Below are 53,321 nucleotides of genomic sequence, written 5' to 3' on the forward strand. Positions count from 1 at the left end.
TGCCCACTGAACATGGACGAATTGGAGGTGGAGCTTGCAAAGTTCCATGCCGCTACCGATCGCTCGGAAGTGGCGCCGTCCGTTCTCGACTCGTTTCTGAAGCTCTGCGCGCGGAGTGCAGATCAGATCGAGGACTACTTGCGCGCCTGTGAGCGCAAGCTTGGGGAGGTTGGCCAGGCAGACGCGCAGGCAGCCCGCCTCGAAGAACGGGTGACGCAGCTGAAAGAAATTGACGAATTGCTGAAGCTGCAGTTCGACAGAAAAAAACTGGCGATAAGCGAGTTCAAGGTCGCCAACGACCAGATGGCAGACCTGATAAAGCAAAAAGCGGCATTGCTCAACGATGCAGTCGACAATAGCCACTTCAACCAGCTGCTCAAGGATCTGGAAGCTGAGTACCGAACACTGTACCGCGACCTGCTGGATTACAAGCTTGAGCTGGAGAAAGCGCGAATCACCGGGATCGAAGCCAAGGCTGCTGAGTACTACCGCGCGATCAACAACCACGACGATGACCATGAGCAGATCGCGTCGTTGACCTTCGACCGCCAGGCGGATAGCTATCGGATCAAGATCACCAGCGTGGACGGATCATTCCTTGATGCGTTTGCGGTGCTCAGCGAAGGGCATCTGCGAGCGCTGGGTTTGTCCATCCTCTTGGCGATGGCTGAGAAGAACAACTTCCCGCTCATCGTATTCGATGACGTCGTCAATGCGATCGACACCGATCACCGATCGAACATCATCGACCTGTTCTTCAGCGATGCTTACCTGCGCCGGATCCAAATGGTCGTCACCACCCATGACCGTCTTTTCTGGGAGCGTTTCTGTATTATTGCCCAGCGTCATGCTCAGCAGGTTCAGTACACCAGTAATGTTCTCAGCTATACGAACAAAGGCATTCTAGTCATTGATCACGTGGGCAGCTTCCAGGAGAAAATTCTTGCCGCGCTTTCGGTATTCGATGTGCGTCAAGCGCTGCTCTATTGTCGTATCTGGTTCGAATCCATGGTGCTTGAGTTCTGCATAGAAAATGAAGTCAAAGTAACCGCGCACTTTAATAAATCACAGCTCAAGAAGAGCATGTACCTGCAGGTCAGCCTGGAACACACCTTTTCGCTGGTGGAACCGTTCATTGACTATGACCTGTCATATTTCAATTTCATCAAGAATGACCTGGTCAACTGGGGTGGGCAGAACCAGGAGCACCATGCCTTCAACGAGGGCAGCCTGAACTTCGTGCACTCAAAAACTAGCAGTGAGGTCTTTAAAATCTACGACGCCATCCGCTATTTGGAGTGCCAGCTATTTACAGCTAAGAAGAGAGAATCAGGCGTCAAATGTCTTGCCGACCTGAACGGTGATATCGCGTGGAGGCAGCGCAAGCTTGCCAGACTCGCCAAGGCGCCAGAAGAGGTGCAGCAGGAGCACCAGGCGGCGTTGAAAGCTCTGGAAAAGCGCGCGGTCGAGCTCGACCAGGAGCTTCAGTTCATCGAACAGTGTCTCGCCAGCGTCGCTCAGCGCGAGCAAGCTAAAGAACTGCCATGACCTCTGTTCCGCTTGGAGCAGATCTGGCTGCTTTAGGCTCATATTCTGCGAGGACTCAACGGCCGCTTTGGGTCGGATAGCGACGGTCTGGCCTAGACCGTCGCAGTGGATGGTCAGACTTCTGTCTGCTCTGCCATTTCCAGAGCATCGTCGACCTCGATGCCCAGGTACCTGACAGTGCTTTCGAGCTTCGTATGACCAAGCAAGAGTTGGACTGCTCTCAAGTTCTTTGTCCTGCGATAGATCAACGATGCCTTGGTTCGCCGTAGCGTGTGAGTACCGTACATGGTCGGGTCAAGGCCAATGGCTGTTACCCATGCTTTGACTATTCGAGCGTATTGCCTGGTGGAGAGATGATCTGAGCCATGCAACCTGGTCGGGAACAGGAAGTCCTCACTGCAAAGATGGGCCTGATGCATCCAAGCCTCCAGAACCGTTCGTGTTTGCTCAGTAATTTCAAACTGCACTGGATGCTGAGTTTTCTGCTGCATCACGATGGCCCGTGATGACACATGCTCCCCATGCGCTATGTCTCGTACTCGCAGCTTGGTTAAGTCACAGGCACGCAGCTTGCTGTCGATGGCCAAGTTGAAGAGAGCCAGATCCCGTGTCTTCTCCGCGAGCTGGAGTCTGACCCGGATGGCCCAGATATCTCTGACTCGGAGCGGGGCTTTCTGCCCTACAAGCTTTCCCTTGTTCCAAGGCTGATGGCGATATTTAGCAATAGTGTTCATGGCATGTCCTCCAGGTTGAGGGAGGACAAGGGTGGATCAGTCACAGTGCGTGGTGGTCGCTAACCGACCCAAAGCGGACGGCGGTCACAGGTAAAAATCGGCCCGAAGCGGACTCCTCCGAGTGTCTATTTAATCTGCGGCGATCTACCCCTCCTATTCGCCTGAACTGTCAGCTAAGGGATGGCTGGAATTATCCATTTGAGCCCTGATCTTGCTTGGCGTACTTCCTGTCCACGATTGAAATGCGCGAGCGAAAGAGTTGGAGTCTTCGAACCCCAAAAGAAACGATATCTCCGCGCTCGACATAGCGGTATTGCGCAGGTAGTGGCGTGCCAAGGAGTCGCGCAAAGTATCCAGCGTCTGCTGGTACGTAGTCCCTTCGTCCTGCAGCCTGCGCTGAAGGGTGCGGGTGCTGACCCCTAGTTTTCGACTGATTTCCTGCATCGATACCGCGCCCGCCGGTAAAGACTCAAGCAGCGTACTGCGTACCCGTTCGACCATTCCGGATGTCCTGTCCAGGTCGGACAAACGCTGTCGCAGACTGGGCTCAAAGAACAACCACATCTTATGGTTTTCTGTCAGAAAAGGGCGCTCGACGTCCGCTGCTGCAAATACCACGCTGGCCTGTGGCGCATCAGTCACTGGAACGCCGAAGTAGGCTTGGTACGCATTCAAGTCAGAGCCAAGGGTTGACGGCGATGGCCAGTTCACCTGCAACGGCTGCACAGCGCTACGTGTCGCCAACCTTGCCAGTTGAACAAAGAAGACGAGCTTGAATGCTAAAAACACAGTAGGTGGCTCGAAGGCGTCTAAAAAATCCATAGTGACGGTGGTATGCGAATGAGTACGCACGACCCGAATCACCATGGGCGCAATCAGCCTCACATACTTAGCGATCCGCTCGAGGGCACTGCCCATATTGGCACTGCACAGCGCGGCAAAAAGCTCCGGGTCAAACCAGTCTGACGACATGACCTGAGCAATTTGCAAGGGGGCGGGCAAATCGGCGTTTACAGATTTGGCCTCAGCTTCAATAGCTTCCCAAAGCTTGAAGAAGTTTGCCGAGTCCAGGCGAACGTTCTGTCGCGTAAACAAATCGCCTGGTAATTGCGCGCGACGCAAAACGGGAGCAGTTGCAAGTCCCGCATCTTGCATCAATACCCGCCATCCTGGCCAAACTGAATAGTCCAAAGCTGAGCTGCGCTTACCGATCATGGGAAATGTACTGCACTCATGGGGAGATTTATCTTGAATTTCTGGACTCAGTTTAGGTTGCCAATCACGCCACGACAACGGCGGATTGCGCCAGAAATGCCAGGAAAAATTGGCGCCTTTCGAGGTGAAGTTGGCGCGTTTGGCGAGTGCCAACCGTTCATTAGGCGAGCAATGTATGCCTATCTGAGATGTTGAACTGACCGATCTCGATGATCGCATCGTTATCGAGAAAATACAGAACAAAGCATCTTCTAGATCAAGACGTGTTTTGGGCTTTTCCTCACTATTGGTAGTCATATGAAAAAGACAGTTTTAATCACCGGTGCCTCATCGGGATTCGGCTTGATGCTTGCCACCAGTCTTCACCAGCAAGGCTTTAACGTCGTTGGCACGAGTCGCAATCCGGAAAAATATGCCAGCACAGTCCCATTCAAATTACTGCGACTGGATATTGATGATGATAGTTCTATCCGGTCTTTTACTGACGAGCTGTTTAAAAACATCAAAACCTTGGATGTTTTGGTCAACAATGCTGGCTATATGGTGACTGGAATTGCGGAGGAAACACCTGTAGAAGTAGGTCGTCAGCAGTTTGAAACAAACTTCTGGGGCACCGTCAAGGTTACAAATGCAGTGTTGCCGCAATTTCGAAAACAGAAAAGTGGCCAGATCATCACAGTCAGTTCAATTGTAGGGTTGATAGGGCCGCCTAATCTTTCTTACTACTCGGCATCAAAACACGCAGTGGAAGGATACTTTAAATCTTTACGCTTCGAGTTGAATCAATTCAATATCAATGTCAGCGTGGTCGAACCCGGTTGGTTTAAAACAAGTCTCGGGCTGAATGCCCACTCTGTTACGGAAAGCAAGATCGTCGACTACGACCTTTACCGTACAAAAGTGAACCTGGTAACACAAAAGGGTATAGATGAAGCAGAGTCGCCGCACGCCGTTGTGAGCACTATCATCAAGCTTATCGGCACGAAAGAACCGAAATTCAGCAATCCAGTCGCAAAGATGGCTGGCATGATTTTGTTCCTTCAAAGCTATCTGCCCAAAATGTTTGAGAATGCAGTATTTAAAAGCATTGCGTCAGGCAAAAAGCTATAGAAGATCTATAAGGCTCTTTTTTGTCAATTCGTACGTATTCAGGTAACGAGAACTAACTTATGAAGTATTATCTTTGCAAGTTTATCCCGCCACGCGCGGACTTCCTGGCAACGATGACTGCCGACGAGCGTCTGTGGATGACTCAACATGGTAGTTATCTGAATGAGCTTCTTGAGCAGGGAGTGGTCGTGGCCCACGGCCCGGTGATTGATCCTGATGGCAGTTATGGTGTTTCATTGTATCAAATTGAGGAAGATCAGAATATCGCGGCGATCACATCGCTAGACCCTATCGTAAAGAATGGAAGTGGGCACTACGAACACTACGCAATGCTTCATTTGAAGGCGCGTGGATGATTCGTGGGCTGTCGATATCGCTGAGCTGTTTTTATTAAGTAAATGACTTTAATGCTCAGCAGGCGGTCGCCCACTCAGTTATAAATGCCAACAATAGGAAGTTTAGATATGACAACTGCACTTATCACTGGCGCATCGAGCGGCATAGGCTCTGTTTATGCTCGCCGGTTTGCCGCTCGCGGCAATGACCTTGTTCTCGTCGCTCGCGCGACCGACAAGCTCAACATTCTCGCCACTGAGTTACGTGACAAACATGGTGTTTCCATCGACGTCATAACTGCTGATTTGACTGACAGCGCTCAGATCGAGCCGGTGCTTCAACGGCTGCGCGCAGAGCCACCGATTGATATTCTCGTCAATAATGCCGGGGCCGCATTGATGGGGGATTTCGCCACAGCCGAATCTGCCGACATGTACAAGTTACTGCGACTCAATGTCCTTGCCCCAACGTTATTAACATCAGCCGTCATTGGTGGGATGGTGAAACGTGGAAGAGGATCGATCATCAACATCGCGTCAGTTCTGGCCCTTTTACCTGAATACTCCCATGGCATCTACGCGGCCACAAAGTCCTATGTCTTGACGCTCTCGCAGAGCCTCGCGGCAGAAGTCACGTCGAAGGGCGTGTACGTTCAAGCCGTACTGCCTGCAGCTACGCGTACAGAAATTTACGAACGTGCGGGCGGCGACATCAGCAAGGTGCCCGACGTCATGGAAGTTGATGATCTTGTGGATGCGGCGCTGGTAGGTTTTGATCGTAAGGAATTGGTCACCATTCCACCTGTGCCTGACGTTACTGCTTGGGAGGCTTTCGAGCGGGAACGCGGGCTATTGGCGCAAGGTTTCAGCAACGCCCAACCCGCAGCACGCTACCGCTCTTAAAAAATGTGGTGACGCCGGGCGCAGGCGTTGCCATTACCCCCGGCCTCGAAGGTCACTCCATAACCTTCGAGGCGGCTGAAAGTAAAGTTATAGCTCTGCCGATCAGCGTCGAGAGCTGATCGGCTGTCGTCGAAAGTGCGCCCTTAGATGCGCAGACATCGTAGCCCGCCAGGGCACGGTCGGCCCCTAGCCAATAGATACCTCACACCAGTGCTAGTGGATCGCCAAGAGCTGTTCCGTTGATTGGACGAATGTCCGCTTTTGGCCGTTACTTGCCTGTCACGACCGCAGCCGACTGCTGCTTGATGCGAAGAGCCACCCGAGCTTGTATTAATCGGAGATTGTTCATTAGCGATGTGCCCGCGCGAGGTCGACTGACTCACCGGCATCGCCCCACAAGCCCTCAAATCTGAAATGGCATTTAATTTTCTGTGCCTGCCTCTCATCTCTAAAATCATCGATTCTTTGAAATCACACCACCCATGTATTCATTTAAATCGCGCAGATCTTTAATCCTCCAAGCGTACGGCGATAGCTTTACACCATTCTCTCGCAACGTTCTTGGAATCAAGTCTCCATTTGGACGAAGTATTATCGATGATACAATTACGCCCGGATAATCATTTAATCGCTTTTTGAAAGCGGATGTTGTTAGATCAGGCGTAGGAGGATTGCTTTTATTAGCCAATGGTCCTGTTGCTTTAAGATCTACTCCGTGGCACATGCTGCATCGCTGTAAATAGAGATTTTTTCCATTAACATTATCCGCGAAGGATAGTGATGCTTGAATTAGCGATGCAATTCCTAGCGAAGCGATGAATAACACTTTCATTGTTTCTATCTTCCTTGATGGGATCAGCGCCGACTGGAGGCGATTTGGTGCGCAGGAAAGATATCAGCCATCGTGTCCGCACGCACCGTCATTTCTGATGCCCATTGAATCAACTCGTTTTCCAGGCGCATCCCGCTGACCGCTTCTGGCCGTTCTCTGCCGTACATGGTTGCAAAGCATGCTGCTCGAATCCGATGCAATCGGTGGTCAGAACGAATGCAAATGACTGGTCAGGTTGATGCAAACGGGTGTTCCAGTGGAGTGCAATTTCGCATTCTCCACTGGGCGCCTTTATACAAGGCATCCAAGCCTATAAAGTAGCCCCCTCCAAACAAGGAGGATGGAACAGTGCTCACCAAAATTGAGCTGCTGGACGAACTGCTTCAGCGCTATGCCGGAAACCTCGGCAATGACTTCACCGGATACCGAAATCATGTGTACCGAGTCATCAACTTTTGTTGCTCGCTCAGTACGCTGGACGCTGTGAATCTAGAAAAGATAGTTTTGGCCGGGGTATTTCATGATCTTGGTATATGGACGGCCAAGACGTTTGATTATTTGCCCCCCTCAGAGCAATTGGCAGAAGACTTCCTTCAGGAAATCGACAAGCTGGATTGGGCGCAAGAAATTATCTTGATCATTCGCAACCACCATAAAATAACTCGGTCCCATCGCGATCCACAGAACCTTGCAGAGGTATTTCGCAAAGCCGATTGGGTCGACGTCTCCCGTGGTGCGGTTACTTTTGGACGCTCACGACAGAAGCGACGTGAGATATTCTCGGCCTTTCCTGATGCAGGATTTCACATTCGCTTAGTTCAGCTTTCGCTCAAACGACTGCTAACGAACCCATTGAGCCCACTGCCAATGATGCGGCTCTGAATTTAGTGAGCCCACCCAGGCTGTGGTGATCACAATGCTACCGGACTTGTGGTCGTTGCACGGCGCGCATTGCTTCCAGACATTGAGCGCTTTGGGGGGGACCGCCCATACGGGAACACCCATACCACATGATTATAGGAATACCGATTTGCAAGAGTATGGGAGCGCCCGTAATACTTCGCGGATGGAATTTAAAGAAAGACTCAAAATCGCCCGTCGCCATGCCGGTCTAAACCAGACCGAGCTTGCCGAGCGCGCCGGCCTCACGCAGACATCAATTTCCGACCTTGAGCGCGGCAAATCGAAGGCGACAGCCTTTGCTGCTCAGATTGCTTCGGTCTGTGGTGTCTCCCCTATGTGGCTCGCTGAAGGCAGTGGCGACATGCTCAAAGGTGTTGCAGTAACTGCTGAGCGCACTCAACCAAACGTGGCAATGTCAGACATTGAGACATGGGATGACGAAACCCCGCTCGATGACGACGAGGTTTACGTGCCATTTCTCCAGGAAGTGGAGTTAGCAGCGGGCTCCGGCCGATTCGCGATTGCCGAAAGCGCCAGCGCCAGGCTGCGCTTCTTCAAGAAAGACCTTCGCCACAACAACGTTCAGTTCAGCAACGCGAAGTGCGTCGCGGTGAGCGGCAACAGCATGCTGCCGGTGCTGCGCGACGGCGCCACGGTTGGCGTGAACGTTGGCAAGAACACATTGAGCGATATCGTCGACGGCGAGATGTACGCGATCAACCACCACGGCCAGCTAAGGGTCAAACAGGTGTACCGCACGCCCACCGGAATTCGCCTGCGGAGCTTCAACCGAGACGAACATCCGGACGAGGACTACACGTTCCAGCAAATCCAGGAGCAGCAGATTTCGATTCTGGGACATGTGTTCTGGTGGGCGATGTATTCGCGTTGAAGGGCTGAGTTGGCTCCAACGGTTGCAGCCTTGGCAGAACACACGCTCTGCTGGACGCCACTCCTCAATGCCTGGACGAGCTTGAGGCGTTCGTCGTACTGCGCGTGGCTGCACTCCCAAGAAGAATTTCAGCGCATCCAATCTCACCAAATACAGACCCCCTCTCCATAGGAATGTGGGAGCGGCTGGATTATGGGAATGCCCATTGACATAAATTACGGGAATACCTATATTTCAATTCAAGCCAACGCATCACTGGCCCAGCAGCACCAAACGTAAGGCTCAACTGAGCAAAGGGTGACATCAAATGAAATAGGGAAATGACCATGACCGTAGACATCAGCAACTACACAATCGCTACACCGCTTCCAATCTCCGACACCAACCCGATCGCGCTTGAGTTGATCGGCTGGCGGGCACTGCTTGAATGCCCGGAAGTTGTTTCGATGCTTCCAGATGGCTCGCTGCAAATGACGGCGCCGACGCTCGGTGCTTCGAGCAAGAGCACCCTGCGGACGCGCTGCGAGTGGAAAGAGCCGGGCTATTGGTTGTTCGCCAGCGCTGCTGACCACTGGAACCGACAAGAAATGCGAGTCACGAAGGTCAACTCGCTGCAGAAGGTTGTGATCAGCCAGATTCATGTTCAGGGTTCGGAAAGGCCACCTGTAAAAGTGTTTTGGAACAAAGGCCGAATCACGATGGGATTTCGGTCGAGCTATCTCCAGGAAGACCCGGTGAACACGACGATTCTGGAAGACGTGCCACTCGGTGCACTTTTCAAAATCAACATTCACGCCAATTCGAGCGGCGCTGTATCCGTCTCGGCGAGCTGTAATGGCGTCAAATCCACCTCTGCAATCATGCGCCTCGACAACACCTGGGACACGAAAACTCTCGCCTTCCACGGCGGTGTGTACAACCAGATCGATTACACCGACACCACTGACCCGCAAGACGGTTCGGTCTGCATCATCAGCGACCTTTCCATCACCCACCTCTGAAATCGCGCATTTCGTGCGAGCAAGACAACCAGCGTCACGTCAGCCTGACGGTAACTGCCCGCCCCTCTCATTGAGAGCGCATCGGAGTGTGATCTGTAGCAAAGCAGGCACCTGACCGGTAATCAGGCCAGCCACTGAGTACGCCGGGCAGAGACCGGCGCAGGCAGAGCCAGAGGTGACGACCTCGCGCAGATCACCCCCGCTGCGCACGGCACGGATGAGCGCAGCCGAGTGGCTTTTGATCAGTTCACGACCTGAATGCACCACTGGAAAAGCGATTCTCGGTTGAGGCAGATATCCGAGCGCAATGCTCAACACGTCTCGAACTAAACAGACCACAAAAGACTTCCCGGATGGGTCAATCATCCCGACCTTGAAACCGCAAACGGTATTGCCCCGGGCTCTCCCCCGTCCATTTTTTGAAGGCGCGGTGAAACGCACTCGGCTCCTGAAACCCCAACTGTTCGGCAATATCGCTGATGTTCGCCTTACTCTGGCGCAACCGTTCAAACGCCACCCCGCGCCGCACTTCATCCTTGATTTCCTGATACGAACAGCCCTCACGTCCCAGTTTCCGGCGAAAGGTACTGGGGCTCAGGTGCTGTTCCAGGGCGAAGTCCTGCAAGGTCGGCCATTCGCTGTAATGGCTATGGCGCAGGCGCTGATGAACCTGCGATGCCAGCCCATGCTGGTTGCGGAAGCGGATCACCAGCCATTGCGGTGCGGTGCGCAAAAACACTTTCAGCGAGGCAAGGTCCTGAACCACCGGCAGCCGCAAGTAGTGACTGGCGAACTCGATTTCGGTGTGTTCGGTACCAAAGGTCAGGTTGGGCCCCCAGAGCAAGGCGTCATCACGCAGCGACAAACGCTGATGACGAAAGTCCGCACGATCGATGGGAATTCGCCGCCCGCCCAGCCAACACAGCAGACTGATCATCAACACCAGAAACGTTTCTTCGCCCAGCCGGCTGACCTCGCTGTTCTGCGAGCGGGTCTGCAAGCTGATGACCGCACGCTTGCCACGCACACTCAACGTGCCGCGAAAATCACGCAGGAACAACGCGAAATTGGCCAGGCACTGACGCATGGCTTTTTCCAGCGTCGGCTCCTGAATCAATGCCCGACAGATCAAGGCAAAACTGCCCGGCGGCATACCATGGGAGTCCAACTGGAAAAATTCATCGTTCAACTCACGAATCTGCGCCAGCCACAACGCGGCGAAAGCCGTGGCCGGCACCCGTGCTGTCGGCTGATCCATCAGTGCCGGATCAATTCCCACCTGTTCAAGGAGTGACCGCAGACTCTGCGGCTTCTCACGCAACGCATGGATCATGGGATACATGAAGTAAACCGCCACCGAATCCGTTTCCCGCATTTGAATGCCTCTCTCGTTACATCTGAACATGGCAAAAAACGCCATCACCCTTGAACAGTTTTGGCATAGGCCAGCGGCGCTGCTGATTCTAGACTCGTGCTCAACAAAAAAGACCTGTTCAAGAGAGCCAACATGAACCATTCCGATATTTTTGTAGTGAGCGCCGTCCGTTCTGCCATCGGCAGCTTTGGCGGTTCACTCAAGGATGTACCGCCTATTCAGTTGGCAACCGATGTTTGCCGCGCCGCTATCGAACGATCTGGCCTGGCGCCCGAGCATATCGGCCACGCGGTGATGGGACATGTGATCCCGACCGAGGCACGCGATGCCTACATCTCCCGGGTCGTAGCGATGAATGCCGGCCTGACGAAAGAGACTCCCGCCTTCAACGTCAACCGTCTTTGCGGTTCGGGTTTGCAGGCGATTGTCAGTGCCGCGCAAAGTTTGATGCTGGGGGATGCGGGCGCTGCGCTGGCAGGTGGCGTCGAGTCCATGAGCCGCGGCGCGTACCTGTTGCCGCAGGCGCGCTGGGGCGCACGAATGGGCGACATGCAGGCCGTCGACTACATGCTTGGCGCACTGCAAGACCCGTTTGCCGGTTTCCATATGGGGATCACCGCTGAAAATATCGCCGAGCACTATGGCATCACGCGTCAGGCCCAGGATGAGTTGGCGCTTCTCAGCCAACAGCGTGCTGCCCGGGCGATTGCCGAGGGGCGTTTTTCCGGGCAGATCGTGCCGATCGAAGTCGCGACCCGCAAAGGGACGGTTTCGTTTGCGACGGATGAGCATGTACGGGCTGAGGTCAACGTCGAGCAATTGAGCCGCATGAAACCGGCGTTCAAAAAGGACGGCACCGTCACCGCCGGCAACGCGTCTGGTCTCAATGATGGTGCCGGCGCACTGATCATGGCCACCGGTCAAACTGTTCAGGAACAGGGTCTCAAGCCCATGGCTCGACTGGTGGGTTATGCCCACGCAGGCGTTGAGCCCTCAATGATGGGGCTGGGACCGATTCCCGCCACCCGTTTGGTGCTCAAGCGCGCCGGCCTGACCGTTGCCGACCTTGACGTGATCGAGTCCAACGAAGCCTTCGCCGCCCAGGCCTGTGCCGTAGCGCAAGAGCTGGGCTTCGATCCGCAGAAGGTCAACCCCAACGGTTCGGGCATCTCGCTGGGCCATCCGGTGGGCGCCACTGGCGCGATCATCGCCACCAAAGCCATTCATGAACTGCACCGCTGTCAGGGCCGTTATGCCCTGGCGACCATGTGCATCGGTGGCGGCCAAGGCATCGCCGTGTTGTTCGAACGGGTTTGATCACAAGGACATACGCATGAACCTACAGAACATTGGCGTTATCGGCGCCGGCACCATGGGCAATGGCATCGCGCAAGTCTGCGCCCTGGCCGGCTTCAACGTGACCTTGATCGACATTTCCGAGAGTGCTCTGCAAAAGGCAATCGCGACCGTCGATAAAAATCTCGATCGCCAGATCGCCAAAGACACGCTCACGCTTGAGCAAAAGCTCGCTGCCCTCGACAAGATTCGCACCAGCACCGATTACAGCAGCCTGCTGAACGCGCAACTGGTGATCGAAGCCGCCACCGAAAACCTCGATCTGAAACTGCGCGTGTTGCAACAGATCGCCGCGCAGGTCAGCGCCGAGTGCGTGATCGCCTCCAACACGTCATCGCTGTCCATTACCCAACTGGCGGCCAGCGTGAGCCGGCCTGAACGCTTCATCGGGCTGCACTTTTTCAACCCGGTGCCGGTGATGGGCCTGATCGAAGTGATTCGTGGCCTGCAAACCAGCGATGCCACCCACGCCCTGGCGCTGGACATGGCAAAAACCCTCGGCAAGACCGCGATCACCGCGGGCAACCGTCCGGGCTTCGTGGTCAACCGGATTCTGGTGCCGATGATCAACGAAGCGATCCTGGTGTTTCAGGAAGGCCTGGCCAGCGCCGAAGACATCGACGCCGGCATGCGCCTGGGTTGCAACCAGCCGATCGGGCCACTGGCTCTGGCGGATCTGATCGGTCTGGACACGGTGCTGGCCATTCTCGAAGCGTTTTACGACGGCTTCAATGACAGCAAATATCGCCCTGCACCGCTGCTCAAGGAAATGGTCGCCGCCGGTTACCTGGGGCGTAAAACGGGACGTGGCTTCCATGCCTATGCCTGAGCGTTGCTCACGGTTTGCCGAGTACCGGGGCAAGGTGCTGGAGCTGTTTGCCAGCAAGGGTTTCGGTCAGGTCGGCATGCGTGAGCTGGCGACAAGCCTGGGGCTCACTCCAGGCTCGTTGTATCACCATTACCCCAGCAAACAGCACTTGCTGCTCGACTTGATCGAGGAGTTCTACGAAGAGCTGTTGGCAACCTTGGGGCGCCTTGAACAACAGGCGCCGGCAAAACGCGACAGGCTCAACAGCCTGATCCGCGCCCACCTGAATCTGCACCAGGAAATGCCCTGGCATTTTCGACTGGCGGAGCGCGACAGTGGCTGTCTCAACGAGGAGCAGCAAGAACAGGTTCGCCACTTGCGTGAGCAATACGAACGCAAATTGCTGCTGATGCTCGGAGCCAAACCCCGCGTGAGCGAACCGGCGCAACGGGCCGCGGGTCGAGCCATTGCAGCCTTGCTCAACAGCGCGCCCAGTTGGCTGATGCACTATTCGCTGGATGAACAAGAGCGCGATAATTTGATGGAAAACATGGTGAGTGGCGCCATCGAGCGATTATTGGCGCCAAAGACGCGTAATTGGGTGACGACTGCCAACGCGGGCGACAGTACGAAGCCGCCAACTACGAAATAACAAGCCTATGCGGCTCTTCCTCGAACTGAGTCGTCAGCAGATTCCGTACGACAAAGCCCCGATTGTTCGGGGCTTTGTCATTTCTGGGGATACCTGCTGGTTGAGCCGGCAGACGTCGGAACAGTCGAAGGCTGCGGTCTTTTGACCTTCCAGCGCCCTTTGTTTACTGGGTGACCACAATCTTCCCGATCATCTGCGGGTGCAGCGCACAAAAATACTCGAACTCTCCCGGTGTATTGAACACCCAGGAAAAACTGTCATTCGTATCCAGCGCCCCCGAGCGAAACACCTTGTGGGTTTCTGCCACCGTGTGCGGAATCTGGTCGTCATTCACCCACGTCACTTTGGTGCCCACGGCCACGGTCAAATCCTTGGGTGCAAACATGAACTCCTTGATATCGATCTTCACCTCCTGAGCCCACGCCGGCATCGACAGCATCAGGCACACCACCGCCAACAGTCGCGTTTTCATCTGACCGCCCTCCCCTAGACCAGTGTCGAATCAATCAGCGCCAGCGGATGATCGCCCTGTGTCGCTCGCACATCGGTGATCCCCAGGTAATTGCGCAATTGATCGGCGGCCACCGTCATCGGCCCCGGTGCCGGCGCCACACCCGGTGCAGGTTGTGGGTAAGCCGTGCCACGGGCGGTGTGGAAGGTGATGTTGCCTTCGACCTTCTGGATGACTTGATGGATGTGGCCGTTCAATACCGTCACTGAACCGTACTTGCGCAGCATCGCAATCGCTTGATCACCATCCTCGGTGCCCCAGCCCCACGGCTGATAAATCGTCCACAGCGGAATGTGGGTAAACACGACGATGGGTGTACTGGTCGTCACCGCCCGCAAATCATCGGCCAGCCAGGCCAGTTGATCGGCGCCAAGGGTGGCTTCGTGACCGGCCTGGAAGTTGAAGACGTTTACCAGTGCGATGAAATGCACACCGTGGTCATCGAAGCTGTACCAGCCATTGCCTTTGGTGCCCTTGCCGTATCGCTCCAGGTAAAGCTTGCCGCCGCCCTCATCGAGGGTGTCGTGTTCACCCGGCACGTAATGCACGGTGGACGGCAGCCCCTTGAGCAACTGTGCCGCAGTGTCGAACTCCTCAGGCTTGGACAGGTGCGTGATGTCGCCGGTATGCAGAATCAGCGACGGTGGTTTTGGCAGCGCGATGACCTTGTCGATCGCCACCTGCAATGTCTTTGCCGGCTCCGGGTTGGCTTCCTTGTTGAAGCCGATGTGCGAGTCGCTGATCTGCACGAAGTGAAACGTGCTGGCCAGTGCCTTGGGGTCGGCGACGTTGCCTGCCTCATCCAGCGCAAAGGCCCGGGGAATGCCGCCGCTCAGGGCCCAGATAACCCCTGCCCCGGCCCACGCCGAGCACTTGAGCAGCGTTCGGCGGTCAGGGTTCAGCAAGTCGTCGGTGCGCAATGGGTGTTTTGATTGAATGTCCATCGGTATGTCCTCGCTGGCGGACTACAGTGATGTAGCTGACACGAGGTAAACCTTGCGGGATGAGTGTTTATTCCGTGCTGGAAAACAAATTCTTTTCAGGGAATAAAAGACCACGCACCACGGTTATAGGGGTGTGACAGTGCGGAAGCCACTATGAAGCGATTTGAGGACCTGATTGCGCCCCATCTGGACGCCGCTTACAACCTCGCGCGCTGGCTCACTGGCAACGACGCCGCCGCACGCGATGTCGTGCAGGAAAGTGCCCTGCGCGCCTTCAGGTTTTTGCAGCGTTTCGCCGATGGCAACGCCAAGGCCTGGTTTCTGACCATCGTGCGCAATGAAAGCTACACCTGGCTCAAAGCCTCGGCCGGGCGCCATTGGGTTGCTTTCGATGACGACATTGGCGATGACGAAGGCGCATTGAGCCACAGCCAGACCCCGGAATTGCTGGCTATTCACACGGAAAACGCAGCGCTGATCCAGCAAGCGCTGTGCGCCCTGCCGCCAGTGTTTCGTGAGGTGATTGTGCTGAAAGAACTCGAAGACATGCCTTACAAGGACATCGCTTTGGTGGTCGATATCCCCATCGGCACCGTCATGTCGAGACTGGCCCGGGGGCGCGCGATGCTCAAGCTCGAACTACTGAAGTTGCACGATCATGAATGAACTCGACTGCACGGTTTGCCAGACACGGCTGCATGGTTATCTGGATCACGAACTCGATCCTGCGACGGCTGCGGATGTAGCTGCGCATCTGGCCGCATGCCCCGAGTGCGCGCGGCTGCATGATGAAGTGAAACTGCTGAAGGTCAGTGTGAAGCGCCAGGCGCCGTATTACCCGGCGCCGGCATCGTTAGCGGCCAGCGTGTTTGCCACAGGTACTCCCGCGACTCGCGCCGTCGAGCGCTGGCAGAAATGGTTCGCACCGACGTTTTCCGCGGCGGCGCTGGCCTTGGCGGCAGTGCTTTATGTGATGACGCCGGGCAGCGAGCAACCTCTGATGGACGAGGCTGTCTCCAGCCATGTCCGCTCGTTGATGGGCGAGCATCTGAACGATGTGGTGTCCTCCGACCGCCACACCGTGAAGCCCTGGTTCACCGGCAAACTCGACTTCTCACCGCCGGTGTTCGATTACTCGGCGCAGGGATTTCCATTACTGGGCGGGCGGCTGGATTATCTGCAACACCAGACCACGGCAGCCCTGAGTTACGGGAGGGCCAAACACATCATCAATGTGTTTATCCTGCCGGTGCCTGAGGCAGACAAGCCGCGGCAGACCCAGACGATTCGTGGCTTTAACGTGGTGTCCTGGCAAACCAATCACATGCGCTTCGTGCTGGTTTCCGATGTGGAAAAAAGTGAGCTGGAGGCGTTCAGCCAGTTGCTCAGGGACGGTGCCTGAAGGGAGCATGGTTTCGCGTGCGCCGTCATTCTCTCTGTCGAGAACAATCAAAAATGGGTGCTCGCCCAACCAAGGCCTAGCACTCCGTGCTTGGTAAAGAACCGAAGCTGGGTGAGCGGTGAGAACTCTATCCAGAGTTGCGCCCTGTGTCCCGAACACAATTCTGAATAAACCTGAACAGCCTGCGTCCGGCATAATCAGGTTTTACTCACTGCCAGTGCGCGACCACTCATCATCCATAGCGCCTGCTGTGCTGGCGACTATCCACGCCACTGCACAAGCCACTAACGAGAACACGGCAAAAGCCCCCATCACATGCAAGTAAGGCAGCACGTGATTCCACGCTCGAGCCACCCCCAGGAATGCGGCAAATAACCAGCCACTCATAGAGAGAGCGCCCAACAGTGCAAGGCGAGTCCGGGCGCAGCTGTGTAACAAAACAAAGGGAGCCTTCTGCAGCAGCAGAAAACCGATTCGATGCAACAAAGCGCCGTTGAGGCTAAGCAGCGCAACAACACTCACCTTGGCCCAGAGCTTTTGATTGAGCAGATACGTGGTCCCCTCATAGAGGTAACCCTGGAGCACCAGCAGCAAGCCACTTCCCCAAAGAGCCAATAGCGCGAGCGCGACGATTTTTTGAGTCTCGTCGAGATACTCACGTTGCACCTGGCTCAACACATCCTTGCGCCAGCTCCATAGCTTTTGATCTGCCTGCAGCACCCTCCCCAGAGCAATACAGGTGGCAATCAGATGACCGTACACAAGTAGCATTTTGAGCATTACCTGAACCTTATTTTTATGTGGGCAATGCACTCCCTCGCACCCTTGATTCGAAACTAAATGATACGGATTATTATTTGTATCGAGCAAGTTACAAACTCAACCATCCATCCGAAGCCGCCCGCCCTCCCGCACGTTTGCGGTGTTGCGCTGCTCCTTGAGCAACGCCCGAATACGAAAACGCCGCTCAATGAGCGGCGCTGGAGAATCCCGGTTCCCCACGATGACAAGCGGAGACAAAACATTCTGAACCCTGTACATCCCCTCCAAGTCGAAAATAGACAGTCAGTAATCACTGAAGCATCCCTTTAAAAGGAGTCTTTTTCATGAAGATCTCGGAAGTTATGACGAAAGATGTTTTAACAGCCAAACCAAGCCAGACGATCCAGGAGGCTGCAAGCATGATGGCCAGGATCGATAGCGGCGCCATTATGGTTGAAGAGCAAGAGCGCCTGATTGGCATGATCACGGACCGGGACATCGCCATCAGAGCCGTCGCCGAAGGACTCACCGGAACAACCCCTATCAGTAAAATAATGAGTGGCGGCATCCGCTATTGCTATGAGGATGAAGACATCGAGCATGTCGCTAGAAACATGGCGGACGTCCACCTCCGTCGCCTGCCCGTGCTTAACCGAGACAAGCGTCTGGTTGGCGTCGTATCGCTGGGAAACATTGCCAGCACACGATCTCAGTCCGCCGCCGCGACTGTTTTGTGCGGCGTGGCACAGGCTCATTAACCGATTGGATAATGAGCCGTTCAAGTGTTCATCAGGATTAAAGCCCCATGGATCCGACACGCTCGCCTGACCTGGAATCCGTTGGAAATTCGGCTTCAAGGCCAGGCGAGTCCTTCTGTAAATAGTCGCTGCCCCTTCCCCCACGCAACGCACCCTTCGCTGAACTGCATTCGCTTTGCGCGACACATTAGCCCGGCTCGATGAGTAGGTCTTTGTCTTCCGAGCCTAGCGCCGGCTCTTGATCCTCCAATTTGCCGGTTTCACGCTTCTTCTTCAGGCGGGTTCGAGCGCGCTCGGTGTCATAAGACTTTCCTTCAGCCAAGGCATGCAGGGTCGATGAAATTCGATAGAAACCACCACACGGTTCGCAATGAATGCGCAATCCGCCCCCGAACGAAAGATCTTCCAGCGCATTGGTATTGCCACACAGCGGACAGTTCATAGCCACCTCCTGAACATTCAGCTATAGCCGCTTTCAGCCCGCCATAAACGCTGGCAACCTGGACAGGTGTGATGACGAATAGCGCGGATATGTTTATATCGACACGGGCGATCCAAGGAGGTTGCTTGTTTTTACATGACAGTCGAACGTTAGGCGTCGCTCGGCAGCTGCTGCATCTCTTGATCGTTCAGAAGCCGCTGAAGATCAAAAGATCGCAGCCTTGGGCAGCGCCTACCGAGGGTGGCGTTACAGCCGGGGCGGAATCTAATCCGAAGTCAGCGGCTGCCTGGAGCGACTCGGCGCGATGGCCGACTTCTCCCCGGTGTCGCGATGCAACAAGGCAACGTTGTAGTCATAGCGGGATATCAACGGCACCGGCTCGTCATTGCGGGACATCTTGAGCCATTGTCTTGTGCGCTCGATGTCAAAGGATTCGTTCCTGCCCTTCATGCTTTTAATCAGGTTGGCCGAGACCCTGAAGCGTCCACATCCAGCCGAGCATGCAACTTCTGACCAGTCTTCAGCCACATGAACAGTGTTAGAGACAGCGTGACAAATTAAGCACTTCATGTTCGATCTCCGTATCCATGAATTACCAACTGTAGACGATCCACGAACAAAGAACTCAGCGCCCAAAAAAACCGGGGCAGTCCATCGCGCCACCCAGTGACAGCCTGGCCAGGTGACCTGTCAAAGGGGCGATAAGTGAAGAGCCCGGCCGCAATGGCCGGGCTCCGTTTTATCTTCTGTTTTCAAGCATCTTGTCGGCGAGCGCTTTGGCTCTTTGGATCAGCATGTTTTGCCTGTCTTCGTGGGTGGTTTCTCCTACCACCGGTGCCGTCAGATGGCTTTCGGCAATCAGCGCAGCACAGAAATATTGGTCCCAAACAGTGCTTTGCTCCGACGCCTGTCTAATCGTTTGGTCGGCGATCATATGCGGCTCCTTTTGATGAGGTAGCCTTTTCAGTTTACGCCCGAATCACCAACAACCTACGTTGTGCAGGACAGTCGGCACTGCCAATCGCTGGCGACAAATCGTTTCCTCGACTAGGATCTTTATCGCACAGGACTTCGCCCACTGTGTTGTCGGGCGACTCACAAGGGAGAGATAGATGACGCCTACTCGTATTACCGAGCAAACCTATCGTGGCTGGTCCAGCCCCATCTTGCTTGAACTCAAGGAGAGAGAACATCAACTGGATCCTTCGGCACGCCAGGCCCTGCGAAATGTCCTGGTCGAGAGAAGGCTTATAAACACTGGCAATCCTTCTGGCAGTGATCGGCGCAAGGCTGATCCGGCCGGGTAACAACAGGTTTTAGCAATAGCGCTTACCCACCTCATCACCGACGCTGCTGGCGCTTTGCCGGCAGCGTGCTTGTAAGTCATCCCCAAATGCCAGGCAAAAAAAAAGCCCAGGCAGCTGATGGACGCCTGGGCTTTAAAAATGCATAAACCGTGGTGGTGAACGCGGGGCAATATTACCCAATCAATTGATCTGTAACAAGATATTTTGACTCACCATCCAGTTACTAAATCTCGCAACCCATTAAATATCCACACTATTTTTGAGTCATCTACTGAAGAAACCGTTACAGACAATCCCGGACAGCCTTGCGCAGCGTTCCTGACTTGGCCCATGGCGGCCCTTGGTAAAGCGATACCCGGCTGCCATCCTTGGACTTCACGATATCCAGAATTTCGTCAGCTGTGATGACGCTCGGTGCAGTAATCCGATAGCCATTGGAAATCGCAGTTTGCGTCGTTCCAGCAATCTCCTGGCGCCACAATGGCAATACACACCCGGCATATTCCTTGGGCGCCTTATCGCTGTATTTGCTGACATTAGGCTCACCGGGCACCAGGGATGCGGGCAATGAACAGCCCGCCAACGCAGCCAACGCTACTCCCGCTATCAACATCCGCATGATGCTTCTCTATCCTGAAAAACGGGAAATGTAGCCTGTACTTGCGCAGACATCCAGCAAACGCTGGGGCTACGCCGCTATAAAGCAGCTTTTTATACAAAGGCTTCTTATACAGAGGCTTCGCCCTGCCCCGGATCGACCCCCGAGCCGGAATCGGTATACGAACTCGCATTCAGATACTTCATCCACCGCTCGTAGGCTTCATGCTGCCATTTCGTGACCCGTTCCCATTCCGGCCCACTGAGCTGATGAGCTGAAATCAACTTCATCATTTCCGTTGTGGCCGCATCCAGGTCCGCGATCAGTTCATGCGCATGGTGTCTGAAATCATCAGTCGCCGTCATTTGAGATACCTCGCCCCAGCGAATAGATCACTACCTCCATACGACAGCAGAGCTGTCCACTCCCGTTGACTTTCCCGACCAGCGGACCTCCCATCCCTACCCCTTCACGCACACCACCTGTCGCAACGTATGCAGCACTTCCACCAGATCACGCTGGGCGTGCATGACTTTGTCGATGTCCTTGTAGGCCATCGGGATCTCATCGATGACCGCCGCATCCTTGCGGCATTCCACATGGGCGGTCGCGCGGATCTGGTCGGCGACGGTGAAGGTGTTCTTGGCTTTGGTGCGGCTCATGGTGCGACCGGCGCCGTGGCTGCAGGAACAGAACGATTGCTCGTTGCCGAGGCCGCGAACGATGAAGCTTTTGGCCCCCATGGAACCGGGAATGATCCCCAGCTCGCCCTTCTTCGCCGACACCGCGCCTTTGCGGGTGACCAGGATGTCCTCGCCAAAATGCCGCTCTTTCTGCACGTAATTGTGATGGCAGTTCACGGCCTCCAGCGCAACCTCGAAAGGTTTGCGGATCACCTGCCGCGCCGCGTGAATCACCGATTGCATCATCAAGGCACGATTCTGCCGGGCGAAGTCCTGAGCCCAGCCCACCGCTTCGACGTAGTCATCGAAGTGCCGGCTGCCCTCCTTGAAGTAGGCCAGGTCACGGTCCGGCAGGTTGGCGATGTGCTGGCGCATGTCCGCCTGGGCCAATTGAATGAACAGAGTACCGATGGCATTGCCCACGCCGCGAGAGCCGCTGTGCAGCATGAACCACACGCGATTGGCCTCGTCCAGGCAGACCTCGATGAAGTGGTTACCGGTGCCGAGGGTCCCCAGGTGCTGGCGGTTGTTGGTGCTGGCGAGTTTCGGGTACTTGTCGGTGATCGCCTTGAACCGAGGGTTCAGCGCCGCCCAGGCCTGATCGGCCTGCTGTGGAACGTGTTCCCAGGCGCCTTCGTCACGGCGGCCATGGCTCAAGGTGCGGCCATGGGGCACGGCCTTTTCAATGGCAGTGCGCAGACCATGCAGGTTGTCCGGCAAGTCGGCAGCGGTCAGCGAGGTGCGCGCGGCGATCATGCCGCAGCCGATGTCCACGCCCACGGCCGCAGGAATGATCGCGCCCACGGTGGGGATCACGCTGCCGATGGTGGAACCTTTGCCCAGGTGCACGTCCGGCATCACCGCCAGGTGCTTGAAGATGAACGGCATCTTCGCGGTATTGATCAGTTGCTGCCGGGCTTCGCTTTCAACCGGCACGCCTTCGGTCCAGAGTTTGATCGGCTTGCCGTTGGCGACTTCCAGCAGTTGGTAGGCAGGTTGTTGCATGATTTCGACTCTCTTTGGATCAGACGAACATAACGCTCCATCGAGGTAAATGGGATTACTATTTCGTAGCGGGGAATTGCAGGAGGTCATCATGTGGCTTAACGAATATGAACAGCAACTACGGCGCGATCTGCAAGGTGTGGCGTCGGACCTGAGGTGGTCGGCGGTAGAGCTTTTGCGCATCGCAGAGCAGTTGCGCCTGGCCGGCAATGATGTGGACGCAGAGGCGACGCTCAGGCTGTGCTCCTTGTTCCAGGGCGATGAAGAGCGGCTGGCGGGCTATGCTGAAGAAGTGAAAGCAAAAACCATCACTCGAACGAAAGTTCACTAGAGAGCATTGCCATGAACAAGCCTCTATGCGCGCTGATCGCCGTGCTGGCGGCGACAGGTGGCTGTAACACGGAATCGCATATCTACCGGGACCAACCGCTGGTCGCCAAGGTCGAAGCCGGCATGACCAAGGATCAGGTCGAGCAGATTGGCGGCAAGCCGCTATCGATCACCGATCGCACGGTGGAGCCAGGCGCTTGCTTTGATTACAAGTTGACCCAGGCCGGCAATCAGCAGCCGTACAGCGTCAGTTTTGATGGCAGGGGCCAGGTCGACCATAAAGCCTTCATGACCTGCGCCGAGTGGAGTCGCGTCCAACAAAAAGCCAGAGCGTATTCCCCGTCCACGGGCGGGATGGGTGGTGGTTACTGAGCCCACGACTTTATAACGAGAAGCCCCGGCGTACCGGGGCTTCAGGCGCACTATTTGTCTGATTTGTGGCTACGCGATGATCTGCCCGACCGGGCTCTGTAGGCGGGAAGCGCAGCCGCATAGGCCAGTGCTTCTTCTCGGCTGCCAAAGGATCCAAGCCGGTCACCTTTGGTGCACACCCGCCACGGGCCGCTGTTCACGCTGAGTACGTCATAGCCGTTCATGTGCATTTTGGTCAGCATCGGAACGCTCATTAGTCACCTCCATTTCGGCAGTGATAGTCCAGGGTCCACTCAACTACCTTACACCCGACCTTCGCAGAAGTGCCGACCAGACGTCGCGTCAGGATTCCGGCATCCCATTGCACTTTCAACCGCCCTGTCGACTCTAACCCTTGAAGCAGACACGTCTGCGGATTGCGGTCTGAATATTGCATTTTTATGACTGTTTTATGACAACCGGCAGTCAGGTAATCCATGAAAGTACGCGCAACCGTCATTTGCGAGCAGGACCGGCACATTCTCCTGGTGCGCAAACCCAGGGGGCGCTGGACCCTGCCGGGTGGAAAAATCGAGCCTGGCGAAACCATCGCGGGCGCGGCCACAAGAGAGCTTTATGAAGAAACCGGGCTTGGGGTCGACAGCCTGCTGTACTTGATGGAGTTGGACACGACCAGCACCAGGCATCATGTCTACGAGGCATCGGTCATAAACGTGGCCGAGGCGCGGCCCCAGAATGAAATCTTCGACTGCATCTGGTACCCGCTGGACGCCGTCCAGAACCTGAACACAAGCGACGCCACACTCAGAATCGTCAGAGCATTTCAGCGTCGCTTGTAGCTCAACACAGCCGACGCCCTCCTGAAAGGTCAGCCCAGATCGCCGCCACCGACCGGCATGACCATGCCGGTGATATAGGAGGCTTCGTCGCTGGCCAGAAACAGGATAGCGCTGGCCTGTTCATCCAGTGTGCCGTAGCGCTTCATCAAACTGCTGTCGAGGGTCTGGTCGACGATCTGCTGATACCACAGCTTTTCCTGAGCGCTTTGTTCCGCGGTGTTGCGCGGGATCAGCCGCGGCGGCGCTTCGGTGCCACCGGGAGCGGTTGCGTTGACCCGCACCCCACGGCCGGCGGTTTCGAACGCCAGGCACGCGGTCAACGCATTGACCCCGCCCTTCGCTGCACCGTAAGGCACGCGATTGACGCTACGGGTGGCGATGGATGAAACGTTGACGATGGCGCCGTTGCCTTGCTCAAGCATGAACGGCAGCGCGGCATGGCAACACCACAGCGTCGGGAACAATGAACGTCGGACTTCGGCCTCGATCTGCGACTCTTCATAGTGCTCGAAAGGCTTGGCCCAGATCGTGCCGCCGACATTGTTGACCAACACATCGAGGCGCCCGAAGCGCTCGACGGCGGTGCGCATCACCCGGCTGCATTCGCTGTATTGCTCAAGGTCGGCGGTCAGGGCGAGCACCTGGCTGTCCCGCCCCAGTTCCTTCTGCAACTCGAACACCAGATCGGAGCGGTCGACCAGAATCAACCGCGCACCTTCAGCGGCCATGCGTTCCGCCACACGCCGGCCGATGCCTTGGGCGGCACCGGTAATCAGCGCGATTTTTTCGTGGAATCTGTTCATACATACCCTCGTTGCGAAATCGCTTTCGCGGGAAACACGATCTGTAGCAGCTGTCGAGCCCCAGCGAGGCTGCGTTCGGCTGCGAAGCAGTCGTGAATCCGGCAAACGCGGTTTACCTGACATACCGCAGTTTTTTATTTTGCGACTGCTTCGCAGCCGAACGCAGCCTCGCTGGGGCTCGACAGCTGCTACTAGAGCGTGTCGCGGCTCAGGCCGCGCTGGCGGCAAATTTCTCGTAGTAGAAGTTCGCAGGCGCGACGCCTTGCTCGCGAATGAACTGGCTGACCGCTTCGACCATCGGCGGCGGGCCGCACAGGTAGACATCGACGTCACCATCGTTCAAATGCCGTGGCTCGATGTGCTGGGTCACGTAGCCCTTGAGCGGGTGCCGACTGTCGGGGTTGGCCACGCAGGCGCTGAAGCTGAAGTTCGGGATTCGTGCGGCAAAGGCTTCCAGTCGATCGATTTCCACCAGGTCGAAATCGTTGGTCACGCCGTAGATCAAATGCAGCGGATGCTCGCTGCCCTGCTCGGCGATTTTTTCCAGCATCGCGGTAAACGGCGCCAGACCGGTGCCACCGGCCAGCAGCAACAACGGCCGGCGGATATCGCGCAGATAGAAACTGCCCAACGGTCCGGCCAGGCTCATGCTGTCGCCGGCCTTGGCCATGCCGGTCAGGAAACTGCTCATCAAGCCGCCGGGCACGTTGCGAATCAGGAAACTGACTTCGCCGTCACGCTGCAACGAGCTGAACGAATACGCGCGGGTCTGCTCGCTGCCCGGAACCCCGAGGTTCACATACTGCCCCGGCAAAAACGCCAGTTTGCTCAGGGCTTCGCCCTTGATCGACAGTGCGATGGTGCTGTCGGACAGCTGACGCACGGCGCTGATGGTCGCGTCGTAACTGGCCTGACGAGTACGGCAGACATCCGATGAAACCGGCACCCGCACCACGCAATCGCTCTGCGCACGCATCTGGCAAGTCAGGACAAAACCCTGCTGCGCTTCGTCAGCGCTGAGGGCGTCTTCGATGTAGTCCTCGCCCAGGTCGTAGCGCCCGGCTTCGGCGAAACACTTGCAGGTGCCGCAAGCGCCGTCGCGGCAGTCCAGCGGAATATTGATGCCCTGGCGGTACGCGGCATCGGCCACGGTTTCGCCGGCGTTGGCGTCGATGAACCGGGTGACGCCGTCTTCGAAATTGAACGCAATGGAATGAGTCATGACGGCCGCCTCAGAGGTGGTAAACATCGATGACCTGGCGAACGTAGTCGTTCTTCAGGATCACTTTCTTGGCCAAGATCAGCGGGTTCTCACCGCGCACATCCAGGGTGTAGAAACTGCTGCCGAAATAGCTGTCGACGGTCTTGTAGCGAAAGCTCAGGGTGTGCCAGTTGAAACGCACCTTGCACAGGCCGTCGGCCTGTTCGATCAGCTCGATGTTGCTGAGGTTGTGCGAGGTGCGGGTGTCCGGCACGCTGGCACTGGAACGCTCGGTCTTGATGCGGAAGATGCGATCTTCCAGACCCGTGCGGTTGCCGTACCAGATCAGCGAGATTTCCCGCTGCGGATCGATGGTCAGCTCGTCGTTGTCATCCCAGGACGGCATCCAGAAAGTGGCGTCCGGCGCGTACAACTCCAGCCAGTCGTCCCATTGCTTGTCGTCGAGGTAGCGCGCTTCGCGGTAGAGAAAATCGCGCACCGCGTCATAGGTCATGGTCATTGCACGGCCTCCACTGCAATCAGTTCGGACTGTTCGGCGGCCAGGGCCTTGAGCATGGTCTGCTGCCAATATTTGTGTTGCAGCACGAACAGGCCTTCGTCTTCGGTACGCACCCCGCTGAGCAATGGGTGCAGGTCAATTTCCCTGGCCGCGTCATCGGCGCCTTCAATCCAGTGTTCGGCACCACGGGACATGTCATTCCAGGTGGTGACGCTGCCCTGGTAACCGGTCTGGCAGGAGCGAAACTCTTCCAGATCGTCTGGAGTGGCCATGCCACTGACGTTGAAAAAGTCCTCGTACTGCCGAATGCGGCTCGATCGGGCGTGGTCGCTTTCGCCTTTGGGCGCGATGCAGTAAATGGTGATTTCGGTGCGGTTGACCGAGATCGGCCGGGCGATGCGAATCTGCGAGCTGAACTGGTCCATCAGGTACACGTTCGGGTACAGGCACAGGTTGCGCGAGTTCTCGATCATCCAGTCGGCGCGAGCCTGGCCGAAGTCCCGGGCCAACTCGTCGCGACGCTCGTACAGCGGACGGTCCTCGGGGTTGGACCAACGGGTCCAGAGCAGCATGTGGCCCTTGTCGAAGGAATAGAAACCACCGCCCTGCTTGGCCCAAGTGCCGGCGCTCATGGTCGGATTGCAATCGCCGGCTTCGCGCTGTTTGCGCTGATTCTGGGTGGCGGCGTAGTTCCAGTGCACGGAGCTGACGTGATAGCCGTCGGCGCCGTTTTCGGCGGTGAGTTTCCAGTTGCCTTCGTAGATGTAACTGGAGGAACCACGCAGCACTTCCAGGCCATCGGCGGACTGGTCGACGATCATGTCGATGATCTTCGCCGACTCGCCCAGGTGCTCCACCAACGGCACCACGTCGGCCTTGAGACTGCCGAACAGGAAGCCGCGATAGGACTCGAAACGCGCGACTTTGGTCAGGTCGTGGGAGCCTTCGCAATTGAAGCTCGCCGGGTAGCCGGCCGCCGCCGGGTCCTTGACCTTGAGCAGCTTGCCGGAGTTGTTGAACGTCCAGCCGTGGAATGGGCAGGTGTACGAACTCTTGTTGCCGGTCTTGTGCCGGCAGAGCATCGCCCCGCGGTGGCTGCATGCGTTGATAAAGGCATTCAACACGCCATCCTTGTTGCGCGCGATGAAGATCGACTGGCGCCCCATGGTGGTGGTGTAGAAATCGTTGTTGTTGGGGATCTGGCTTTCGTGCGCCAGGTACAGCCAGTTGCCTTCGAAGATGTGTTCCATCTCGAGGTCGAACAGCCGCGGATCAGTGAACATCTCCCGCTTGCAGCGATAGATACCCTGTTCAGGGTCTTCTTCAAGCAGGGAGTGAAGGTATTCGGGTCGCAGGGACATGGCCGCCGCCTCCATTGTTTTTATTCAGGCAGGGCCATGCTAGGACGTGGGGATGGGGCGGACTATCCGCCGGGTGCAGACCTGTATCCGTTTTGTGCAAAGGGCGGTGGGTGGTTGATGGTTGCCAATGTGGCGAGGGAGCTTGCTCCCGCTGGGCTGCGAAGCGGCCCCCGGCATTCTGCCAGGCACACCGCGTCGGCAGGATTTACGACTGCTGCGCAGCCGAACGGGGGCAAGCCCCCTCGCCACAGGTTATTCGTCAAACGTCTTGGCAATCAGTGACGGCGCTTGAGGGTGTCGGAAGGCAATTCGCCGAACTGTTTGCGGTAGCTGTCGGAGAACCGGCCCAGGTGCAGGAAGCCGTAATCCATGGCCACTTCCGTGACGTTGCGCACGTTGCAGGTCGGGTCGCTCAGGTTGGCGTGAATGCGCTCGAGCTTCTTCTGCCGGATGTAGTTTTTCGGCGTGTCCCCCGCATTGCGTTCGAACAGCCCATACAGCGAACGCAGGCTCATCCGCGCCTGGCGCGCCAGTTCTTCGCTGTCGATGTCTTGCTTGAGGTTGCAGGCGATGTAATCGACCAGCGCCTCGAACGTGGCCGAGACTGAGCCAGGGTCGGTGCGCATGACGTTGGTTTTCATCAGGCCCAGCATCTTGCTGACCACGATTTGCGCATAGTGCTCCTGCACGCGAGGAATCGGCTCGGATGCCTCGGCTTCCTGGCAAATCATCGCCAGCAGGCCGACGAAACCTTCCAGTTGATTGAGCTGATAACGGTTTTCCAGAAACCGCACGCCCTGCCCCGGATACCGCCAGCGCTGCTCCTCGCACACCGACTCCAGCAGCCGGGTGGGGACTTTCAGGATGAATTTTTCGCAATCACTGGAATAGGTCAGATCCACCGGATCGTCCGGGTTGATCAGCAGCAACTCCCCGGGCGCGAAGTAATGTTCCTGACCGTGGCCACGCCACAGGCAATTGCCGCGCAGCAACACCTGCAAGTGATAGATGCTGTCCAGCGCGCCTGAGGTAACCCGCACGCTGGCGCCATAACTGATGCGGCACAGATCAAGGCTGGCAAACTTGCGATGATCGAGGCTGGCCAGCGGCCGGCCGGCCCTGGGCATCTGCAGGCAATGGTTGCCGACATGCTGATTGACGTAGCCCGACACCGCATACGGGTCGGCATGGTCGAAGATTCTGCTGCGATGACTCAACAATTGCGCTTGCATCATCGGTTCACTCTCATTGTTGTTATCAGTGGCGCCGCCATTCTAGTGTCCTGCCCGAAACACAGAAGGCCACGAGATAAACGGTCGGTTATCTCGTGACCCGGTTCGGCTGGTCGAGGGTATCAGTCCTCGAGCGCACGCACCCGCTCGTGGCGTTGCTGCTCCTCAGGTTGGGCGGACGACTGCAGGGTGAAGTCGAAATCGATTTCGGCAAAACGACCGCTCACGCCATGGGCCGCTGCACGCTGCGGATCGTCGCTGAAGGTGATCTTGGCGATCAGTTCGTCACGGGTGGCGTAGGCGAAATCGTCATGCAGGTACTGATCGCCATCGAGGTTGATCTGGGTGGTCAGGTGACGATGATCCGGTGCCGAAATGAAGAAGTGAATGTGCGCCGGCCGCTGGCCATGACGGCCCAGTTGATTGAGCAGTTGCTGGGTCGGACCATCCGGCGGGCAGCCGTAGCCCGACGGCACGATGCTACGGAAGCGATAACAACCCTCGGCATCGGTGACGATCCGGCGACGCAGGTTGAACTCGGACTGGGTGGTGTCGAAGTACGAATAGGTGCCGCCGGTGTTGGCGTGCCAGACATCCACCACCGCCCCAGCCAGCGGTTCGCCAGCGGTATTGAACACCCGGCCCTGCATGAACAGAGTCACACCCGGATCGACGCCGTCATCGAGACGCGCTTCGCCTTGCGACAGCGGCGCACCCGCCACATACAGCGGCCCCTCGATGGTTCGCGGGGTGCCGCCGGATTTGCCGGCCTGCTCGTCTTCGGCATCCATCAACAGGTCGAGGTAATGCTCAAGACCGAGCCCGGCAACCAACAGACCGGCCTCCTGCCGCGCGCCCAGCACGTTGAGGTAATTGACGGCTTTCCAGAATTCTTCCGGGGTCACGGCCAGGTCTTCGATGATGTTCACCGAATCACGCAGGATGCGGTAAACCAGCGCCTTGACCCGCGGATCGCCGGCTTCATTGAGCAGGCCGCTGGCTTCTTCGAGAAACTTCTGGACACTGGCGGTGTGGGAAATCTTGACGTTCATGATGGATCCTCATCTTGTATTTATTAGCGTAGCGAACTGAACAGGCTGGATTCAGCGGTCATCCTCGCGAATGGAAGAAGGATGCCGGCACAGCGCGTTGACCTCGATCGCCATGTACGGGTACAGCGGCAATTGCATCAGTAGGTCGTGCAGTTCCTGAACGCTGTCGACATCGAACACGCTGTAATTGGCATAGAGCCCGGCGATGCGCCACAGATGACGCCACTTGCCTTGCTCTTGCAGGCGCTGGGCCAGGGCTTTCTCGTCGGCCTTTAGCTGAGCGGCGCGCTCCGGGTTCATGTCGACCGGTAGATTCACGGTCATTTTTACGTGAAACAGCATGATGCCCTCCTCAGGCTTGATGAACGACAGTGGAACTTTTGTCCCGACGGAAAAACGCCAGGCGCTCTTCATCCAGAACCAGGCCCAGCCCCGGTGTTGACGGGACGTGCAGTTGAAAATCGCGGTAGACCAATGGCTCGCTGAGGATGTCTTCGGTCAGCAGCAGCGGGCCGAACAATTCGGTATCCCAGCTCAAGGTATTCAGTGTGACAAAGGCATGGGCCGAGGCCAGCGTGCCGATTCCGCCTTCGAGCATGGTGCCGCCGTACAGGCCGATACCGGCCGCCTCGGCAATCGCGGCGGTTCGCAGCACGGCGCGCGGGCCGCCGTTCTTGGCGATTTTCAGAGCGAACACCGAAGCGGCGCCTTCCCGTGCCAGGTTAAAGGCATCTTCCACGCATTCGATGGATTCATCGGCCATGATCGGCGCCGGGCTCATGGCATTCAGGCGCACCATGCCGGCGCGGTTATTGCGCGAGATCGGTTGTTCGATCAGGTCGATGCCGTTGGTGCCGAGTATCCGGCAGGCCCGCAGAGCGACTGCTTCGTCCCAGGCCTGATTGACATCGACCCGCACACTGGCGCGATCGCCCAAGGCCTTTTTGATCGCAATAACGTGAGCCAGGTCGCGGTTGACCTCGCCAGCGCCGATTTTCAGTTTGAAGATCCGGTGGCGGCGCAGGTCGAGCATTTTTTCCGCTTCGGCAATGTCCTTGGCGGTGTCGCCGCTGGCCAGGGTCCAGGCCACCGGCAATGCATCGCGAACCCGTCCGCCCAACAGTTCACTGACCGACAGGCCAAGGCGCTTGCCCTGGGCGTCGAGCAAGGCGCTTTCGATACCCGATTTGGCGAAGGTGTTGCCACGAATGCTGCGCTCCAGGCGCAACATCGCGGCATTCACATTGCCGCTGTCCTGGCTGATCAGCAGTGGCGCGAAGTGTTTGTCGATGTTGGTCTTGATGCTGTCCGGGCTTTCGTTGCCGTAGGCCAGGCCGCCGATGGTGGTCGACTCACCGATACCCTCAATGCCATCGGCACAGCGCACCCGAATGATCACCAGAGTCTGGTTCTGCATGGTGTGCATCGCCAGCTTGTGCGGGCGAATGGTCGGCAGATCGACGATGATCGTCTCGATCGATTCAATGGCTGTTGCAAGCATGTCGCGATACCCGTCAGGTTCTTAAAGTTCTGGAACCGATTCTGGTACGGCTTTTTTCGGGAAGCCAATATAGAATTGGTCTGACTCGATACCTTAAAGGTATTTAACAGATCGACGTCCGGAGGCCCCATGGAACTGCGTCACCTGCGATATTTTCAGGTGCTGGCTCAAACCCTCAACTTCACCCGCGCCGCCGAACTGCTGCACATCGCCCAACCGCCGCTGAGCCGGCAGATCCAGCAGCTGGAAGACGAACTCGGGGTACTGCTGCTGGAGCGCGGCCGACCGTTGAAGCTGACCGACGCCGGGCGTTTTTTCCATGAACACTCCACCGCCCTGCTCGAACAACTGGGCAAGGTCTGCGACAACACGCGGCGGATCGGCCTGGGCGAAAAGACCTGGCTGGGCATCGGCTTTGCGCCCTCGACCCTCTATGGCGTGCTGCCGGAACTGATTCGCCGGTTGCGCAGCGGCGAGCCTCTGGCGCTGGAATTGGGGCTCTCGGAAATGACCACGTTGCAACAGGTGCAGGCGCTCAAGGCCGGGCGTATCGATATCGGCTTCGGGCGCATCCGCATCGACGACCCGGCCATCCTGCAGACCGTGCTCACCGAAGACCGACTGGTGGCCGCCCTCCCCGCCGGCCACCCGCTCCTCGCCAGGCCCATCAGCCTTCGGGAACTGGCCAAGGAACCCTTTGTGCTCTATCCCGGCAACCCGCGCCCGAGTTACGCCGACCACGTGATCGCATTGTTCGAAGCCAGTGGCGTGCACATCAAGGTGGCGCAATGGACCAACGAGCTGCAAACGGCGATTGGTCTGGTGGGGGCGGGAATCGGGGTGACGCTGGTACCGGCCTCGGTGCAGTTGCTGCACCGCGACGACATTGGCTTCACTCCGGTGCTGGAAGACAACGCGATCTCGCCGATTATTCTCAGCAGGCGCGTGGGCGATGTGTCGCCGGGGTTGAATCATTGCTTGCAGATGATCGATGAACTGCTGCCGCGCGACAGTGAGCCGTAAATGCAATCCGTAGCAGCTGTCGAGCCCCAGCGAGGCTGCGTAGCGGTCGTGAATCCGGCTAATGCGGTCTGCCTGATGTATCGCGATCTCCGATTTTACGACTGCTACGCAGCCGAACGCAGCCTTCGGCAGCTGCTACAAGAAGTCGCGGTTAGGCCACGACACCGGCGAACGCTCGGCGACCGGCACGCATTTCTGTGCGAAGTTCGCCGATCAGGTTGGAAATATCGCGAACACTGATCAGTTTGTCGGGGGATACGCCGGTGATCAACAATTCAATCCGCCCGGTGCTCTGATCGAAAACCTTGATCCGCAAGGTTTCATTCTGGTTCACGGTGCATTCGCAGGAGAGCGGCTTGAAACCGGACTCGACAATCTGGCAAAGCTGCTCAATTGAAACCATGACAGACGCCCTCCCTGGACGGCCTCCCGATTGGATCCACTGAGATTAGACCCGCTTGCGCAATGCGCCAGCGGGTTCAGTGAGCATCCCCATCCCATATCCAATTCCAGATCCCCGGCAAACGAACAGGCTCGGAACTCTGCTTGACGGTGCGCGCCATGGCCGCCCGCTGTAGCGCTGCCGTGTCGTCGTAAAACGGTTTCTGCGCCGTGGCCAGACCGGTGGCGTTGGCACTGTCGAGGAGGATTTGCAGGTATTCGCGGGCATGCCGGGCGGTGTAGCGGTTGAGGTCGTGAAAGGTCACCACCACCGGGATCACCCCGTCCACCGTCGGCAACTCGCCAAGGGCGATGCGCTCGCGCACTTCCGACAGCTGCCGCAACATATTGGCCCGCCGCCGAGGGCTGGCGTTGAAGCCCCAGATCTTGCCGTCATTGGCGCTCAGGTCGGTCAGCAGTACATGCATGCCGTGCTGCTGATAGGCCGCGAAAGTGCGCTTGTCATAATTCCAGAACGGCGGACGCACCAGAATCGGCGAGGCGCCAGTGATCGCGGCGATGTCTGCGCTGCCGTTGGTCAGCGATTGCTCCAGTTGCTCCGGCTCCAGGGAGCGATGGTTGGTGTGGTGGGGAGTGGCCGTGTGGAAGCCCAGTAGATGCCCTTCGGCCTGTTCGCGCCGCATGAGTTGGCGCCCCACGTCACTGCCGCCGGCGCCCGAGGCTCGGGTCTGCACGAAGAACACGGCTTTGATGTCCGGTTGCAGCGGATTGTGCGCCAGGCTGTCGAGTACAGTGGCGGTCGGGTTGTAAAAACCGGACGCGCTGGGCCCGTCGTCGAAGGTCAGCAGAAAGCGGATCGGCGCCTGCGCTTGCAGACGCTGTTGCGTCTGCGGCGTCATCTCAATGGGCGCGGCGATGCAGCCAAACAGGCCGACGGCGATGGCGAATACGGATAGAACCTTGATCAACTGCTTCATGTTTTGCCTTGGGCCAGACCTTGCGACCGTCACGTTTAATGGCAAAAACCCCTCGCCCATTCATCCTTCGACCGGCCCGCCAATCGCTGCGAGCCGAGGTTGGATAAGGGTACACAGTGTTTGGTTCCAGCGCCTGCTCCCCAGGTGATTGCATTTCAAACTACAAAAACTAAAAAGCCCCGCCATCTATTGGCGGGGCTTTGGGGATGTGCAAACCGATCAGGGCTTCAGCGGGCGTTCCTGGTCGCGGTCCGACAGCTCTTTACCGTCGTCGGGGTGCTTCCAGTCCGGCGTCGAACGCTTCTGCCGCTCGATTTCTTCCTCCGTCGGTTCATCGGTCTCATCATCCAGGTCCGGACGCTTTGGTTCAGTGGCCATGCCCACCTCCCGTCCTCAAGGGATCATCCGTTAAGCGTAGAACAGTTTCGCGCCGGACGACTCAGAGCCACCAGCGCAGTAAAAAGAAAAAGCCCATGCTCAACAACATGCTGAGCAGAGTATTGCGGGTGTAAAGCACCAGGCCCACGGCCACCAGCGAACTGATCAGGTAGGGGTTGTCCCACTGCAGGTTCAACTGTTTGTCGGGCATGAACACAATCGGCCCGCAGATCGCGGTGAGCATGCCCGGCACCGCGAAACCGAGGAACTGCCGGGCATTGCTGCTCAAGCGCACCGGCAGCCGAGGTTCGAGAAAGACGTAGCGGTTCAGGAACACCAGCAGGCCCATCCCGATAATCACAGCCCAGACCATCATGTGCGCCCCACGTAGAGTTTGTTGCAGATGAACCCTGCGGTCATGCCCGCCAACCCCGACAGCACCAGCGCCGAGCCCCATTGCCAATAGCTGAACAGCACCGAACAGAACAGCGAGACCGCCACGCAGACCACCGTCGGAACGTTGCGCACCACCGGCGTGATCAAGGCGATAAACGTCGCGGCGATGGAGAAATCCAGCCCCAGGTGTTCAAGGCCCGGAATGCTGCTGCCCAGCACAATGCCTGCCAGGGTGAAGAGGTTCCAGGCGATGTAAAACGTCAGGCCCACACCGAGGGCGTACCAGCGGTTAAACTGCTGTTTGTCATGCTGACTGGTCAGGGCGAACAACTCGTCGGTGAGCAAAAAGCCCAGCCCGATACGCCAGCGGCCCGGCAACGGGGAAATCACCGAACGCATGCTCATTCCGTACAGCAAATGCTGGGAGGTCAGCAGCAACGTGGTCAACAGAATCGAAAAGACCCCGGCGCCGCCCTTGAGCATGCCGATGGCGACCAATTGCGCCGCGCCGGCAAACACGATGCTCGACAGCCCCTGGCCTTGCAGGGGCGTGAGGTTGGCCTCGATGGCCATGGAACCGGCCAGCAACCCCCAGGGCGCGGTCGCCAGGGACAACGGCATGATGGCCGCGGCGCCACGAAGGAATGCAGTACGCGGCATGAATGAGTTGGACATAACGCTCTACAACCAGGAAAAGTCTTCAGACTGTGCCAGCAGTCATGGCCAATGGCTTGAACAATCTTGCGCACTTGCAACGACTTCACGATTGACAAATACCCCGTCGGCTTTTAAAACTGGGCGCCTCATTCAGGGTGTAAGCAACCATGTCCGCAACCTTCAACCTCAACACTGTCGTCATTGGCTTGATTGCCAAGGCGCAAGGTTGCGTTGCGCACGCCCCTAAATCGAAGAAACAGTCGCTCATGTGACCGGGGCGCGCTGTCCCGTCAGATGAGCTGACAGGACATTGAGCGCGACGGACACCCCTCCTCTTGCTGACTTCCTTCTACGCTTCTGACGGTGACGAAATCGGTCAACCTTCAGGAGAAAGTGCATGTCATCGTTTCAAGGTATCTGGGTTCCCATCGTTACGCCGTTTCACAATGGCGCGATCGACTTCGCCGGATTGCGGCGGCTGGTCAGTCATCTGCTGGAAAAAGGCGTCGATGGCATAGTGGTCTGCGGCACCACCGGGGAAGCCGCGGCGCTGGCCAAACATGAACAACTGGCGGTGCTCGATGCGGTGCTGGAACAGGTTCCACCAGAACGCGTGGTCATGGGCCTGGCCGGCAACAACCTCACCGAGTTGCTGCACTTTCAAAGCGAAATCCTGAAGCGTCCCCTGGCGGGCTTGCTGGTGCCGCAGCCCTACTACATCCGCCCTTCCCAGGCCGGCCTCGAAGCCTTTTTCAAGACCGTCGCCGATGCGTCCAGCGCCCCGATTATTCTCTACGACATCCCCTATCGCACCGGCATAGCCTTCGAGCAGGCGACCCTGCTCCGGATCGTCGCCCATGAGCGGATCGTCGCGATCAAGGACTGCGGCGGCAACCCAGCCAACACCTTGGCACTGCTCTCCAGCGGTAACGTCGACGTGCTGTGCGGCGAAGATAATCAGATCTTCGGCGCGCTATGCCTGGGGGCCAAAGGCGCAATTGCCGCCTCGGCCCATGTTCATCCCGAGCTGTTCGTGACGCTGTATCAACAGCTTCGCGACAACCGCTTAGCGGCCGGCCGAACGACCTTCTTCCAGTTGCTGCCGCTGATCCACAGCCTGTTCATCGAGCCCAATCCCGCTCCGGTGAAAACTGCCCTGGCCCTTGGAGGATTGATCCACGACGAGCTGCGAGCGCCAATGCAACGCAGCAGTGAAAGCACGACGGTGCGTTTGAAAGAAGTACTGGCAGCGCTTGAAGGCGGCAATCGATAGAGCACAAGCGTCCAGCCCGAGTACCATGGAGCGATTCACCCAACACGTCAGGGAATCGACATGCTTTACCGAATCGCCGCCGACGGGCTGGTGCTGTCTCACTTGTTGTTCATTCTGTTCGTGCTGTTCGGCGGGCTGCTGGTGCTCAAATGGCGCCACCTGATCTGGTGGCACCTGCCCGCCGCTGCATGGGGTGTGATCGTGGAAGTCTTCCACCTGGCGTGCCCACTCACCGAATGGGAAAACCGCATGCGCCACGCGGCCGGGCAAACCGGTTACGGTGGTGGTTTTATCGAGCATTACGTGTGGCCGATTATTTACCCGGCTGGGCTGACGCCCACGATTCAACTGGCACTGGGCAGCGTGGTGTTGGCGCTCAACGTGCTGATCTATGCGCGGCTGTTCCGGCAATGGAAGCATCCGACCCGTTCAGGCAGTAACCACCGGTCCGGTTGAACTCAGTTGGCGATAACACTCATGTTCCGGCCACTGGCCTTGGCCACATACAGCGCCTTGTCCGCGGCGCCGACAATGTCGTCGGGCTGGGCTTGCGAGGCCGGGTCGTAGGCGCAGACACCCACGCTGACCGTGACCACGCCCTCCACACCCTCAACGTGTTTGATGCCGGCCTGCTGAACCGCACGGCGGATGTTTTCCGCTACCAGAAACGCCCCCACGTAGTCGGTACCAGGCAGCACCACCGTAAACTCCTCACCACCGAAGCGAGCCGCGAGATCGCCGGGGCGTTTGATGTTTTCGGTGATGATCGTGCTGATTTTGCGCAAACACTCATCGCCCGCCAAATGACCGTAGTGATCATTGAAGTTCTTGAAGTGGTCGACATCGATCATCAACAGCGCAAGATGGGCCTGGCTACGCCTGGCGCGGCCCATTTCCGCGAGAATGAACAGGTCGAATTGACGCCGATTGGAAAGCCCGGTCAGTGCATCCTCCAGTGCCAGCAACTCCAGGCTGCGGTTGACCTCAATGAGTTTGTCCTGAGTCTCCAACAGATTGTTCTGAATATGATTCTGCTGCTTCATGAGGCGGATCAGGCGATAACCGAGAGCCCCCAGAAACCCCAGCAGCAACAGGACGATGCCCGCACTGAATATTGATTCCTGCCGCCAACTGGCCAGGACTTCATCCTTGTCGAGCCCGGCAAAGACGACAAGCGGATACCCCTCGACCCGTCGAAACCCCACGACCCGCACCACTCCGTCGACAAAGGACCTGACCGTTGCCGTACCGGAATCGCCCTTGGGCAGCAGCTGGGTAAACAGCGGCCCTTTGGCAACACTGGTGCCAATATCGGCTTCGTTGAACGGGCGCCGAACGACGATGGTGGCGTCATCGGAGATCAGGTTGATCACGCCGTTATTACCCATGTCGATGCTGTTGTACAAATCCAGGAAATGCTCAAGGTAGATCGAAGCCACCACCACGCCGGCAAACCGGCCATCAGGGTGATTGATCCGGCGTGACACGGTCATGATCCACTCACCGGTCGAGCGACTTTTTATCGACGGACCGATATGAGGGCCGCGGTCGGGATGATCACGGTGGTAGATGAAATATTCACGGTCGGAATTATTGGCATTGGGCGGTATGACGTTAATGGCGTTGGCGAGCCAGCGTCCTTCTTCGTCGAACACGAACAGCCCATGGATCTGTACCAACTCACTGCGCTGAGCCTGGAGCAAACGTTGCAGTCGGGGAAGTTTTTCCGGTTGCATGCCATCGATTTCGAGGCGGTCCACCAGGGAAAACAGCAGCGTGTCGGCCTGTTTGATCGATGCCTGCGCCTGCGAGGCCAGGGTTTGCGCCAGGTTGGACATCGCCACTTCGCTCTCACGCAGATGGTACTGACGCGAGTTCCAGCTTTCACCGATCACAATGGCCATCAAGGACAGGCACACCGCAATCAGCAGAGAAACCGCGTATCGAACCTTGAGCGTTGTCTCAACCGGCTCGGGCACCCAAGGCGTGGCGAACCGGGTGTGTTCAATACGATCTTTGACGGACGGATGCCCCATGACGCTCCCTGAATCCCTTATGACATGGCGAATTTTCCCGTTCGCCCTTTTAGCGCCAGCCAGCCGTGACCGGCGCTCAAACCATTACAATCCGATACCGATACGATAGGTGATTTGCACAAAAACGCTCATTGCCAGCGATCGTAATCGCTACATCGGCGTCTGTTTGATCGCCTCAAACCAGGCCGGATTCAATCGCCTCTGTTCGGTCTCGATGCCCAACGCGTCCATCCGTGCCTTGTGCTGGTCCATCTCTCGGGTCAGCTGACTTTGATCGCTGGAGTTGCCGTCCAACTGGTGCATCTGGCTCAGCCCCAAGTGATAAAAGCGCAGCAGCTTCATGGCGCTCGGATCGCTCTGCTCCACCGCCGTCGTCACCTGGTGCATGACGTTGGTGACGCTCATCAGGCTGCGCTTGAGCTGCCAACCATAGACCGCTGGCGCCATCCACTCCTGCCTCCAGAACTTGCCGCGCATCAGCGCCACCGTCAGCAACAACGCGGCAAACACACCCCCCACGTTGAACCGCAGATTATCGCCACCGGGTTCACCGAACAACGTCACCGCCACCGTCGACAGCACCATCGCCAGCGCCAGGAACATCAGGGCGATGATCACCGTGCTGCGCCGCGTCTGGCGTCGATAGGTTTCGGCATTCATTGGCTGGATTTCGAACATCGCGACGGGGTTCCTTGCATCGATGGTAAAAGGCGCTGTGACAAAAAGACTGCGAGGCATTATCGCCTCCCCGAAGGATTTAGCTATGCTGGAGCTCCTTTTCATCTTTTCATCGTCAAACGGGAGCATGGCGATACAGCGCAGTTCGTGCCATCTTCATCATGGATACACACTATTCGGATGCCATGCGCCGTTGCTGGCGGGTGACATCGTTTTAAGGATCATTGAATGACCCAACGACATGTAATCAACGCCTCGGTCAGCCCTAAAGGCAGCCTGGAAACGCTCTCCCAGCGTGAAGTGCAGCAACTGAGCGAAGCATCATCCGGCATCACCTACACCCTCTTCCGCCAGTGCGCCCTGGCCATCCTCAATACCGGCGCCCACGTCGATAACGCCAAGACCATTCTGGAAGCCTATAAAGACTTCGAAATCCGCATTCACCAGCAAGACCGTGGCGTACGCCTGGAACTGCTGAATGCCCCCGCCGACGCTTTCGTCGATGGCGAAATGATTGCCAGCACCCGTGAAATGCTCTTTAGCGCCCTGCGCGACATCGTCTACACAGAAAACGAACTCGACGCCTTGAGCATCGACCTGAGCACCTCCCAGGGCATCAGCGACTACGTCTTTCACCTGCTGCGCAACGCCCGCACCCTGCGCCCCGGCGTCGAACCGAAAATCGTGGTGTGCTGGGGCGGCCACTCGATCAACACCGAAGAATACAAATACACCAAGAAAGTCGGCCACGAACTCGGCCTGCGCAGCCTGGACATCTGCACCGGTTGCGGCCCTGGCGTGATGAAAGGCCCGATGAAAGGCGCGACCATCGCCCATGCCAAGCAACGCATCCACGGCGGTCGCTACCTCGGTTTGACCGAGCCGGGGATCATCGCCGCCGAAGCACCGAACCCGATCGTCAACGAACTGGTGATCCTGCCGGACATCGAGAAACGCCTGGAAGCGTTCGTGCGGGTTGGCCACGGCATCATCATTTTCCCCGGCGGCGCGGGCACGGCCGAAGAGTTCCTGTACCTGCTCGGCATCCTGATGCATCCGGACAACCAGGACCTGCCGTTCCCGGTGGTCCTTACCGGGCCGAAAAGCGCCGCGCCGTATCTGGAGCAACTGCACGCCTTCGTCGGCGCAACCCTCGGTGAAGAAGCGCAGCAGCACTACGAGATCATCATCGACGACCCGGCCGAAGTAGCGCGGCAGATGACTCAGGGCCTCAAAGCGGTCAAACAGTTCCGCCGTGAGCGCAACGACGCGTTCCATTTCAACTGGCTGCTGAAGATCGACGAAGGCTTCCAGCGCCCGTTCGACCCGACCCACGCCAACATGGCCAACCTGCAACTGAGCCGCAACCTGCCGCCCCACGAACTGGCCGCCAACCTGCGCCGCGCGTTCTCCGGCATCGTCGCCGGCAACGTCAAGGACAAGGGCATCCGCCTGATCGAAGAACACGGGCCGTACCAGATTCGCGGTGATGCCGAGGTCTTGCAGCCGCTGGACCATTTGCTCAAAGCCTTCGTTGCCCAGCACCGGATGAAACTGCCGGGTGGCGCGGCGTATGTGCCGTGTTACCAAGTGGTGGCTTGATACGCAAAACCCTGTGGAAGCGGGCTTGAGTTGCCGTTTAAACCACCGGAAACAAGAAACCCCGCGTGATGCGGGGTTTCTTGCATTTAAGGGGCTCAGTCAGGAACCCATTGTGGCGAGGGGGCTTGCCCCCGTTGGGTTGCGAAGCGACCCCAAAACCTGCAACTGCATGTTTTCAGATACACCGCATATACCGGTTTTGCGACGGCTGCGCCGCCGAACGGGGGCAAGCCCCCTCGCCACAACAAGCCCCTTTGCCAAAAATCCTAGCTAGTCTTGTGGATCGAGGTTATCCAGCACTCGGTTGACGGCCAGTTCACCAAGCATGACCACCGATTGAATCCCCAACATCACATTGCGATGTGGCATGTCCATCAGTCCGGCGAACTCACTGAGCATCATGCTCGCTGACGCCAGGGATTCGCAGGCGTTGACCAGCAGGGTTTCGTTATCGACCTTCGTACCCACATGGTAAATGGTGCTGGGTTTGCGCTTGGTGGCTTTGGGGATGGGTGGTTTGAGGTAGTGGTCGAGGGCGCGGTCGGCGGCTTCGTGGAGTTTTTTGGAATCGAGGGATTCGTAGGGGGAAACGTCGTCGGTTTCCGGAGGATTTGGTGTTGGTTTGAACATAAATGAAGCTCCTTGATCAGTGGAGCCGACATCTATCGCTGCTAAACGAAGAAGGTGGCGGCTGTACGCGGGTTAGCAGACCAGGGATCAAGGAACCCGGCGCACCGAAGTGCCCCACGCATAGCCGCCATAACGCGAATGGCGACACTGACGTGCCTTGATATTCATCGAGCTGCTAAACCCGATCGCTGATTCGTCAGCGACCCGGAAACGATAGAGCCCGGCCTCAAGGCGCACAAGCCGGCGGATTCTGGCGTAGTCGTAGGCAGCGGCGCAAGGCTGTGTAGTCTGAGTGAGTATCTGGAGATGTCGATTAAACATCGTCTGTTTATTGGTCTTACTGTGGATTTTGCGGTGGATGGGCTGGCCTCTTCGCGAGCAAGAGACTTGGCCTGCCCGTAGCAGCAGCCTCGCGGGCTCGGCAGCTGCTACAACAGATCGCTTACTAATCGCGCCGCAAGAGACTTGGCCTGGCTCGCCACATCAGTTACCGCCGTGCTCTCCCACCACATGCCGCGCAACGGCGGCCCCATGGCGAACAAACGGCTGGCGACCTGCCCGTCGGCGCTTAACACTGCACCGTCAACCGCGGCGGCAATGCCCAATCCCAACGGCCCCGGCCGTACCAGCCCGCGAGCGAGCAATTGCTGGGGCAACGGCCGCGCCACCCGGCGCCAGTCGTATTCGATGCCGCTGGAGTTGATCAGCGCCGCGCCATGCACCACGCAGGTTTGCGCCTCACCACGACGACGAATGCGGATGGTGACCTCACCGTCCGACGCAGGCTCGAGCCCCTTGAACGATGCGGCATGAATCCGCAACCGCCCTTCCCCATGCAGCCGCGCCACCAACTCGGCACTCAACGGCGGCGAGCGATGGTGATGGCTTTCCCACCATGGCCGCACATGCCGCACAAATTGCCGGCGTTGCCGATCCGTCGCCTGACTCCACAACCGCCCGATGTGCGCTCGCACCGTGTCCAGCGGCGCTTGCCAGTCGATGCCCTGAGCGATGGCATCGCGGCAATGCCGGCGCAGTTCGCGCACCAGCTGACGCGGTGTGCGAATACTGTGGTCCTCGGCGAGAAAATCCACCCACGCCGGCGGTTGTCGGCGCACATGCGGCAGCAAACCATGACGGGAGAACACTTCGATCGGCCCACGATGCCCGGCCTGCTCCAGCGACACCACGGCATCGACCATGGTCAGGCCCGAGCCGATGATCAGCACCGTCGACTGCGGATCGAGTTGACGCATGGCGGCCACATCCCACGGGTCGAGTGCAGCTGCATTCAAACCGCTGGACTCGGTCTGCGGCGTGCGGGCGGCGGGAAACATTCCGGTCGCCAACACTGCGTAAGCGCCCTGCAATTGCTGCCCATCACTCAGGCTCAACCGCACCGAATCGCTCAACGTTTCCAGGTCCACCACCTCGGCCCGCACATGTTCGACACTCGACCCCTTCAATGCACCCACCTCCTGCGCTTCAGCAAGACGCTGCTGCACATAAACGCCAAACAGCCCGCGCGGCGGAAACAGTTCGCTGACCGGCACATGTTGCTCATCCGACTCCGGCCAGCCACCGGCGGCGATGTGTTCGGTCAGCCATTGGGTCAGGTCATCGGCGTTGTCCGGGTCGACGCTCATCCGCGCCGCGTTACCGTTGAGCGTATGGCCCAGCTCCACCGCACTATAGGCTTCGCCACGGCCCAGCTCTGCTCGCGGCTCGATCACCAGAATCCGGCGCTGACCGGGCAATCGCAACAACTGCGCGGCCAGCATCGCACCGCTGAGACCGCCGCCGATGATCAGGATGTCCGCGTGGCGGATGGCGTCGCTCGCCTGTCCGCGTGGGGTGTCAGTCATGGCGTTCTCACTGGTCAATGTTTACCTGAATAGAAGTCGTACAGATCGCCCCGTGTCAGTCACTCACCGGACGCTAGCCTGTAAAGCGAACTTGAGTGCCACGTTAATATTTTGCTCGGCCATCAGGAAGCTCACCTGCTCGTCTCGATGCCATCCCCACTGTTTCTCAGGAGCCGAACTTGAATATAATTTTCTTTTATTTCAATAGGTTGAATAATTATTCAAGAAACACTTGCAGCTTTAAAACAGCAAAGTGTTTATCCAGTGTTAGCCGGTAAACAGTCAAATCACCACATTACGCACAAACCGCGCCGCCACGTCCCCATCATTGCGATAAGAATGCGGTTGATGACTGGCAAACATAAAGAACTCACCAGCCGCAATTTTCTGCGGCTGACCGCCAAGCATCAGGGTCAGGCAACCTTCGAACACATAAAGCTGTTCGCTGTAGCCTTCGGCATCCGGCTCCGAGGGGTAATGCTCGCCCGGTTCCAGGCGCCATTCCCAGAGTTCTACTTCGCGGGTGGCGGTGGCTTTGGCCAGCAGCACCGCTTTACTGCCCGGGATCGTACCGGCCCAGGCCAGTTCGTTGATGCGGCTCGGGTCGCGAGCGTCGGGGGCCTGGATCAGGTCGCTGAAGGCCACGTCCAGCGCTTCGGCCACGCGGTCGAGGGTGGTCAGGCTGACGTTCTTCTCGCCGGCCTCGATGGCCACCAGCATCCGGCGGCTGACCCCGGACTTTTCGGCCAGGGCGCTCTGGCTCATGTCGGCGGCGTGGCGCAGACGTCGCACGTTCAGGCTGACGTGCTGGAGGACCGAAGCCCGTTGGGTGGAATCTTTGTGCACTATATTGCTCACTGGGTGGCGTTGCGCAGTATACTGCCCAACTTCGGGCGCATTGTGCGTCTCCCTCAGATGGCGCGCAAGGTCATGACGTCAATGAACGCTTCTCATACTTCCCCCCGTTTCTCCCGGTTCAGCAAGGCCGAGTGCGTGCTGGTGCTGATTACCATGGTCTGGGGCGGGACCTTTTTGCTGGTGCAGCATGCGATGACCGTCAGCGGGCCAATGTTCTTCGTCGGCCTGCGTTTTGCCGCGGCGGCGAGCCTTGTGGCGCTGTTCTCCTGGCGCCATCTGCGTGAACTGACGCTGTTCGAACTCAAGGCCGGGGCGTTTATCGGCGTGGCGATCATGCTTGGTTACGGCTTGCAGACCGTGGGTTTGCAGAGCATTCCCAGCAGTCAGTCGGCGTTTATTACCGCGCTGTATGTGCCGTTCGTGCCGCTGCTGCAATGGCTGGTGCTGGGGCGTCGTCCGGGGTTGATGCCGAGCATCGGGATCATGCTGGCCTTTACCGGGTTGATGTTGCTGTCGGGGCCTTCCGGCGCGTCGCTCAATTTCAGCCCCGGTGAAATCGCTACATTGATCAGCGCCGTGGCGATTGCCGCGGAAATCATTCTGATCAGCACCTATGCCGGCCAGGTCGACGTGCGCCGGGTGACGGTGGTGCAATTGGCGGTGACGTCGGTGCTGTCGTTCCTGATGGTGGTGCCGACCCAGGAAGTGATTCCCGACTTCTCGTGGTTGCTGTTGTGCAGCGCTTTGGGCCTGGGCGCGGCGAGTGCGGCGATCCAGGTGGCGATGAACTGGGCACAGAAGAGTGTTTCGCCGACCCGGGCGACGTTGATCTATGCCGGGGAGCCGGTGTGGGCCGGGATTGCCGGGCGGCTCGCCGGGGAACGCTTGCCGGCGATTGCGCTGGTTGGGGCGGGGTTGATTGTGGCGGCGGTGATTGTCAGTGAGTTGAAGACCAAGGGGAAAGTTGTTCCCGAGATCGAAGAAGATTCGGTACAGGAAACCGAACACTGATCGTTCCCACGCGTGGGAACGATCGCGATCTCCTTTGAAACAATGATAAACAGGGTTTCTGCGTCTATCTTGTAGGATTCTGCGACAGCTTGGCGTTTGGTGATCGGGGAGCTGGCACGTATGATGCTTCACAAACTTCCGCAGATTAGAAGCCTATGTCCCTGATAGTTCTACTGCTTCTGCCTTTTATCGGCAGCTGTCTGGCAGCCTTGCTGCCGCACAACGCGCGTAATACCGAATCGCTGTTGGCTGGCCTGGTTGCCTTGATCGGCACCGTCCAGGTCGCCCTCTTGTACCCGCAAATCGCCCATGGCGGCGTGATCCGTGAAGAGTTCTTCTGGCTCCCCACCCTGGGCCTGAACTTCGTGCTGCGCATGGACGGTTTCGCCTGGTTGTTCTCGATGCTGGTACTGGGCATCGGCACGCTGGTTTCGTTGTACGCCCGTTATTACATGTCACCGGACGATCCGGTGCCGCGTTTCTTCGCGTTTTTTCTGGCGTTCATGGGCGCCATGCTGGGGCTGGTGATCTCCGGCAACCTGATCCAGATCGTGTTTTTCTGGGAGCTGACCAGCCTCTTCTCGTTCCTGTTGATTGGCTACTGGCACCACCGCGCCGATGCGCGACGGGGTGCTTATATGGCACTGATGGTCACCGGCGCGGGCGGTTTGTGTTTGCTGGCGGGGGTCATGCTGCTCGGCCATGTGGTCGGCAGCTATGACCTGGACAAGGTCCTGGCCGCCGGCGAGCTGATTCGCGCGCATGCCCTCTACCCTGTTCTGCTGCCCCTGATCCTGATTGGCGCCCTGAGCAAAAGTGCGCAATTTCCCTTCCACTTCTGGTTGCCCCACGCGATGGCGGCACCGACACCGGTCTCGGCGTATCTGCACTCGGCGACCATGGTCAAGGCCGGGGTGTTCCTGCTCGCGCGCCTGTGGCCGTCGCTGTCCGGCAGTGAAGAATGGTTCTACATCGTCAGCGGGGCCGGCGCCTGCACCCTGTTGCTCGGCGCTTACTGCGCGATGTTCCAGAACGACCTCAAGGGCCTGCTGGCCTACTCGACCATCAGCCACCTGGGCCTGATCACCCTGCTGCTGGGCCTGAACAGTCCGCTGGCCACCGTGGCCGCGGTGTTCCACATTCTCAACCACGCCACGTTCAAGGCCTCGCTGTTCATGGCCGCCGGGATCATCGACCACGAAAGCGGCACCCGGGACATTCGCAAACTCAGCGGCCTGGTCAAACTGATCCCGTTCACCGCCACCCTGGCCATGGTTGCCAGCGCCTCCATGGCCGGCGTGCCGCTGCTCAACGGCTTCCTGTCGAAAGAGATGTTCTTCGCCGAAACCGTGTTCATCAACGCCACGGCCTGGGTCGAGATGACCCTGCCGATCGTCGCGACCATCGCCGGGACGTTCAGCGTCGCCTACTCCCTGCGCTTCACCGTCGACGTGTTCTTCGGCCCGACCGCCACCGATCTGCCGCACACCCCGCACGAGCCGCCGCGCTGGATGCGCGCGCCGGTGGAGTTGCTGGTGCTCACCTGTCTGGTGGTGGGGATTTTCCCCGCTCAAGTGGTCGGCTCGCTGCTCGCCGCCGCCGCATTGCCGGTGGTGGGCGGCACGCTGCCCGAGTACAGCCTGGCGATCTGGCACGGCTGGAACGCACCGATGTTCATGAGCCTGATTGCCATGTCCGGCGGCATCGTGCTTTACCTGTTGCTGCGTAATCAACTCAAGCAAGGGCGCTTCACGCACCCGCCGGTGATCAGCCGTTTCAATGGCAAGCGGCTGTTCGAGCGCAGCCTGGTGGTCATGATGCGTCTGGCCCGACGGCTGGAGCGGCGGATCAGCACCCGGCGCCTGCAAACCCAACTGTTTCTGGTGGTGCTCGCCGCCGTACTGGCCGGGGTGATCCCGATGCTGCACAGCAGCCTGAGCTGGGGTGACCGGACGAAAATTCCGGGCTCGATCGTGTTCGTGATCCTCTGGCTGCTGGCGATTGCCTGTGCACTCGGCGCGGCGTGGCAAGCCAAGTATCACCGGCTCGCGGCCCTGACCATGGTCAGTGTCTGCGGCCTGATGACCTGCGTGACCTTCGTCTGGTTCTCGGCGCCGGACCTGGCCCTGACGCAACTGGTGGTCGAAGTGGTGACCATGGTGCTGATCCTGCTCGGCCTGCGCTGGTTGCCTCGACGGATCGAAGAGGTGTCACCGTTGCCGAGCAGCCTGCGCAAGGCGCGGGTACGGCGGGTTCGCGACTTGCTGCTATCGACAGCGGTCGGTGGCGGCATGGCGCTGTTGTCCTACGCGATGCTGACCCGCCAGACGCCCAACGACATTTCTTCGTTCTACCTCAGTCGCGCCCTGCCCGAAGGCGGCGGCAGCAACGTGGTCAACGTGATGCTGGTGGATTTCCGTGGCTTCGACACCCTCGGCGAAATCACCGTGCTGGTGGCCGTGGCCCTGGCGGTGTTCGCCCTGCTGCGACGCTTCCGCCCTCCGAAAGAAAGCCTGCAACTGCCGGCCCAACAGCGTCTGCTGGCGCCCGATGTGGTCACCGATCTGGTCAACCCGCGTCACGCCAGCGACACCGCGCTCGGTTTCATGATGGTGCCGGCGGTGCTGGTGCGCTTGCTGTTGCCGATCGCCCTGGTGATCTCCTTCTATCTGTTCCTGCGCGGGCACAACCAGCCGGGCGGCGGTTTCGTCGCTGGCCTGGTGATGTCGGTGGCGTTCATCCTGCAATACATGGTCGCCGGTACCCAGTGGGTCGAGGCGCAAATGAGCTTGCGGCCGCTGCGCTGGATGGGCACCGGGCTGTTGTTCGCCACCGTTACCGGGCTCGGGGCGATGGCGGTCGGGTATCCGTTCCTGACCACCCACACCTGGCATTTCGAGCTGCCGCTGCTGGGTGACATTCATATCGCCAGCGCGCTGTTCTTCGATATTGGCGTGTACGCCGTGGTGGTCGGTTCGACGCTGTTGATCCTCACCGCCCTCGCCCACCAATCGGTACGCGGTCATAAAACCAGCGCGCAAATCAGGCCCGCGGCCAAAGCCGTTGCCACCCAAGGAGCCATCTGATGGAAGAAGTCATCGCAATCGCCATCGGTGTGCTGGCCGCGTCCGGCGTATGGCTGATCCTGCGGCCACGGACGTTCCAGGTGGTCATGGGCCTGTGCCTGCTGTCCTATGGCGTCAACCTGTTCATCTTCAGCATGGGCAGCCTGTTCATCGGCAAGGAGCCGAACATCAAGGACGGCGTGCCTCAGGATTTGCTGCACTACACCGACCCGCTGCCGCAGGCGCTGGTGCTGACCGCAATCGTCATCAGTTTCGCCATGACCGCGCTGTTCCTGGTGGTGCTGCTCGCCTCCCGGGGCCTGACCGGCACTGACCATGTGGATGGCCGGGAGCCTAAAGAATGATGGCGATGACTCACCTGATCGTTGCACCGATTCTGCTGCCGCTGCTGACCGCCGCCGTGATGCTGATGCTGGGCGAGAAACACCGCCCGCTAAAGGCCAAGATCAATCTGTTCTCCAGCCTGTTGGGGCTGGGCATTGCCGTAATGCTGCTGCAATGGACGCAGACCACCGGTGTGCCCGGCTCCATCGGTGTGTACCTGCCGGGCAACTGGCAGGCGCCGTTCGGCATTGTGCTGGTGGTTGATCGCCTGTCGGCGTTGATGCTGGTGCTGACCGGGATCATCGGCGTCAGCGCCCTGCTGTTCGCCATGGCCCGCTGGGACGGCGCCGGTTCGAGTTTCCACGCACTGTTCCAGATTCAGTTGATGGGCCTGTACGGCGCCTTCCTCACGGCGGACCTGTTCAACCTGTTCGTGTTTTTCGAAGTGCTGCTCGCCGCCTCTTACGGGCTGATGTTGCACGGTTCGGGCCGGCCGCGGGTGTCGTCGGGGTTGCATTACATCTCGATCAACCTGCTGGCCTCGTCGCTGTTCCTGATTGGCGCGGCGCTGATTTACGGCGTCACCGGCACGCTGAACATGGCCGACCTGGCGCTGAAAATCCCGCTGGTGCCGGAAGCCGATCGCGGCCTGCTGCATGCCGGCGCGGCGATTCTGGCAGTGGCGTTCCTGGCCAAGGCTGGCATGTGGCCGCTGAACTTCTGGCTGGTGCCGGCGTACTCCGCAGCCAGCGCGCCGGTAGCGGCGATGTTCGCGATCATGACCAAGGTCGGCGTCTACACCCTGCTACGCCTGTGGACGCTGCTGTTCTCCGGTCAGGCCGGGGCCTCCGCGTACTTCGGCGGCGACTGGCTGATCTACGGCGGCATGGCGACCATCGTCTGCGCCGCCGTGGCGATCCTCGCCGCGCAACGCCTGGAGCGCATGGCCAGCCTGAGCATCCTGGTGTCGGCAGGCATTTTGTTGTCGGCCATCGGTTTCGCCCAGCCGAACCTGATCGGCGCGGCGCTGTTTTACCTGGTCAGCTCGACCCTGGCCTTGAGCGCGCTGTTCCTGCTGGCGGAGTTGATCGAGCGTTCGCGTTCGGCCAACGAAATGCCACTGGACGATGACGGCGAGCTGCTGCCACGGCCCCTGGAATCCTTGCAGCCGCCCAAAGGCTTCAACCTCGATGACGACCAGAAAGCCGTGGTCGGTCAGGTGATTCCCTGGACCATGGCCTTCCTCGGCCTGAGCTTCATCGCCTGCGCTTTATTGATTATCGGCATGCCGCCGCTCTCCGGTTTTATCGGCAAACTCAGCCTGCTCAGCGCCCTGCTCAACCCGCTGGGCCTGGGTCATGGCAGCGACGAGCCAGTATCGAACGGCGCGTGGGGGTTGCTGGCGTTGTTGATCCTGTCCGGATTGGCCTCGTTGATCGCTTTCTCGCGTGTGGGTATCCAGCGTTTCTGGACCCCGCAAGAGCGACCGTCGCCTTTGCTGCGCCGCCTGGAGTGCGTGCCGATCATGGTTCTGCTGGGGCTGAGCATTGCGCTGACGTTCAAGGCTGAACCGCTGTTGCGCTACACCCAGGCCGCCGCTCAAGCATTGAATAACCCTCAGCAATACGTGATGGCGGTGCTCGGCACCCGTGCGGTGCCGAGCCCTGAAGCCAGGGCAGCACTGGTGGAGGTGCAACCATGAAGCGTCTGTTTCCTGCGCCGTGGTTGTCACTGTCCTTGTGGCTGCTGTGGCTGCTGTTGAACCTGTCGATGAGCCCCGGCAATGTGCTGTTGGGCGCGGTATTGGGCCTCTGTGCCCCACTGATGATGCGCAAGTTGCGGCCGTTGCCGATCCGCATTCGTCGCCCCGGGGTGATTTTGCGTTTGTTCTTGCTGGTCGGGCGCGATGTGCTGGTGTCCAACCTCGCCGTGGCCTGGGGCGTGCTCAATGCCGGGCGGTGTGCGCCTCGCTCGCGGTTCATCAAGGTGCCGCTGGACTTGCGCGATGCCAACGGTCTGGCGGCGCTGTCGATCATCTGCACGGTGATTCCCGGCACGGTCTGGTCGGAACTGGCGCTGGATCGCAGCATTCTGTTGCTGCACGTTTTCGATCTGGATGACGAAGGCCCATTCATCCAGCACTTCAAGGCGACCTACGAGCGCCCCTTGATGGAGATCTTCGAATGAGCGCATTGCTGTCGAACGCGATCCTGCTGAGCCTGTTCATCTTTTCGCTGGCGATGATTCTGACCCTGATCCGCCTGTTCAAGGGCCCGTCGGCCCAGGACCGGGTTCTGGCCCTGGATTACCTGTACATCATCGCCATGCTGATGATGCTCGCGCTGGGCATTCGTTATGCCAGTGACACTTACTTCGAGGCGGCGCTGCTGATCGCCCTGTTCGGCTTCGTCGGCTCGTTTGCCCTGGCCAAATTCCTGTTGCGTGGCGAGGTGATCGAATGAACGCTGAACTGTCTTTGTGGGTGGAAATACCGGTGGCGATTCTGCTGGTGCTCAGCAGTCTGTTTGCACTGATCGGCGCGGTCGGGCTGCTGCGGATGAAGGATTACTTCCAGCGCATGCACCCACCGGCGCTGGCCTCGACTTTGGGCGCGTGGTGTGTGGCTCTGGCTTCGATCATTTACTTTTCGGCGCTCAAGTCGGGGCCGGTGTTGCATGCCTGGCTGATTCCGATCCTGTTATCGATCACGATGCCGGTGACCACGCTGCTGCTGGCCCGGGCGGCGCTGTTCCGCAAGCGCATGGCGGGGGATGATGTGCCGGCGGAAGTGAGTAGTCGGCGCACGGAACCCGGGAGTTAGTTCAGGGACTTGTGTTGATTGGCGGGATCTCTTCGCGGGCTTGCTCGCGAAAGCGATTGACCGCCCCCCTCAGATCCAGGCCACTGCCAGCAACCCGGCCCCCAACACCAAGCACAACGGCGAATACGCCCAAGTGTCGAGCCGGGCAAACTTCGAATCCTTGACCTGCTTGAAGAACCCCACCAGATTCGAATCGCCGATCGCCCGAGCGAACATCAGCAGCGCAATCGCGCTAATCACCCATTGCAACGACCAGTGATGCACCGTGGGCAGATACAGCCCGACCCGCAGGCACACCAGCATCGCAATCAGCAGCAAACCCACCGCCACCAGCAACGTGCCAAAGCCCGATGGCTTGAACGCCGGCCTTGATGCCTCACCGTCCTCCCCGGGTACGCTCGGTACCACCGCCTCGCAACCCCACTTGCCACCCGCCGCCCAATACAGGTGGATCAGGCTGATGACCAGAAAGATTGCAGCAATCCATTGCGCGACCAAAAGGCTCATATTCAGACGTCCCGTGTGAAATGTTGCAGCAGAATGAACTTCCTTGCGCGATTTTAAAAGCGCCCGGCACAAGCTGGCGAAGCCTGCAATCTTTTGACTTTGCTTCCAACGGCAAAATCAAAAGATCGCAGGCTTCTACGAGTTTTATGTACACCCGAGCAGTTTATTTCAGCTGGGCAGCGACTTTATCCGCCACATCCTTGGGCACCCAGGCCTGCCACACCTGCGGGTTCGCCTTCATGAACGCCTCGGCCGCTTGACGTGGCGGAGTGTGTTTTTCACTCATCTCCGCCAGGGCCTTGTTCAACGCTTCGATCGGTAAATCGACCTTGCTGAAGAACTCGGTGAGCTGCGGGTACTGTTTCTGGAACGGCGCGGACACACCGATGGACAGCTTCGAGGGCAGTGAGCGAGTCGGTTTCGGATTGGGGTTGTCAGCCTCGGTCAGGGTTTTCCAGGCTTCGGCGTCGAATGGCGGCTCTTGCAGTTGAATCAGCTTGAAACGGCCGAGCAATGGCGTCGGCGACCAGTAATAGAACAGGACTGGTTTGCCGCGACGAATCGACGAACTGATCTCCGCGTCCAGCGCCGCCCCCGAACCACTGCGAAAGTTCACGTAGCTGTCGTTCAGCCCATAGGCCTTGAGCTTCTGCTTGTTGACCACCTCCGACGTCCAGCCGATCGGGCTGTTCAGGAAGCGCCCCTTGCTCGGGGTTTCCGGGTCTTTGAACACATCCTTGTAGCGCGGCAGATCACTGACACTGCGCAGCCCCGGCGCCAGCGGCTTGATGCCCTTGGCCGGGTCGCCCTTGATCACGTATTCCGGCACCCACCAGCCCTCGGTGGCGCCCTTGACCGTATCGCCCAGGCTCGCGACTTTGCCCTCGGCCTCAGCCTTGACCCAGACCGGACTGCGGCCCGCCCACTCTTCGCCAATGACCTGAATGTCATTGTTGGCCAAGGCGGTTTCCAGGGTAATGGTCGTTCCGGGCAAGGTATCGGTCGGCAAGCCGTAGCCCTGCTCGACGATGATCCGCAGAATCTCGGTGATCAGGCTGCCACTTTCCCAATTCAGGTCGGCAAAGTGAATCGGTGCCTGGGCAGCGAATACCGGAACGGGTGAAACCAACAAGCCGAACGTGGCCAGGGTAGCGGCCAGTAACCGTCGTAATCCCTTCATGCTCTTGCACCTCGTGCTGTTCACAGCAATAGCAGGATGGCCTGACAAAGAAGACCACAAGCCTCTGAATACTCAGTCAACTGACTGTAGTAGAGGTTTCTGCTTTCGAGGGGCGAGGATTATTTTTCGGACGGTTCCTGCAAGCGCGCAAGCTCTCTTCTGACCATGCTGGCGTACGCCGCCGGGCGCAACATATAAATCTGTGACGCTACCCAACTCAGCCAGGCTCCCTGCAGAACGGCCTTTTCAGCCAACAGGCGCTGGGCCTCGGCGTGTGCACTGGCCTGGTTCTGTTCATGGAAATCGGCGCGGGTCTGGGTCATTACTCGC

At 58.3% G+C, this 53,321-nt stretch carries 64 protein-coding genes (2 of these 64 only partly in view); 28 read left to right on the top strand and 36 right to left on the bottom strand.

The window, feature by feature from the left end; genetic code table 11:
- Positions 1–1,548, top strand: the 3' portion of a protein-coding gene (locus tag AC07VO_RS07090; RefSeq protein ID WP_018930311.1) for an AAA family ATPase. Its footprint begins 1,305 nt before the window's first position; the window shows 1,548 of its 2,853 coding nt (coding positions 1,306–2,853); its start codon lies off the left edge, out of view; its stop codon occupies positions 1,546–1,548.
- Between the two features lie 113 nt (positions 1,549–1,661).
- On the opposite strand, the gene AC07VO_RS07095 is transcribed toward AC07VO_RS07090, so the two are convergent.
- Together AC07VO_RS07095 and AC07VO_RS07100 are read right to left on the bottom strand one after the other, a co-directional pair.
- A complete protein-coding gene (locus tag AC07VO_RS07095; protein ID WP_018930310.1) occupies positions 1,662–2,282 on the bottom strand; it encodes a tyrosine-type recombinase/integrase in 621 nt (206 codons plus the stop codon).
- A 153-nt stretch (positions 2,283–2,435) separates the two neighbouring features.
- Positions 2,436–3,794, bottom strand: a complete 1,359-nt coding sequence (locus AC07VO_RS07100) for an AraC family transcriptional regulator (RefSeq protein WP_245846269.1) — start codon at positions 3,792–3,794, stop codon at positions 2,436–2,438.
- Between AC07VO_RS07100 and AC07VO_RS07105 the strand changes: the two genes are divergently transcribed.
- The 3 genes from AC07VO_RS07105 to AC07VO_RS07115 all read left to right on the top strand — a co-directional run bounded on the left by AC07VO_RS07105 (position 3,795) and on the right by AC07VO_RS07115 (position 5,845).
- The gene (locus AC07VO_RS07105) at positions 3,795–4,607 is read left to right on the top strand and encodes an SDR family NAD(P)-dependent oxidoreductase (RefSeq protein ID WP_102667153.1); all 813 of its coding nucleotides are present in this window, start codon (positions 3,795–3,797) and stop codon (positions 4,605–4,607) included.
- Positions 4,608–4,666: 59 nt separating this feature from the next.
- Positions 4,667–4,963, top strand: coding sequence for a YciI family protein (locus AC07VO_RS07110; protein ID WP_086945523.1), 297 nt, complete (start codon positions 4,667–4,669; stop codon positions 4,961–4,963).
- A gap of 108 nt (positions 4,964–5,071) precedes the next feature.
- Positions 5,072–5,845, top strand: coding sequence for an SDR family NAD(P)-dependent oxidoreductase (locus tag AC07VO_RS07115; RefSeq protein WP_086945522.1), 774 nt, complete (start codon positions 5,072–5,074; stop codon positions 5,843–5,845).
- 454 nt (positions 5,846–6,299) lie between these two features.
- Here AC07VO_RS07115 and AC07VO_RS07120 read toward each other — a convergent pair whose 3' ends face one another.
- Entirely contained in the window at positions 6,300–6,677 is a 378-nt protein-coding gene (locus tag AC07VO_RS07120; protein ID WP_081626537.1) for a c-type cytochrome, read from the bottom strand.
- A 348-nt stretch (positions 6,678–7,025) separates the two neighbouring features.
- Here AC07VO_RS07120 and AC07VO_RS07125 point away from each other — a divergent pair, with 348 nt between their 5' ends.
- The 3 genes from AC07VO_RS07125 (at position 7,026) to AC07VO_RS07135 (ending at position 9,473) form a co-directional block, all read left to right on the top strand.
- A complete protein-coding gene (locus AC07VO_RS07125; RefSeq protein WP_086945521.1) occupies positions 7,026–7,559 on the top strand; it encodes an HD domain-containing protein in 534 nt (177 codons plus the stop codon).
- A 184-nt stretch (positions 7,560–7,743) separates the two neighbouring features.
- Positions 7,744–8,472 carry an XRE family transcriptional regulator gene (locus AC07VO_RS07130; RefSeq protein WP_064617062.1) on the top strand — a complete coding sequence of 243 codons (729 nt, stop codon included), beginning with the start codon at positions 7,744–7,746 and terminating at the stop codon, positions 8,470–8,472.
- Positions 8,473–8,798: 326 nt separating this feature from the next.
- Positions 8,799–9,473, top strand: a complete 675-nt coding sequence (locus tag AC07VO_RS07135; RefSeq protein ID WP_064621236.1) for a polysaccharide lyase family 7 protein — start codon at positions 8,799–8,801, stop codon at positions 9,471–9,473.
- Between the two features lie 358 nt (positions 9,474–9,831).
- Here the strand turns inward: AC07VO_RS07135 and AC07VO_RS07140 are convergent, their stop codons facing one another.
- The gene (locus AC07VO_RS07140; RefSeq protein ID WP_192351314.1) at positions 9,832–10,848 is read right to left on the bottom strand and encodes an AraC family transcriptional regulator; all 1,017 of its coding nucleotides are present in this window, start codon (positions 10,846–10,848) and stop codon (positions 9,832–9,834) included.
- A gap of 132 nt (positions 10,849–10,980) precedes the next feature.
- Here AC07VO_RS07140 and AC07VO_RS07145 point away from each other — a divergent pair, with 132 nt between their 5' ends.
- The 3 genes from AC07VO_RS07145 to AC07VO_RS07155 are packed head-to-tail and all read left to right on the top strand — an operon-like array spanning position 10,981 to position 13,664.
- Positions 10,981–12,165 (top strand): acetyl-CoA C-acyltransferase family protein, encoded by a 1,185-nt coding sequence (locus AC07VO_RS07145; RefSeq protein ID WP_064617060.1) that lies wholly within the window; start codon positions 10,981–10,983, stop codon positions 12,163–12,165.
- Between the two features lie 16 nt (positions 12,166–12,181).
- Entirely contained in the window at positions 12,182–13,033 is an 852-nt protein-coding gene (locus AC07VO_RS07150; RefSeq protein WP_064617059.1) for a 3-hydroxybutyryl-CoA dehydrogenase, read from the top strand.
- Positions 13,020–13,664, top strand: coding sequence for a TetR/AcrR family transcriptional regulator (locus AC07VO_RS07155; RefSeq protein ID WP_050563955.1), 645 nt, complete (start codon positions 13,020–13,022; stop codon positions 13,662–13,664). The genes AC07VO_RS07150 and AC07VO_RS07155 overlap by 14 nt, the downstream gene beginning before the upstream one ends.
- A 163-nt stretch (positions 13,665–13,827) precedes the next feature.
- Here the strand turns inward: AC07VO_RS07155 and AC07VO_RS07160 are convergent, their stop codons facing one another.
- Positions 13,828–14,136 (bottom strand): cupredoxin domain-containing protein, encoded by a 309-nt coding sequence (locus AC07VO_RS07160; protein ID WP_007941931.1) that lies wholly within the window; start codon positions 14,134–14,136, stop codon positions 13,828–13,830.
- A gap of 14 nt (positions 14,137–14,150) precedes the next feature.
- Complete coding sequence (locus tag AC07VO_RS07165; protein WP_086945519.1) at positions 14,151–15,119, bottom strand: metallophosphoesterase family protein; 969 nt, start codon at positions 15,117–15,119, stop codon at positions 14,151–14,153.
- 153 nt (positions 15,120–15,272) lie between these two features.
- Between AC07VO_RS07165 and AC07VO_RS07170 the strand changes: the two genes are divergently transcribed.
- Positions 15,273–15,785, top strand: a complete 513-nt coding sequence (locus tag AC07VO_RS07170; protein WP_007941935.1) for a sigma-70 family RNA polymerase sigma factor — start codon at positions 15,273–15,275, stop codon at positions 15,783–15,785.
- On the top strand, positions 15,778–16,521 hold the full coding sequence (locus AC07VO_RS07175; protein ID WP_086945518.1) for an anti-sigma factor family protein: 744 nt from the start codon (positions 15,778–15,780) through the stop codon (positions 16,519–16,521). The genes AC07VO_RS07170 and AC07VO_RS07175 overlap by 8 nt, the downstream gene beginning before the upstream one ends.
- 204 nt (positions 16,522–16,725) lie before the next feature.
- Here AC07VO_RS07175 and AC07VO_RS07180 read toward each other — a convergent pair whose 3' ends face one another.
- The gene (locus tag AC07VO_RS07180) at positions 16,726–17,301 is read right to left on the bottom strand and encodes a hypothetical protein (RefSeq protein WP_086945517.1); all 576 of its coding nucleotides are present in this window, start codon (positions 17,299–17,301) and stop codon (positions 16,726–16,728) included.
- A gap of 326 nt (positions 17,302–17,627) precedes the next feature.
- Here AC07VO_RS07180 and AC07VO_RS07185 point away from each other — a divergent pair, with 326 nt between their 5' ends.
- Positions 17,628–18,041: a CBS domain-containing protein gene (locus tag AC07VO_RS07185; protein ID WP_018927979.1), complete on the top strand. Its 414-nt coding sequence runs from the start codon at positions 17,628–17,630 to the stop codon at positions 18,039–18,041.
- Positions 18,042–18,228: 187 nt separating this feature from the next.
- Here the strand turns inward: AC07VO_RS07185 and AC07VO_RS07190 are convergent, their stop codons facing one another.
- The 3 genes from AC07VO_RS07190 to AC07VO_RS07200 all read right to left on the bottom strand — a co-directional run bounded on the left by AC07VO_RS07190 (position 18,229) and on the right by AC07VO_RS07200 (position 19,417).
- Complete coding sequence (locus AC07VO_RS07190) at positions 18,229–18,483, bottom strand: hypothetical protein (RefSeq protein WP_086945516.1); 255 nt, start codon at positions 18,481–18,483, stop codon at positions 18,229–18,231.
- 264 nt (positions 18,484–18,747) lie between these two features.
- Positions 18,748–18,933, bottom strand: a complete 186-nt coding sequence (locus AC07VO_RS07195; RefSeq protein WP_169342478.1) for a hypothetical protein — start codon at positions 18,931–18,933, stop codon at positions 18,748–18,750.
- Positions 18,934–19,222: 289 nt separating this feature from the next.
- The gene (locus tag AC07VO_RS07200; protein ID WP_018927982.1) at positions 19,223–19,417 is read right to left on the bottom strand and encodes a hypothetical protein; all 195 of its coding nucleotides are present in this window, start codon (positions 19,415–19,417) and stop codon (positions 19,223–19,225) included.
- 178 nt (positions 19,418–19,595) lie between these two features.
- Between AC07VO_RS07200 and AC07VO_RS07205 the strand changes: the two genes are divergently transcribed.
- Positions 19,596–19,790: a hypothetical protein gene (locus tag AC07VO_RS07205; protein ID WP_081625797.1), complete on the top strand. Its 195-nt coding sequence runs from the start codon at positions 19,596–19,598 to the stop codon at positions 19,788–19,790.
- Positions 19,791–20,073: 283 nt separating this feature from the next.
- Here AC07VO_RS07205 and AC07VO_RS07210 read toward each other — a convergent pair whose 3' ends face one another.
- The 3 genes from AC07VO_RS07210 to AC07VO_RS07220 form a co-directional block, all read right to left on the bottom strand.
- A complete protein-coding gene (locus tag AC07VO_RS07210) occupies positions 20,074–20,409 on the bottom strand; it encodes a hypothetical protein (protein WP_064617054.1) in 336 nt (111 codons plus the stop codon).
- 107 nt (positions 20,410–20,516) lie between these two features.
- Positions 20,517–20,753 (bottom strand): hypothetical protein, encoded by a 237-nt coding sequence (locus tag AC07VO_RS07215; protein ID WP_018927984.1) that lies wholly within the window; start codon positions 20,751–20,753, stop codon positions 20,517–20,519.
- Between the two features lie 96 nt (positions 20,754–20,849).
- On the bottom strand, positions 20,850–22,076 hold the full coding sequence (locus AC07VO_RS07220) for an RtcB family protein (protein ID WP_086945515.1): 1,227 nt from the start codon (positions 22,074–22,076) through the stop codon (positions 20,850–20,852).
- A gap of 91 nt (positions 22,077–22,167) precedes the next feature.
- Here AC07VO_RS07220 and AC07VO_RS07225 point away from each other — a divergent pair, with 91 nt between their 5' ends.
- Together AC07VO_RS07225 and osmE are read left to right on the top strand one after the other, a co-directional pair.
- Positions 22,168–22,407 carry a hypothetical protein gene (locus AC07VO_RS07225; RefSeq protein WP_018927986.1) on the top strand — a complete coding sequence of 80 codons (240 nt, stop codon included), beginning with the start codon at positions 22,168–22,170 and terminating at the stop codon, positions 22,405–22,407.
- Positions 22,408–22,418: 11 nt separating this feature from the next.
- The gene (osmE, locus tag AC07VO_RS07230) at positions 22,419–22,778 is read left to right on the top strand and encodes an osmotically-inducible lipoprotein OsmE (RefSeq protein ID WP_018927987.1); all 360 of its coding nucleotides are present in this window, start codon (positions 22,419–22,421) and stop codon (positions 22,776–22,778) included.
- Between the two features lie 50 nt (positions 22,779–22,828).
- Here osmE and AC07VO_RS07235 read toward each other — a convergent pair whose 3' ends face one another.
- A complete protein-coding gene (locus tag AC07VO_RS07235; protein WP_007941550.1) occupies positions 22,829–23,032 on the bottom strand; it encodes a hypothetical protein in 204 nt (67 codons plus the stop codon).
- 222 nt (positions 23,033–23,254) lie between these two features.
- On the opposite strand from AC07VO_RS07235, the gene AC07VO_RS07240 reads away from it, so the two are divergent.
- Positions 23,255–23,617: an NUDIX hydrolase gene (locus tag AC07VO_RS07240; protein WP_018927988.1), complete on the top strand. Its 363-nt coding sequence runs from the start codon at positions 23,255–23,257 to the stop codon at positions 23,615–23,617.
- Between the two features lie 29 nt (positions 23,618–23,646).
- On the opposite strand, the gene AC07VO_RS07245 is transcribed toward AC07VO_RS07240, so the two are convergent.
- The 8 genes from AC07VO_RS07245 to AC07VO_RS07280 all read right to left on the bottom strand — a co-directional run bounded on the left by AC07VO_RS07245 (position 23,647) and on the right by AC07VO_RS07280 (position 31,287).
- Positions 23,647–24,420, bottom strand: a complete 774-nt coding sequence (locus AC07VO_RS07245) for a 1,6-dihydroxycyclohexa-2,4-diene-1-carboxylate dehydrogenase (RefSeq protein WP_064617053.1) — start codon at positions 24,418–24,420, stop codon at positions 23,647–23,649.
- Between the two features lie 208 nt (positions 24,421–24,628).
- Positions 24,629–25,642, bottom strand: a complete 1,014-nt coding sequence (gene benC, locus AC07VO_RS07250; RefSeq protein ID WP_086945514.1) for a benzoate 1,2-dioxygenase electron transfer component BenC — start codon at positions 25,640–25,642, stop codon at positions 24,629–24,631.
- Positions 25,643–25,652: 10 nt separating this feature from the next.
- A complete protein-coding gene (gene benB / locus AC07VO_RS07255) occupies positions 25,653–26,141 on the bottom strand; it encodes a benzoate 1,2-dioxygenase small subunit (RefSeq protein ID WP_018927991.1) in 489 nt (162 codons plus the stop codon).
- Positions 26,138–27,502: a benzoate 1,2-dioxygenase large subunit gene (gene benA, locus AC07VO_RS07260; RefSeq protein WP_086945513.1), complete on the bottom strand. Its 1,365-nt coding sequence runs from the start codon at positions 27,500–27,502 to the stop codon at positions 26,138–26,140. Before benA ends, benB begins: the two co-directional genes overlap by 4 nt.
- Positions 27,503–27,777: 275 nt before the next feature.
- On the bottom strand, positions 27,778–28,737 hold the full coding sequence (locus AC07VO_RS07265; RefSeq protein ID WP_086945512.1) for an AraC family transcriptional regulator: 960 nt from the start codon (positions 28,735–28,737) through the stop codon (positions 27,778–27,780).
- A gap of 119 nt (positions 28,738–28,856) precedes the next feature.
- The gene (gene catA, locus AC07VO_RS07270; RefSeq protein WP_086945511.1) at positions 28,857–29,786 is read right to left on the bottom strand and encodes a catechol 1,2-dioxygenase; all 930 of its coding nucleotides are present in this window, start codon (positions 29,784–29,786) and stop codon (positions 28,857–28,859) included.
- A gap of 51 nt (positions 29,787–29,837) precedes the next feature.
- Complete coding sequence (gene catC, locus AC07VO_RS07275) at positions 29,838–30,128, bottom strand: muconolactone Delta-isomerase (RefSeq protein ID WP_007936026.1); 291 nt, start codon at positions 30,126–30,128, stop codon at positions 29,838–29,840.
- 10 nt (positions 30,129–30,138) lie between these two features.
- Positions 30,139–31,287 (bottom strand): muconate cycloisomerase family protein, encoded by a 1,149-nt coding sequence (locus AC07VO_RS07280; RefSeq protein WP_086945510.1) that lies wholly within the window; start codon positions 31,285–31,287, stop codon positions 30,139–30,141.
- A 129-nt stretch (positions 31,288–31,416) separates the two neighbouring features.
- On the opposite strand from AC07VO_RS07280, the gene AC07VO_RS07285 reads away from it, so the two are divergent.
- Positions 31,417–32,310 (top strand): LysR family transcriptional regulator, encoded by an 894-nt coding sequence (locus AC07VO_RS07285; RefSeq protein WP_086945509.1) that lies wholly within the window; start codon positions 31,417–31,419, stop codon positions 32,308–32,310.
- 151 nt (positions 32,311–32,461) lie between these two features.
- Here AC07VO_RS07285 and AC07VO_RS07290 read toward each other — a convergent pair whose 3' ends face one another.
- The 5 genes from AC07VO_RS07290 to AC07VO_RS07310 all read right to left on the bottom strand — a co-directional run bounded on the left by AC07VO_RS07290 (position 32,462) and on the right by AC07VO_RS07310 (position 35,138).
- Positions 32,462–32,713, bottom strand: a complete 252-nt coding sequence (locus AC07VO_RS07290) for a DUF1652 domain-containing protein (RefSeq protein ID WP_086945508.1) — start codon at positions 32,711–32,713, stop codon at positions 32,462–32,464.
- Between the two features lie 76 nt (positions 32,714–32,789).
- On the bottom strand, positions 32,790–33,689 hold the full coding sequence (locus tag AC07VO_RS07295; RefSeq protein ID WP_018927998.1) for a polysaccharide deacetylase family protein: 900 nt from the start codon (positions 33,687–33,689) through the stop codon (positions 32,790–32,792).
- Positions 33,690–33,908: 219 nt separating this feature from the next.
- Positions 33,909–34,067 carry a hypothetical protein gene (locus tag AC07VO_RS07300; RefSeq protein ID WP_173861163.1) on the bottom strand — a complete coding sequence of 53 codons (159 nt, stop codon included), beginning with the start codon at positions 34,065–34,067 and terminating at the stop codon, positions 33,909–33,911.
- 61 nt (positions 34,068–34,128) lie between these two features.
- Positions 34,129–34,440: an AzlD domain-containing protein gene (locus AC07VO_RS07305; RefSeq protein ID WP_162830927.1), complete on the bottom strand. Its 312-nt coding sequence runs from the start codon at positions 34,438–34,440 to the stop codon at positions 34,129–34,131.
- Positions 34,440–35,138, bottom strand: coding sequence for an AzlC family ABC transporter permease (locus tag AC07VO_RS07310; protein ID WP_018928001.1), 699 nt, complete (start codon positions 35,136–35,138; stop codon positions 34,440–34,442). The genes AC07VO_RS07305 and AC07VO_RS07310 overlap by 1 nt, the downstream gene beginning before the upstream one ends.
- A gap of 379 nt (positions 35,139–35,517) precedes the next feature.
- Here AC07VO_RS07310 and dapA point away from each other — a divergent pair, with 379 nt between their 5' ends.
- Together dapA and AC07VO_RS07320 are read left to right on the top strand one after the other, a co-directional pair.
- Positions 35,518–36,393: a 4-hydroxy-tetrahydrodipicolinate synthase gene (dapA, locus tag AC07VO_RS07315; RefSeq protein ID WP_495007505.1), complete on the top strand. Its 876-nt coding sequence runs from the start codon at positions 35,518–35,520 to the stop codon at positions 36,391–36,393.
- Between the two features lie 60 nt (positions 36,394–36,453).
- On the top strand, positions 36,454–36,849 hold the full coding sequence (locus AC07VO_RS07320; RefSeq protein WP_086945506.1) for a DUF2784 domain-containing protein: 396 nt from the start codon (positions 36,454–36,456) through the stop codon (positions 36,847–36,849).
- A gap of 2 nt (positions 36,850–36,851) precedes the next feature.
- Here the strand turns inward: AC07VO_RS07320 and AC07VO_RS07325 are convergent, their stop codons facing one another.
- A complete protein-coding gene (locus tag AC07VO_RS07325; RefSeq protein ID WP_086945505.1) occupies positions 36,852–38,429 on the bottom strand; it encodes a sensor domain-containing diguanylate cyclase in 1,578 nt (525 codons plus the stop codon).
- 150 nt (positions 38,430–38,579) lie between these two features.
- The gene (locus tag AC07VO_RS07330; RefSeq protein ID WP_086945504.1) at positions 38,580–39,107 is read right to left on the bottom strand and encodes a DUF3087 domain-containing protein; all 528 of its coding nucleotides are present in this window, start codon (positions 39,105–39,107) and stop codon (positions 38,580–38,582) included.
- Positions 39,108–39,335: 228 nt separating this feature from the next.
- Here AC07VO_RS07330 and ppnN point away from each other — a divergent pair, with 228 nt between their 5' ends.
- Positions 39,336–40,709 (top strand): nucleotide 5'-monophosphate nucleosidase PpnN, encoded by a 1,374-nt coding sequence (ppnN, locus tag AC07VO_RS07335; RefSeq protein ID WP_018928007.1) that lies wholly within the window; start codon positions 39,336–39,338, stop codon positions 40,707–40,709.
- Between the two features lie 270 nt (positions 40,710–40,979).
- On the opposite strand, the gene AC07VO_RS07340 is transcribed toward ppnN, so the two are convergent.
- The 3 genes from AC07VO_RS07340 to AC07VO_RS07350 form a co-directional block, all read right to left on the bottom strand.
- Positions 40,980–41,339: a DUF6124 family protein gene (locus tag AC07VO_RS07340; protein WP_086945503.1), complete on the bottom strand. Its 360-nt coding sequence runs from the start codon at positions 41,337–41,339 to the stop codon at positions 40,980–40,982.
- Between the two features lie 428 nt (positions 41,340–41,767).
- Complete coding sequence (locus tag AC07VO_RS07345) at positions 41,768–43,204, bottom strand: FAD/NAD(P)-binding protein (RefSeq protein ID WP_086945502.1); 1,437 nt, start codon at positions 43,202–43,204, stop codon at positions 41,768–41,770.
- 282 nt (positions 43,205–43,486) lie between these two features.
- Positions 43,487–44,050 (bottom strand): helix-turn-helix domain-containing protein, encoded by a 564-nt coding sequence (locus tag AC07VO_RS07350; protein ID WP_018928010.1) that lies wholly within the window; start codon positions 44,048–44,050, stop codon positions 43,487–43,489.
- Here AC07VO_RS07350 and AC07VO_RS07355 point away from each other — a divergent pair.
- The 7 genes from AC07VO_RS07355 to AC07VO_RS07385 all read left to right on the top strand — a co-directional run bounded on the left by AC07VO_RS07355 (position 44,045) and on the right by AC07VO_RS07385 (position 51,304).
- On the top strand, positions 44,045–45,073 hold the full coding sequence (locus AC07VO_RS07355) for a DMT family transporter (RefSeq protein WP_064617040.1): 1,029 nt from the start codon (positions 44,045–44,047) through the stop codon (positions 45,071–45,073). The genes AC07VO_RS07350 and AC07VO_RS07355 overlap by 6 nt on opposite strands.
- 155 nt (positions 45,074–45,228) lie before the next feature.
- A complete protein-coding gene (locus AC07VO_RS07360) occupies positions 45,229–48,159 on the top strand; it encodes a monovalent cation/H+ antiporter subunit A (RefSeq protein WP_495007506.1) in 2,931 nt (976 codons plus the stop codon).
- Positions 48,159–48,503 carry a Na+/H+ antiporter subunit C gene (locus AC07VO_RS07365; protein WP_007935994.1) on the top strand — a complete coding sequence of 115 codons (345 nt, stop codon included), beginning with the start codon at positions 48,159–48,161 and terminating at the stop codon, positions 48,501–48,503. Before AC07VO_RS07360 ends, AC07VO_RS07365 begins: the two co-directional genes overlap by 1 nt.
- Positions 48,500–50,185 carry a monovalent cation/H+ antiporter subunit D gene (locus AC07VO_RS07370; RefSeq protein ID WP_018928013.1) on the top strand — a complete coding sequence of 562 codons (1,686 nt, stop codon included), beginning with the start codon at positions 48,500–48,502 and terminating at the stop codon, positions 50,183–50,185. The genes AC07VO_RS07365 and AC07VO_RS07370 overlap by 4 nt, the downstream gene beginning before the upstream one ends.
- Entirely contained in the window at positions 50,182–50,670 is a 489-nt protein-coding gene (locus AC07VO_RS07375) for a Na+/H+ antiporter subunit E (RefSeq protein WP_086945500.1), read from the top strand. The genes AC07VO_RS07370 and AC07VO_RS07375 overlap by 4 nt, the downstream gene beginning before the upstream one ends.
- Positions 50,667–50,945, top strand: a complete 279-nt coding sequence (locus tag AC07VO_RS07380) for a K+/H+ antiporter subunit F (RefSeq protein ID WP_008151692.1) — start codon at positions 50,667–50,669, stop codon at positions 50,943–50,945. The genes AC07VO_RS07375 and AC07VO_RS07380 overlap by 4 nt, the downstream gene beginning before the upstream one ends.
- Positions 50,942–51,304, top strand: coding sequence for a Na+/H+ antiporter subunit G (locus AC07VO_RS07385; protein WP_018928015.1), 363 nt, complete (start codon positions 50,942–50,944; stop codon positions 51,302–51,304). Before AC07VO_RS07380 ends, AC07VO_RS07385 begins: the two co-directional genes overlap by 4 nt.
- Before the next feature lie 69 nt (positions 51,305–51,373).
- Here AC07VO_RS07385 and AC07VO_RS07390 read toward each other — a convergent pair whose 3' ends face one another.
- The 4 genes from AC07VO_RS07390 to AC07VO_RS07405 form a co-directional block, all read right to left on the bottom strand.
- Positions 51,374–51,811: a DUF3995 domain-containing protein gene (locus AC07VO_RS07390; RefSeq protein WP_086945499.1), complete on the bottom strand. Its 438-nt coding sequence runs from the start codon at positions 51,809–51,811 to the stop codon at positions 51,374–51,376.
- A 163-nt stretch (positions 51,812–51,974) separates the two neighbouring features.
- Positions 51,975–52,991, bottom strand: a complete 1,017-nt coding sequence (locus tag AC07VO_RS07395; protein ID WP_064617035.1) for an ABC transporter substrate-binding protein — start codon at positions 52,989–52,991, stop codon at positions 51,975–51,977.
- A 119-nt stretch (positions 52,992–53,110) separates the two neighbouring features.
- On the bottom strand, positions 53,111–53,314 hold the full coding sequence (locus tag AC07VO_RS07400; RefSeq protein WP_007935975.1) for a hypothetical protein: 204 nt from the start codon (positions 53,312–53,314) through the stop codon (positions 53,111–53,113).
- Positions 53,314–53,321 carry the final stretch of a hypothetical protein gene (locus AC07VO_RS07405; protein WP_026286571.1) on the bottom strand. 463 nt of this gene lie beyond the right edge of the window, so the window shows 8 of its 471 coding nt (coding positions 464–471); its start codon lies beyond the right edge, outside the window — the gene reads right to left on this strand; the stop codon is at positions 53,314–53,316. Before AC07VO_RS07405 ends, AC07VO_RS07400 begins: the two co-directional genes overlap by 1 nt.

It is taken from the genome of Pseudomonas sp. GW821-FHT03E01 (assembly GCF_059420765.1).

Coding starts and splice junctions, on each gene's coding strand:
- AC07VO_RS07325 (WP_086945505.1), bottom strand. CDS start 38,429: ATGGGGCATCCGTCCGTCAAAGATCGTATTGAACACACCCGGTTCGCC.
- AC07VO_RS07100 (WP_245846269.1), bottom strand. CDS start 3,794: ATGACTACCAATAGTGAGGAAAAGCCCAAAACACGTCTTGATCTAGAA.
- AC07VO_RS07185 (WP_018927979.1), top strand. CDS start 17,628: ATGAAGATCTCGGAAGTTATGACGAAAGATGTTTTAACAGCCAAACCA.
- AC07VO_RS07105 (WP_102667153.1), top strand. CDS start 3,795: ATGAAAAAGACAGTTTTAATCACCGGTGCCTCATCGGGATTCGGCTTG.
- AC07VO_RS07220 (WP_086945515.1), bottom strand. CDS start 22,076: ATGCAACAACCTGCCTACCAACTGCTGGAAGTCGCCAACGGCAAGCCG.
- AC07VO_RS07305 (WP_162830927.1), bottom strand. CDS start 34,440: ATGGTCTGGGCTGTGATTATCGGGATGGGCCTGCTGGTGTTCCTGAAC.
- AC07VO_RS07310 (WP_018928001.1), bottom strand. CDS start 35,138: ATGTCCAACTCATTCATGCCGCGTACTGCATTCCTTCGTGGCGCCGCG.
- AC07VO_RS07400 (WP_007935975.1), bottom strand. CDS start 53,314: ATGACCCAGACCCGCGCCGATTTCCATGAACAGAACCAGGCCAGTGCA.
- AC07VO_RS07265 (WP_086945512.1), bottom strand. CDS start 28,737: ATGATGCAAGCGCAATTGTTGAGTCATCGCAGCAGAATCTTCGACCAT.
- benA (WP_086945513.1), bottom strand. CDS start 27,502: ATGTCCCTGCGACCCGAATACCTTCACTCCCTGCTTGAAGAAGACCCT.
- AC07VO_RS07385 (WP_018928015.1), top strand. CDS start 50,942: ATGAACGCTGAACTGTCTTTGTGGGTGGAAATACCGGTGGCGATTCTG.
- AC07VO_RS07375 (WP_086945500.1), top strand. CDS start 50,182: ATGAAGCGTCTGTTTCCTGCGCCGTGGTTGTCACTGTCCTTGTGGCTG.
- AC07VO_RS07135 (WP_064621236.1), top strand. CDS start 8,799: ATGACCGTAGACATCAGCAACTACACAATCGCTACACCGCTTCCAATC.
- AC07VO_RS07215 (WP_018927984.1), bottom strand. CDS start 20,753: ATGACGGCGACTGATGATTTCAGACACCATGCGCATGAACTGATCGCG.
- AC07VO_RS07340 (WP_086945503.1), bottom strand. CDS start 41,339: ATGTTCAAACCAACACCAAATCCTCCGGAAACCGACGACGTTTCCCCC.
- AC07VO_RS07130 (WP_064617062.1), top strand. CDS start 7,744: ATGGAATTTAAAGAAAGACTCAAAATCGCCCGTCGCCATGCCGGTCTA.
- benB (WP_018927991.1), bottom strand. CDS start 26,141: ATGACCATGACCTATGACGCGGTGCGCGATTTTCTCTACCGCGAAGCG.
- AC07VO_RS07145 (WP_064617060.1), top strand. CDS start 10,981: ATGAACCATTCCGATATTTTTGTAGTGAGCGCCGTCCGTTCTGCCATC.
- AC07VO_RS07365 (WP_007935994.1), top strand. CDS start 48,159: ATGGAAGAAGTCATCGCAATCGCCATCGGTGTGCTGGCCGCGTCCGGC.
- AC07VO_RS07390 (WP_086945499.1), bottom strand. CDS start 51,811: ATGAGCCTTTTGGTCGCGCAATGGATTGCTGCAATCTTTCTGGTCATC.
- AC07VO_RS07285 (WP_086945509.1), top strand. CDS start 31,417: ATGGAACTGCGTCACCTGCGATATTTTCAGGTGCTGGCTCAAACCCTC.
- AC07VO_RS07160 (WP_007941931.1), bottom strand. CDS start 14,136: ATGAAAACGCGACTGTTGGCGGTGGTGTGCCTGATGCTGTCGATGCCG.
- dapA (WP_495007505.1), top strand. CDS start 35,518: ATGTCATCGTTTCAAGGTATCTGGGTTCCCATCGTTACGCCGTTTCAC.
- AC07VO_RS07195 (WP_169342478.1), bottom strand. CDS start 18,933: ATGAAGGGCAGGAACGAATCCTTTGACATCGAGCGCACAAGACAATGG.
- AC07VO_RS07225 (WP_018927986.1), top strand. CDS start 22,168: ATGTGGCTTAACGAATATGAACAGCAACTACGGCGCGATCTGCAAGGT.
- osmE (WP_018927987.1), top strand. CDS start 22,419: ATGAACAAGCCTCTATGCGCGCTGATCGCCGTGCTGGCGGCGACAGGT.
- AC07VO_RS07210 (WP_064617054.1), bottom strand. CDS start 20,409: ATGCGGATGTTGATAGCGGGAGTAGCGTTGGCTGCGTTGGCGGGCTGT.
- AC07VO_RS07165 (WP_086945519.1), bottom strand. CDS start 15,119: ATGGACATTCAATCAAAACACCCATTGCGCACCGACGACTTGCTGAAC.
- AC07VO_RS07330 (WP_086945504.1), bottom strand. CDS start 39,107: ATGTTCGAAATCCAGCCAATGAATGCCGAAACCTATCGACGCCAGACG.
- AC07VO_RS07280 (WP_086945510.1), bottom strand. CDS start 31,287: ATGCTTGCAACAGCCATTGAATCGATCGAGACGATCATCGTCGATCTG.
- AC07VO_RS07300 (WP_173861163.1), bottom strand. CDS start 34,067: ATGGCCACTGAACCAAAGCGTCCGGACCTGGATGATGAGACCGATGAA.
- AC07VO_RS07295 (WP_018927998.1), bottom strand. CDS start 33,689: ATGAAGCAGTTGATCAAGGTTCTATCCGTATTCGCCATCGCCGTCGGC.
- AC07VO_RS07360 (WP_495007506.1), top strand. CDS start 45,229: ATGTCCCTGATAGTTCTACTGCTTCTGCCTTTTATCGGCAGCTGTCTG.
- AC07VO_RS07240 (WP_018927988.1), top strand. CDS start 23,255: ATGAAAGTACGCGCAACCGTCATTTGCGAGCAGGACCGGCACATTCTC.
- AC07VO_RS07140 (WP_192351314.1), bottom strand. CDS start 10,848: ATGCGGGAAACGGATTCGGTGGCGGTTTACTTCATGTATCCCATGATC.
- AC07VO_RS07370 (WP_018928013.1), top strand. CDS start 48,500: ATGATGGCGATGACTCACCTGATCGTTGCACCGATTCTGCTGCCGCTG.
- AC07VO_RS07115 (WP_086945522.1), top strand. CDS start 5,072: ATGACAACTGCACTTATCACTGGCGCATCGAGCGGCATAGGCTCTGTT.
- catC (WP_007936026.1), bottom strand. CDS start 30,128: ATGCTGTTTCACGTAAAAATGACCGTGAATCTACCGGTCGACATGAAC.
- AC07VO_RS07200 (WP_018927982.1), bottom strand. CDS start 19,417: ATGATCGCCGACCAAACGATTAGACAGGCGTCGGAGCAAAGCACTGTT.
- AC07VO_RS07155 (WP_050563955.1), top strand. CDS start 13,020: ATGCCTATGCCTGAGCGTTGCTCACGGTTTGCCGAGTACCGGGGCAAG.
- AC07VO_RS07095 (WP_018930310.1), bottom strand. CDS start 2,282: ATGAACACTATTGCTAAATATCGCCATCAGCCTTGGAACAAGGGAAAG.
- AC07VO_RS07120 (WP_081626537.1), bottom strand. CDS start 6,677: ATGAAAGTGTTATTCATCGCTTCGCTAGGAATTGCATCGCTAATTCAA.
- AC07VO_RS07205 (WP_081625797.1), top strand. CDS start 19,596: ATGACGCCTACTCGTATTACCGAGCAAACCTATCGTGGCTGGTCCAGC.
- catA (WP_086945511.1), bottom strand. CDS start 29,786: ATGAACGTCAAGATTTCCCACACCGCCAGTGTCCAGAAGTTTCTCGAA.
- AC07VO_RS07175 (WP_086945518.1), top strand. CDS start 15,778: ATGAATGAACTCGACTGCACGGTTTGCCAGACACGGCTGCATGGTTAT.
- AC07VO_RS07150 (WP_064617059.1), top strand. CDS start 12,182: ATGAACCTACAGAACATTGGCGTTATCGGCGCCGGCACCATGGGCAAT.
- AC07VO_RS07110 (WP_086945523.1), top strand. CDS start 4,667: ATGAAGTATTATCTTTGCAAGTTTATCCCGCCACGCGCGGACTTCCTG.
- benC (WP_086945514.1), bottom strand. CDS start 25,642: ATGACTCATTCCATTGCGTTCAATTTCGAAGACGGCGTCACCCGGTTC.
- AC07VO_RS07380 (WP_008151692.1), top strand. CDS start 50,667: ATGAGCGCATTGCTGTCGAACGCGATCCTGCTGAGCCTGTTCATCTTT.
- AC07VO_RS07290 (WP_086945508.1), bottom strand. CDS start 32,713: ATGGTTTCAATTGAGCAGCTTTGCCAGATTGTCGAGTCCGGTTTCAAG.
- AC07VO_RS07245 (WP_064617053.1), bottom strand. CDS start 24,420: ATGAACAGATTCCACGAAAAAATCGCGCTGATTACCGGTGCCGCCCAA.
- AC07VO_RS07190 (WP_086945516.1), bottom strand. CDS start 18,483: ATGAACTGTCCGCTGTGTGGCAATACCAATGCGCTGGAAGATCTTTCG.
- AC07VO_RS07235 (WP_007941550.1), bottom strand. CDS start 23,032: ATGAGCGTTCCGATGCTGACCAAAATGCACATGAACGGCTATGACGTA.
- AC07VO_RS07170 (WP_007941935.1), top strand. CDS start 15,273: ATGAAGCGATTTGAGGACCTGATTGCGCCCCATCTGGACGCCGCTTAC.
- AC07VO_RS07180 (WP_086945517.1), bottom strand. CDS start 17,301: ATGCTCAAAATGCTACTTGTGTACGGTCATCTGATTGCCACCTGTATT.
- ppnN (WP_018928007.1), top strand. CDS start 39,336: ATGACCCAACGACATGTAATCAACGCCTCGGTCAGCCCTAAAGGCAGC.
- AC07VO_RS07395 (WP_064617035.1), bottom strand. CDS start 52,991: ATGAAGGGATTACGACGGTTACTGGCCGCTACCCTGGCCACGTTCGGC.
- AC07VO_RS07320 (WP_086945506.1), top strand. CDS start 36,454: ATGCTTTACCGAATCGCCGCCGACGGGCTGGTGCTGTCTCACTTGTTG.
- AC07VO_RS07345 (WP_086945502.1), bottom strand. CDS start 43,204: ATGACTGACACCCCACGCGGACAGGCGAGCGACGCCATCCGCCACGCG.